Source organism: Dokdonella sp. (assembly GCF_035703485.1).
Taxonomy (GTDB): domain Bacteria; phylum Pseudomonadota; class Gammaproteobacteria; order Xanthomonadales; family Rhodanobacteraceae; genus Dokdonella.
In genome coordinates, this window is sequence record NZ_DASSYD010000045.1 from 1 (window position 1) to 48,503 (window position 48,503).

At 60.3% G+C, this 48,503-nt stretch carries 40 protein-coding genes; 30 read left to right on the forward strand and 10 right to left on the reverse strand.

Translation table 11 applies throughout. From position 1 onward, the window contains the following. Window positions 1-228: 228 nt before the first annotated feature. On the reverse strand, window positions 229-1,164 hold the full coding sequence (locus VFN25_RS03285; RefSeq protein WP_325138778.1) for a carbohydrate kinase family protein: 936 nt from the start codon (window positions 1,162-1,164) through the stop codon (window positions 229-231). Window positions 1,165-1,358: 194 nt separating this feature from the next. Here VFN25_RS03285 and VFN25_RS03290 point away from each other — a divergent pair, with 194 nt between their 5' ends. The 16 genes from VFN25_RS03290 (at window position 1,359) to lpxC (ending at window position 19,094) form a co-directional block, all read left to right on the forward strand. Next, entirely contained in the window at window positions 1,359-2,027 is a 669-nt protein-coding gene (locus tag VFN25_RS03290; protein WP_325138779.1) for a class I SAM-dependent methyltransferase, read from the forward strand. 297 nt (window positions 2,028-2,324) lie between these two features. Continuing rightward, entirely contained in the window at window positions 2,325-2,771 is a 447-nt protein-coding gene (mraZ, locus tag VFN25_RS03295; RefSeq protein ID WP_325138853.1) for a division/cell wall cluster transcriptional repressor MraZ, read from the forward strand. Between the two features lie 13 nt (window positions 2,772-2,784). Then, a complete protein-coding gene (gene rsmH, locus VFN25_RS03300; RefSeq protein ID WP_325138781.1) occupies window positions 2,785-3,708 on the forward strand; it encodes a 16S rRNA (cytosine(1402)-N(4))-methyltransferase RsmH in 924 nt (307 codons plus the stop codon). Further along, window positions 3,705-3,974 carry a cell division protein FtsL gene (gene ftsL, locus VFN25_RS03305; RefSeq protein WP_414648839.1) on the forward strand — a complete coding sequence of 90 codons (270 nt, stop codon included), beginning with the start codon at window positions 3,705-3,707 and terminating at the stop codon, window positions 3,972-3,974. The genes rsmH and ftsL overlap by 4 nt, the downstream gene beginning before the upstream one ends. A 143-nt stretch (window positions 3,975-4,117) precedes the next feature. Continuing rightward, complete coding sequence (locus VFN25_RS03310) at window positions 4,118-5,896, forward strand: penicillin-binding protein 2 (RefSeq protein ID WP_325138783.1); 1,779 nt, start codon at window positions 4,118-4,120, stop codon at window positions 5,894-5,896. Continuing rightward, a complete protein-coding gene (locus VFN25_RS03315) occupies window positions 5,893-7,374 on the forward strand; it encodes a UDP-N-acetylmuramoyl-L-alanyl-D-glutamate--2,6-diaminopimelate ligase (RefSeq protein ID WP_325138785.1) in 1,482 nt (493 codons plus the stop codon). The genes VFN25_RS03310 and VFN25_RS03315 overlap by 4 nt, the downstream gene beginning before the upstream one ends. Further along, window positions 7,368-8,738, forward strand: a complete 1,371-nt coding sequence (locus tag VFN25_RS03320; RefSeq protein ID WP_325138787.1) for a UDP-N-acetylmuramoyl-tripeptide--D-alanyl-D-alanine ligase — start codon at window positions 7,368-7,370, stop codon at window positions 8,736-8,738. Before VFN25_RS03315 ends, VFN25_RS03320 begins: the two co-directional genes overlap by 7 nt. Next, window positions 8,728-9,810: a phospho-N-acetylmuramoyl-pentapeptide-transferase gene (gene mraY, locus VFN25_RS03325; protein ID WP_325138790.1), complete on the forward strand. Its 1,083-nt coding sequence runs from the start codon at window positions 8,728-8,730 to the stop codon at window positions 9,808-9,810. Before VFN25_RS03320 ends, mraY begins: the two co-directional genes overlap by 11 nt. Further along, window positions 9,810-11,027: a putative lipid II flippase FtsW gene (ftsW, locus tag VFN25_RS03330; protein WP_325138792.1), complete on the forward strand. Its 1,218-nt coding sequence runs from the start codon at window positions 9,810-9,812 to the stop codon at window positions 11,025-11,027. The genes mraY and ftsW overlap by 1 nt, the downstream gene beginning before the upstream one ends. Next, entirely contained in the window at window positions 11,024-12,091 is a 1,068-nt protein-coding gene (gene murG, locus VFN25_RS03335; RefSeq protein ID WP_325138794.1) for an undecaprenyldiphospho-muramoylpentapeptide beta-N-acetylglucosaminyltransferase, read from the forward strand. Before ftsW ends, murG begins: the two co-directional genes overlap by 4 nt. Beyond that, window positions 12,088-13,527, forward strand: a complete 1,440-nt coding sequence (murC, locus tag VFN25_RS03340) for a UDP-N-acetylmuramate--L-alanine ligase (RefSeq protein WP_325138796.1) — start codon at window positions 12,088-12,090, stop codon at window positions 13,525-13,527. Before murG ends, murC begins: the two co-directional genes overlap by 4 nt. After that, the gene (locus tag VFN25_RS03345; protein ID WP_325138798.1) at window positions 13,524-14,486 is read left to right on the forward strand and encodes a D-alanine--D-alanine ligase; all 963 of its coding nucleotides are present in this window, start codon (window positions 13,524-13,526) and stop codon (window positions 14,484-14,486) included. The genes murC and VFN25_RS03345 overlap by 4 nt, the downstream gene beginning before the upstream one ends. Further along, complete coding sequence (locus VFN25_RS03350; protein WP_325138799.1) at window positions 14,483-15,238, forward strand: cell division protein FtsQ/DivIB; 756 nt, start codon at window positions 14,483-14,485, stop codon at window positions 15,236-15,238. Before VFN25_RS03345 ends, VFN25_RS03350 begins: the two co-directional genes overlap by 4 nt. Before the next feature lie 6 nt (window positions 15,239-15,244). Next, window positions 15,245-16,474: a cell division protein FtsA gene (ftsA, locus tag VFN25_RS03355; RefSeq protein ID WP_325138801.1), complete on the forward strand. Its 1,230-nt coding sequence runs from the start codon at window positions 15,245-15,247 to the stop codon at window positions 16,472-16,474. Between the two features lie 180 nt (window positions 16,475-16,654). Further along, window positions 16,655-17,839, forward strand: a complete 1,185-nt coding sequence (gene ftsZ / locus VFN25_RS03360) for a cell division protein FtsZ (protein WP_325138803.1) — start codon at window positions 16,655-16,657, stop codon at window positions 17,837-17,839. A 343-nt stretch (window positions 17,840-18,182) separates the two neighbouring features. Beyond that, on the forward strand, window positions 18,183-19,094 hold the full coding sequence (lpxC, locus tag VFN25_RS03365; RefSeq protein WP_325138805.1) for a UDP-3-O-acyl-N-acetylglucosamine deacetylase: 912 nt from the start codon (window positions 18,183-18,185) through the stop codon (window positions 19,092-19,094). A 60-nt stretch (window positions 19,095-19,154) separates the two neighbouring features. Here lpxC and VFN25_RS03370 read toward each other — a convergent pair whose 3' ends face one another. Continuing rightward, window positions 19,155-19,565 (reverse strand): DUF721 domain-containing protein, encoded by a 411-nt coding sequence (locus VFN25_RS03370; protein ID WP_325138807.1) that lies wholly within the window; start codon window positions 19,563-19,565, stop codon window positions 19,155-19,157. A gap of 89 nt (window positions 19,566-19,654) precedes the next feature. Between VFN25_RS03370 and VFN25_RS03375 the strand changes: the two genes are divergently transcribed. From VFN25_RS03375 to VFN25_RS03385, 3 genes are all read left to right on the forward strand, one after another. Then, on the forward strand, window positions 19,655-20,596 hold the full coding sequence (locus VFN25_RS03375) for a M23 family metallopeptidase (protein WP_325138810.1): 942 nt from the start codon (window positions 19,655-19,657) through the stop codon (window positions 20,594-20,596). A 206-nt stretch (window positions 20,597-20,802) separates the two neighbouring features. Then, the gene (secA, locus tag VFN25_RS03380) at window positions 20,803-23,535 is read left to right on the forward strand and encodes a preprotein translocase subunit SecA (RefSeq protein ID WP_325138813.1); all 2,733 of its coding nucleotides are present in this window, start codon (window positions 20,803-20,805) and stop codon (window positions 23,533-23,535) included. Window positions 23,536-23,613: 78 nt separating this feature from the next. After that, on the forward strand, window positions 23,614-24,585 hold the full coding sequence (locus VFN25_RS03385) for a Nudix family hydrolase (RefSeq protein ID WP_325138815.1): 972 nt from the start codon (window positions 23,614-23,616) through the stop codon (window positions 24,583-24,585). Here the strand turns inward: VFN25_RS03385 and coaE are convergent. From coaE to ettA, 3 genes are all read right to left on the reverse strand, one after another. Further along, window positions 24,582-25,181, reverse strand: a complete 600-nt coding sequence (gene coaE / locus VFN25_RS03390) for a dephospho-CoA kinase (RefSeq protein WP_325138817.1) — start codon at window positions 25,179-25,181, stop codon at window positions 24,582-24,584. The genes VFN25_RS03385 and coaE overlap by 4 nt on opposite strands. A gap of 9 nt (window positions 25,182-25,190) precedes the next feature. Beyond that, the gene (pyrF, locus tag VFN25_RS03395; protein ID WP_325138819.1) at window positions 25,191-26,018 is read right to left on the reverse strand and encodes an orotidine-5'-phosphate decarboxylase; all 828 of its coding nucleotides are present in this window, start codon (window positions 26,016-26,018) and stop codon (window positions 25,191-25,193) included. Between the two features lie 154 nt (window positions 26,019-26,172). Continuing rightward, window positions 26,173-27,834 (reverse strand): energy-dependent translational throttle protein EttA, encoded by a 1,662-nt coding sequence (gene ettA / locus VFN25_RS03400; protein ID WP_325138822.1) that lies wholly within the window; start codon window positions 27,832-27,834, stop codon window positions 26,173-26,175. A 291-nt stretch (window positions 27,835-28,125) separates the two neighbouring features. Between ettA and VFN25_RS03405 the strand changes: the two genes are divergently transcribed. Next, window positions 28,126-29,472, forward strand: coding sequence for a Gfo/Idh/MocA family protein (locus tag VFN25_RS03405; protein WP_325138824.1), 1,347 nt, complete (start codon window positions 28,126-28,128; stop codon window positions 29,470-29,472). A 103-nt stretch (window positions 29,473-29,575) separates the two neighbouring features. Here the strand turns inward: VFN25_RS03405 and VFN25_RS03410 are convergent, their stop codons facing one another. From VFN25_RS03410 to VFN25_RS03425, 4 genes are all read right to left on the reverse strand, one after another. Next, window positions 29,576-32,422, reverse strand: a complete 2,847-nt coding sequence (locus VFN25_RS03410; RefSeq protein ID WP_325138826.1) for a valine--tRNA ligase — start codon at window positions 32,420-32,422, stop codon at window positions 29,576-29,578. A gap of 123 nt (window positions 32,423-32,545) precedes the next feature. Further along, window positions 32,546-32,968 (reverse strand): DNA polymerase III subunit chi, encoded by a 423-nt coding sequence (locus VFN25_RS03415; RefSeq protein ID WP_325138828.1) that lies wholly within the window; start codon window positions 32,966-32,968, stop codon window positions 32,546-32,548. A 4-nt stretch (window positions 32,969-32,972) separates the two neighbouring features. Further along, entirely contained in the window at window positions 32,973-33,395 is a 423-nt protein-coding gene (locus VFN25_RS03420) for a hypothetical protein (protein WP_325138831.1), read from the reverse strand. Beyond that, the gene (locus VFN25_RS03425; protein WP_325138833.1) at window positions 33,392-34,870 is read right to left on the reverse strand and encodes a leucyl aminopeptidase; all 1,479 of its coding nucleotides are present in this window, start codon (window positions 34,868-34,870) and stop codon (window positions 33,392-33,394) included. The genes VFN25_RS03420 and VFN25_RS03425 overlap by 4 nt, the downstream gene beginning before the upstream one ends. Before the next feature lie 129 nt (window positions 34,871-34,999). Between VFN25_RS03425 and lptF the strand changes: the two genes are divergently transcribed. Both lptF and lptG read left to right on the forward strand, forming a co-directional pair. Then, window positions 35,000-36,106 (forward strand): LPS export ABC transporter permease LptF, encoded by a 1,107-nt coding sequence (gene lptF / locus VFN25_RS03430; protein WP_325138835.1) that lies wholly within the window; start codon window positions 35,000-35,002, stop codon window positions 36,104-36,106. After that, window positions 36,103-37,203, forward strand: a complete 1,101-nt coding sequence (lptG, locus tag VFN25_RS03435; RefSeq protein WP_325138836.1) for an LPS export ABC transporter permease LptG — start codon at window positions 36,103-36,105, stop codon at window positions 37,201-37,203. The genes lptF and lptG overlap by 4 nt, the downstream gene beginning before the upstream one ends. 386 nt (window positions 37,204-37,589) lie before the next feature. Here the strand turns inward: lptG and VFN25_RS03440 are convergent, their stop codons facing one another. Continuing rightward, a complete protein-coding gene (locus tag VFN25_RS03440) occupies window positions 37,590-38,009 on the reverse strand; it encodes an RDD family protein (RefSeq protein ID WP_325138838.1) in 420 nt (139 codons plus the stop codon). Between the two features lie 75 nt (window positions 38,010-38,084). On the opposite strand from VFN25_RS03440, the gene xerD reads away from it, so the two are divergent. From xerD to VFN25_RS03480, 8 genes are all read left to right on the forward strand, one after another. Next, window positions 38,085-39,035 (forward strand): site-specific tyrosine recombinase XerD, encoded by a 951-nt coding sequence (gene xerD, locus VFN25_RS03445; protein ID WP_414648840.1) that lies wholly within the window; start codon window positions 38,085-38,087, stop codon window positions 39,033-39,035. A gap of 120 nt (window positions 39,036-39,155) precedes the next feature. Continuing rightward, window positions 39,156-39,917, forward strand: coding sequence for a DsbC family protein (locus VFN25_RS03450; RefSeq protein ID WP_325138840.1), 762 nt, complete (start codon window positions 39,156-39,158; stop codon window positions 39,915-39,917). A gap of 22 nt (window positions 39,918-39,939) precedes the next feature. Continuing rightward, entirely contained in the window at window positions 39,940-40,671 is a 732-nt protein-coding gene (locus VFN25_RS03455; protein WP_325138842.1) for a DsbC family protein, read from the forward strand. A gap of 34 nt (window positions 40,672-40,705) precedes the next feature. Next, window positions 40,706-41,443 (forward strand): DsbC family protein, encoded by a 738-nt coding sequence (locus VFN25_RS03460; RefSeq protein ID WP_325138843.1) that lies wholly within the window; start codon window positions 40,706-40,708, stop codon window positions 41,441-41,443. Window positions 41,444-41,566: 123 nt separating this feature from the next. Beyond that, window positions 41,567-45,433: a phosphoribosylformylglycinamidine synthase gene (gene purL, locus VFN25_RS03465; RefSeq protein ID WP_325138845.1), complete on the forward strand. Its 3,867-nt coding sequence runs from the start codon at window positions 41,567-41,569 to the stop codon at window positions 45,431-45,433. Further along, window positions 45,433-46,077: an exosortase H-associated membrane protein gene (locus VFN25_RS03470; RefSeq protein WP_325138847.1), complete on the forward strand. Its 645-nt coding sequence runs from the start codon at window positions 45,433-45,435 to the stop codon at window positions 46,075-46,077. The genes purL and VFN25_RS03470 overlap by 1 nt, the downstream gene beginning before the upstream one ends. A 17-nt stretch (window positions 46,078-46,094) precedes the next feature. Beyond that, a complete protein-coding gene (gspE, locus tag VFN25_RS03475) occupies window positions 46,095-47,822 on the forward strand; it encodes a type II secretion system ATPase GspE (protein ID WP_414648842.1) in 1,728 nt (575 codons plus the stop codon). A 184-nt stretch (window positions 47,823-48,006) separates the two neighbouring features. After that, on the forward strand, window positions 48,007-48,503 hold a 497-nt coding region (locus VFN25_RS03480; protein WP_325138851.1), incomplete at its 3' end, for a type II secretion system F family protein.

A 48,503-nucleotide genomic window follows, 5' to 3' on the forward strand; every position in this document is an offset into this window, starting at 1 on the left:
AAGCCATGCAAGAGTAGGTCATCGCTGAGCGCTTTATCCAAAACCCCATCCGAGAAATCGGGTGGGGTTTTTTATGACCTCTTGCATCAAGCGGCGCAGCCGCGCGAACTGCAACAGGTCATCGCTGAGCGCTTCATTCGAAGCCCCGTCGGCACAATGCTGTTCGTCATGTGACCGCTTTCAACAGCCGAACGGCTGGTCAAGGCATCGCGGCTGTCGAGCACACCCTCACTCAAGCGCATAACCAAACTGCTGGCGGAACTGGTCGGAGAACTGGCGGTAGTCAAAGCGCTGGTTTTGCGTTCCGGGGTGCTCGACTTTGAGCGCGCCCATCAGGTTGCCGATGCGGCCGATGGTCATCCAGTCATAGCCCTTCATGATGCCGTGGATCAAGCCGGCGCGAAATGCATCACCACATCCGGTTGGATCGGTAATCCGGCGCTCGTGCGCAGGAGGAACGTCCAGGGTTTTGCCATCGGTATGAATTTTTGCGCCTCTCGGGCCGCAAGTGGTGATGTAGGCTTTTACCCGACTGGCGATCTCTGCCTCGGTCCAGCCGGTTTTCTCCTGCAGCAGGTTCGATTCGTAGTCATTGACGGTGACATAGTCCGCTTGATCGACGAAGTGGCGCAGTTCCTCACCATTGAACAGCGGCATGGCTTGTCCCGGATCGAAGATAAACGGAATGCCGCCTTCGAGGAATTCACGCGCGTTCTGCAGCATGCCCTCGCGACCATCCGGACTGACGATGCCGAACTCGACGTCTTTGACATCCTTCACATGATTTTCGTACGAACGCATCATCGCGCCCGGATGAAACGCGGTGATCTGGTTGTTGTCGAGATCGGTTGTGATGAATGCCTGGGGCGTGAACAGATCGGTCAGTTCCTTGACCTGATCGAGTCGGATGTCGTATTCCTCGAAGTGTTCGCGATAGGGACCGAAATCCTGTCCCACGGTTGCCATGGGGATCGGTTCTCCGCCGAGCAGCTTGAGGTTGTAAGCGATGTTGCCGGCACAGCCGCCGAATTCGCGGCGCATTCGCGGGACCAGAAACGACACGTTGAGGATGTGAACCTTGTCCGGCAGGATGTGATTCTTGAACTGGTCCGGAAAGACCATGATGGTGTCATAGGCGAGAGAACCGCAGATCAGTGCCGACATCGATTGAACCCTTTTGATAGCTTGGTGGTGCCGAGTGCTTTGCGAAAAATCATCAAGCGGTCGACAGTGGACAAAGGATGCGATCTTGCACGACTTTTGCTGCTGACGCACCTTGCTGGATACTCTGCAAATGACGAGCAAGTCGGTATTGTTGCTTTCCACCCATTGCCAAGGCGGTCTGAGCGGATCCATGCATGAACGATGAGGAGATCATCGAGCGCTGGAAAGACAACAGCGTGCCATGGATAGCGGCGGTTCGAGAAGGCCGCATCCGCAGTCGCGTTGTTGCTACCGATGATGCGATCGTCAACGCGGTACTGGCGCGATCGCCTCGATCGGTGCTCGATATCGGTTGCGGCGAAGGCTGGTTGGTGCGCAGGCTTGGCCGACACGGGATCGACGTTCTTGGTGTTGATGTTGTGCCTGAACTGATCGAGAAGGCTCGCACGGAAGAAGGTGGCCGCTACGACCTTCTGTCCTATGAAGACCTGGCCGCACACGGTCTGGAAGAGTCGTTCGATATCTGCGTGTGCAACTTCTCGTTGCTCGGTGAGATGGCTGCAGATGACCTGGTTGCAGCGGTGCCTTCATTGCTCAAGCCCGGCGGCGCGTTGATTGTGCAAACCTTGCATCCCTGGGTGGCCTCTATCGACAACCCCTATCAAGATGGTTGGCGGTCGGGATCCTGGCTCGGTATCGAAGGCGAATTTGGCGAGCCAGCGCCCTGGTACTTCAGAACACTGCAGAACTGGTCGCAATTGTTTTCAAAAGCGGGATTTTGCATCGACCAGATTCTGGAGCCCGCCAATCCGGAAACTCGGCAACCGGCCTCGTTGATTCTCGTCGGGGTCGTTCCTTCTTGAGGCTATCCGCAAGACCTGCAAGCGGCTTCACCCAGTTGAATCCTCACCCGACCGCCAGCTACACCAATGAAGCCAGTTGCGCCGCTGACAAATCTGGCCTCTGACGGGAATACCGACCACCGCTGTGGATTTCCCGAAGCGGTTCCTGAATCGGCCCAATGGTCGTTGCTCGAGACTGCCAATCGATAGCGGTCGACTCAACCCCGAATGCCCCGCAAAGACGCTCAAATTTCCTTGACAGTCCGTGACTTGGCGCATAAGGTGGGTTTTGGTGGGTTTTTGTGGTGTTGAGTGGATATGTTTCAGGGCGAAGCCGCAGTCACGCTGGACGAAAAGGGTCGGGTTTCCATTCCCGCAACCCATCGCGAAGCGGTGGCCAAGCACAGCGGAAATCGCCTCGTGGTCACCTATAACCCGTTTGAACATGGCTGTTTGTGGTTGTTTCCCGAAAAGGAGTGGGAACAGGTGCGCGATGAGGTCAATGCCCTGTCCAAGGCCAAGACTGTCCATCGCAACCTGCAGATGAAGCTGGTCGGTGCTGCTGCGCATGTCGAGCCGGATGGCAATGGACGGGTGCTGCTGCCGGCGAGTCAGCGTGGCGCGGCGGGCATAGAAAAGAAAGCGGTATTGCTGGGTATGGGCAACAAGCTGGAGTTGTGGAGCGAGCAGGCGCACCTGGCCAAGATTCGCGAAACGATCGGTGAGGAGCAGATCACGGAGGACATGCTCGATCTCAAGTTCTAGTCGGGAAGAAACCATGGCGGAAGCGGAATTCACGCACGCGCCGGTCATGCTGGAAGAGGTGATCGAGGCGCTGCAGATCCAGCCACAGGGAATCTATCTCGATGGCACGTTTGGCCGCGGCGGCCATGCGCGTGAGGTGTTGAAGCGGTTGGATGAAAGGGGTCGCTTGCTATTGATGGATCGTGATCCGACGGCGATCGAGCAAGCGATCAAGGAGTTTGGCAAGGACGATCGAGTGCGGATACATCAGTCGAATTTCGCCGACATGGGGCTTTGGGCTGAAGCGGATCAGGCACTCGACGGCGTGTTTCTCGATCTCGGCGTGTCTTCGCCGCAAATCGATGATGCAAGCCGGGGTTTCAGCTTCCAGGCGGATGGTCCTCTCGACATGCGCATGGATCCAGGATCCGGTCGCAGCGCCGCCGAATGGCTGGCAGCAGCAACCGAAACGGAAATTGCCGAGGTGTTGTGGCGCTATGGAGAAGAACGTCTGAGCCGAAGGATTGCCAAGGTCATTGTCGAGAAGCGCGCCGAGCAGGCGCTGCAGACGACGACGCAATTGGCCGAGCTGGTGGCAAGGACGATCGGTCATCGCGAACGCAACAAGCATCCGGCGACGCGTACGTTCCAGGCGCTGCGTATCCATCTCAACGACGAGCTGGGTGCGTTGGAGACGGGGCTTCAAGCGGCGCTGGAGCGGCTCAAGCCGGGCGGCCGCCTGGTCGTGATCAGCTTCCACTCGCTGGAGGATCGTGTGGTCAAGCATTTCATGCGAGGACAGGCATCGCGGCCGATCAACCGGCGCAATCTGCCGCCGATTGAAGTGCCGCCCTCGCCACTCCATGCGCTTGGAAAACAGTTTGCCGGGGCCGCTGAACTGGCGGCAAATCCGCGATCGCGCAGTGCGGTGCTGCGAGTGGCGGAGAAACGTACATGAGCCTGCGTGTAATCGCCATGCTGGTGCTGGTCGCTGCAGTCATCGTCAGCGCCATCGGTGTGGTTTATGCGCGGCACGAAAGTCGTCGCCATTTTGTCGAGTTGAATCGGCTGACCAATGAGCGCGACAACCTGAATTTCGAGTTCGGCCGTCTGGAAATAGAGCAGGCGACCTGGGCGGAAAATAATCGAATAGAACAGATTGCACGCGGTCGTCTCGGCATGGTTTCGCCGGGACCCGCGGAGATGATCGTCACGACACATTGATCCGACAGTGAGGGGGAACTCACAGTCATGAATGAAAGCGCCATCGCAAGGATTGCGAACCACATTCCGACTTCGGTCGGCATTTCGAGCACCCGCACATTCGTGCAGGTGCTCGGCTGCCTGCCGATTTCAGGAGCATGCCGATGACGCCGCGAGCCAAGCCGGCGAATTTGCGTGCGCGCCTGTACATGGTGCTGATGGTGCTCGCTCTTGCCTCGACCGCCCTGGTCGTGCGCGCTGTCGACCTCCAGGTTGTGCGCAAGGATTTCTATCAAGGCGAAGGGGATGCGCGTTATCTGCGTGATATTCCGATCCCGGTCTCTCGCGGCACGATTTTCGATCGCAATGGCGAACCGCTGGCGGTATCGACTCCGGTCGAGTCGATCTGGGGAAATCCGCAGGAGCTGCTGGCCAATCCCGAACAGTTGCCGATCCTGGCCAAGGCGCTTGGCGTGACCACTGCCGACCTGACCGAGCGACTGGTGCAGCGCAAGGACAAGGAATTTCTCTATCTGAAACGACAGGTCGATCCGGATGCGGCCGCGGAGATTCTCGATCTCAAGATTCCGGGCGTGGCCAGCGAGCGGGCATTTCGTCGCTACTATCCCAGCGGCGAAATTCTCGCCCACGCGCTCGGCGTGACGAATATTGATGATCGCGGCCAGGAAGGTCTGGAGCTGGCGTTTGATGACTGGCTGGCCGGCAAGCCAGGGCTCAAGCGGGTCATTCGCGATCGCCTCGGTCATGTTGTGGAGAACGTCGAACTGTTGCAGGCCGCGCAGCCAGGGCGCGATCTCACCTTGTCGATTGATCGGCGCATCCAGTATCTGGCCTATCGAGAGCTGAAATCGGCAATCCTCGAACACCGTGCGTCATCCGGCTCGATGGTCATTCTCGATGTCAGCAACGGTGAAGTGCTGGCGATGGTCAATCAGCCTTCATTCAATCCAAACTCCCGCTCCGCAATCAACCCGGCTTATCGTCGCAATCGCGCCGTGACCGATGTCGTCGAGCCCGGTTCGACGATGAAGCCATTCACGATTGCCGCAGCGCTGGAAAGCGGGCAATGGACGCCCGAATCGAAGATCGACACGACCCCAGGCACCTTGAAGCTGCAGGGCGGCTACACGATCAGTGATCACCGCAACTACGGAATGATCAATGTCACCCGTGTCATCACCAAGTCGAGCAACGTCGGCGCAGCCAAGATTGCGGCGACGCTGAGCAGCGAGCACATGTACGACGTGCTCCACCGCTTCGGCTTTGGTGAAGTCAGCGGTTGCGGTTTCCCCGGTGAGTCGCCGGGTTACCTGCCGATCTCGAAAAGCTGGGGTCCGGTGGAGAAGGCCACCATCGCCTACGGCTATGGACTCAGCGTGACCACCATGCAAATTGCCCAGGCCTATGCGGCGCTGGCCAATGGTGGTCGATTGCGCCAGCCGGGCTTTGTCAAAGGTGCCGTCAATCCGGATAGCGCGGTGATTGATCCGCAGATCGCGGCGAGCGTACGCGACATGCTGGAAACCGTCATTTCACCCGAGGGATCGGGGCTTGCCGCAGCCGTTCCGAACTATCGAGTTGCGGGCAAGACCGGTACCTCACGACGTGCAGTCGCCGGCGGCTATGAGAAACGTTATGTGTCGCTGTTCTCGGGCATGGTGCCGGCCAGCAATCCGCGTCTCGTTGGCGTGGTTGTCATCAACGATCCAGGCCAGGGTAACGGCGCGTACTTCGGTGGCCTGATCTCGGCACCGGTATTCAGCAAGGTCATGGCCAACGCGCTGCGCCTGCTCGATGTCGCGCCAGACAATGTCCAGCACTGGTATGCCGGCTCTCCCGATGTCGGGCATCCAATCGACCCGACCAGCGAGCGTCCCGAGTATCCCGCCGACCAGCCGAACTACGAGGAGGCCGTACCATGAGGTCGGCCACGCGCCTTGGTGAGCTGCTGGCCGGACATGCCGATGTCGGGGCCTTTGCCGACGTCGTCGTGCGGGGCTTGAGTCTGGATTCGCGGAACATTGATGCCGGGGATGCATTCGTCGCCTTGCAGGGAACTCGCCAGCACGGCATCGATTTCGCCGCCAAGGCGCTCGCGCGAGGGGCGAGCATCGTGCTCGCAGAGGTTGCGCCCGCAATCACTGCGGAGCGCCTCGATGGCGATGTGTTGTGGATCGAAGGCTTGCGAAAAAAATTGGGTCTGATCGCTGCGCGATTCCACGGTGATCCTTCGCGCAGCATGCGCATCACCGGCGTGACCGGCACCAACGGCAAGACTTCAGTGGTGCAGTTGCTGGCACAGGCGTTGAACCGCATGGGCCGGAGCGCGGCAACAATCGGAACGCTGGGTGCGGGAATGCACGGACGCGTCGATGCCGGCGAACGTACGACACCAGATGCAATCAACCAGCAGCGCTTGCTGGCGACCTTTCTTGCAGCGGCTGCGACCGACGTTGCCATGGAAGTTTCATCTCACGCGCTGGACCAGGATCGGGTAAACGGAATCCAGTTCAATGTCGCCGTATTCACCAATCTGAGCCGCGATCATCTCGATTATCACGGCGATATGGCTACTTATGCGGCGGCCAAGCAACGCTTGTTCGCCATGCCCGGCCTGTCTGCAGCCGTCGTCAATATTGATGATCCGTTTGGACGTCAATTGATGGTCAGCTTGCCTGGCGGCATCACCAGGTTGGGCTATGCAATCGAGAACGCTCATGCCGAAATCAGGGCGATCGATGTCGAGACTCGAGCAAGCGGGCTGCAATTCACGCTGCGTACGCCCGAGGGCGAAGGCCGGATCGAATCGAATCTGCTTGGTCGCTTCAACGTATCCAACTTGCTGGCCGTGGCTGCGAGTCTCACCGCGCTTGGCCACAAGTTCGACGATATCCGTGTGGCGCTGTCGCAACTGGAACCGGTCCGCGGACGCATGAGCCGTCTCGGTGGCGACACGCTGCAACCCCTCGTCGTCGTCGACTACGCGCATACGCCGGATGCCCTGGAGCAGGCGCTGACCAATTTGCGAGCGCATTGCAACGGGGCTCTTGTCTGCGTGTTCGGTTGCGGAGGCGAGCGCGATATCGGCAAGCGTGCGCAGATGGCGGCCATTGCCGAACGTCTCGCCGACGAGGTGATCGTCACTGACGACAATCCGCGCGGTGAGGATGGGGACGCAATCGTTGCCGCGATCCTGTCCGGTTTTGCCAAGCCGGATGTCGTGCAAATCGAGCGCGATCGCGGCAAGGCCATCCAGCGTGCAATCACTGATGCGCGTGACAACGACATCGTTCTGATCGCTGGCAAGGGCCACGAGCCCTACCAGGAAGTGAATGGAGTTCGCCACCCGTTCGACGATATCGAAGTGGCTCGGCGCGCACTTGGAGCGCGGCCATGCTGAATCTTGATCTGACCACTATTGCACAAATCACGACAGGTCGTTTGCACGGCCGTGATGTTCGCATCACGGAAGTTTCGACCGATAGTCGGCAGTCGAGTCGCGATGCCCTGTTTGTCGCCCTGCGCGGCGAAAATCATGATGCGCACGACTTTGTCGAAGCGGCAAAATCGCAAGGGGCCTGTGCGGCCCTGGTCGAGCGCCAACTCGATATCGAGCTGCCTCAGGTCATCGTTGCCGATAGCCAGATCGCCCTTGGTCAATTGGCCGGCCACGTGCGCCGGGAGCGAGAGCTTTGCGTCATCGGCATCACCGGGTCAAACGGCAAGACCACAGTCAAGACCCTGCTCGCTGGCATTCTCGGTTTGCATGCGCCGACACATTTCAGCGTGGGCAGCTTCAATAACGAAATCGGACTTCCATTGACCTTGCTGGCAACGCCCGAGGATGCGCAATTCGTCGTCCTTGAAATGGGTGCCGGCAAGCCCGGCGACATCGCCTATCTGGTGCAAATCGCGCTACCGCAGATCGGACTCGTCAACAACATCGCACCGGCCCATCTTGAGCGAATGGGTTCCCTCGAAGGAGTCGCCAGCACCAAGGGCGCGCTCTATTCAGGTTTGCCAGCACATGGCATCGCAGTGATCAACGCAGATGACACCTTCGCGCCCTTCTTCATAGAACTCGCATCTGGCCGGACTCTGATTCGCTTCGGATTGGGTGAGGGTGCTGAAGTCACTGCGCGCTTCACCCCGACCGGCCCCGATTCTGAATTCACCCTGGTCACGCCGATCGGTGAGATCGAAATTTCGACCCCGCTACTCGGTTTGCACAATGTGCTCAATGCGCTGGCGGCGAGCAGCCTCGCACTCGCCGTGGATGTTCCACTGGCGACCATCAAGGCAGGCCTGGAAGGCGCGAGCGCCGTTTCCGGGCGCAGCGCGCGACGTCTGCACAGCAGTGGCGCGACCATCATCGATGATACCTACAACGCCAATCCGGCTTCGTTTTCCGCAGCGATCAATACCCTGGCGGCCTGCACTGGAACTCGCATCCTCGTGGTCGGTGACATGCGCGAACTTGGGCCCGATGGCGAACGCCTGCATGCCGAGACGGGGGCGCTGGCATTGAACAAGGGTATCGATCGTCTTTACGCCGTCGGTGACCTGAGTCGTGCCGCCGCGCAAGCATTCGGCAATGAAGCCAGGTATTTCGAAAATCAGGAATCACTGATCCGCGCTCTCGAAGAAGAACTGAAGCCCGACGCTACCTTGCTGGTCAAGGGCTCGCGCGGCTCGGCCATGGATCGGGTCGTCCGTGCTTTGTTCGGCGACGAAATTGTCCAGGGGGATCGTCATGTTGCTTGAACTCGCCGATCTTCTACGCAACTGGTACAGCGGCTTTCATCTGTTTCAGTACCTGACCTTCCGCGCCATCATGAGCACCCTGACCGCGCTTGCCGTGTCATTGCTGATCGGCCCGGCGGTAATCCGCAAGCTCGGTGATCTGAAGGCCGGGCAAGTAGTTCGGTCCGATGGGCCGCAGACACATCTGGTCAAGGCTGGTACGCCGACCATGGGCGGCTTGTTGATCATCCTCGCGGTCGCAATTGCCACCTTGTTGTGGATGGATTTGCACAATCGCTACGTGTGGATGGTGCTCGGCGTGACCGTGGCGTTTGGTGGCATTGGCTTCTACGACGACTACAAGAAGCTCGTGTTGCGTGACAGCCGTGGATTGGCCTCGCGCTGGAAGTACTTCTGGCAATCGGTTTTCGGTCTGGCCATCGCGGTGATCCTCTACACGCAAGCCGATCTGCCCGCACATACCGCGTTGTATGTGCCGGTGTTCAAGACGATCGCAATTCCGCTTGGAATCCTTTTCGTGCCGCTGGCCTATCTGATGATCGTTGGATTCTCCAATGCGGTGAATCTGACCGATGGTCTCGATGGACTGGCAATCATGCCGAGCGTGCTGGTGGTCACTGCACTCGGTGCCTTTGCCTATCTGGCTGGCAACGCGGTGTTCTCCAGCTATCTGCAAATTCCCTCGATACCGGGTGCCGGCGAACTGGTGATCTTTTGTGGTGCGCTGGCCGGAGCCGGTTTGGGCTTCCTCTGGTTCAACACCTATCCGGCCCAGGTCTTCATGGGTGATATCGGCGCACTGGCTGTAGGTGCCGCGATCGGAACCATTGCAGTGATCGTGCGACAGGAAATCGTCTTGCTGATCATGGGCGGCGTCTTCGTCATGGAGACTGCTTCAGTGATTCTCCAGGTAGCCAGTTTCAAGCTCACCGGCAAGCGCATTTTCCGCATGGCACCGATCCACCATCACTTTGAACTCAAGGGCTGGCCGGAGCCGCGCGTGATCGTGCGCTTCTGGATCATCAGTGTGGTTCTTGTTCTGGTCGGTCTCGCGACCCTGAAGGTGCGTTGATGTTCGAATCGGCCGCCAACTCCCAGGCTAAACGACGCGGGGCGCCGCAAGGCCGCTACGATCGTGGCGTCATTCTGTCAGCGCTGGGTCTGGTCAGTCTCGGCCTGATCATGGTTGCCTCGAGCTCGATTTCGATTGCCGACAGCCAGAATATCGGACCGTTTCACTACCTGTATCGCCATCTGGCCTTTCTGGTGTTGGGCATCAGTCTGGCCTGCGGCGTCGCGCGTATCGAATTGGCCACGATCGAGAAGCATGCGGTCCTGCTCCTGCTGCTTGCATTCATATTGTTGTTGCTCGTGTTTGTTCCGGGAATCGGCATGCGCGTCAACGGCGCACGGCGCTGGATCAACCTTGGCATCTCCGGATTTCAATCGGTCGAGATGGTCAAGTTGATCCTGATCGTCTATCTGGCCAGCTATCTCGTGCGCCATCGCGATAGTGTTCACGCGAGCATGGCCGGCGTGCTCAAGCCCATCGGCATCTCCGGGCTGCTTGTCCTGCTCCTGCTGGCTCAGCCGGACTTCGGCAGCGCTACCTTGCTGATTGCAGTCAGTCTCGGCATGGTCTGGCTGGGCGGCGCACGCCTGCGAAATCTCGGATTGCTTGCCGCCGTGGCGACGCCGGCCCTGGCCTGGGCGGCGATGTTCGAGGACTACCGTCTGAAGCGTCTCAAGTCGTTCCTTGATCCCTGGGCTGACCCCTTCAACGAGGGCTTCCAGTTGACCCAGGCCTTGATCGCGGTGGGCCGCGGAGAATGGTTCGGTGTGGGACTTGGTGCCAGTGTGCAGAAGCTCTTCTACCTGCCCGAAGCACATACGGACTTCATCCTCGCCGTGATCGCCGAAGAGCTCGGCTTCTTCGGCATTCTCCTCGTCCTCGGCTTGTTCGCCTGGCTGGTGGGCAGTGGCATGCGCATCGGACTTCGCGCAATGGAGCGCGGCCAGCGATTCGGTGGCTATTGCGCCTTCGGCGTCTCGCTGATGATCGCCTTCCAGGCGTTGGTATCAATTGGTGTGAATCTTGGCGTTCTGCCGACCAAGGGCCTGACCTTGCCGCTGATCAGTTCCGGTGGCTCCAGCGTGATGATGACCTGCGTTGCCATTGGTTTGCTGGCGCGAGTCAGCTATGAACTTTCGCGTGCCGAAAACGCCGCCGCTCAGGCAGTGGCTGCGACGAACGAAGACCACGCTGTGGTCGAAGGACCATCGGCATGAACGGTCCGATCCTGATCATGGCCGGAGGAACCGGTGGCCATATTTTTCCAGGGATTGCGGTCGGCAGGGAATTGCGTGCGCGCGGCATCGCCGTGGTCTGGCTTGGTGGCAAGGTCGGCCTTGAAGGTCGACTGGTGCCGGAAGCCGGCTTCGAACTGGAAACACTGGATTTCAGCGGTGTGCGCGGAAAAGGCGTCCTGACCCTCGCCCTGGCACCGCTTCGATTGCTGCGCGCGATCCTTGCCGCTTACCGAATTCTGCGTCGGCTGCATCCGGTCAGCGTCTTGTCGATGGGTGGCTATGCGGCCGCACCGGGCGGCATTGCCGCCTGGCTGGCGCGCGTTCCGATGGTCGTGCATGAGCAAAATCGCGTGCCCGGCATGACCAATCGGCTGTTGTCGCGATTGGCCAAACGCACTCTGAGCGGCTTCGCCGACAGCTTTGCCGACGCCGAATGGGTCGGTAATCCGGTGCGCAAGGAAATTTCGGCGCTGCCAGCACCACAGCAACGTTTTGGCGGACGTGAGGGCGCGGTGCGCATCCTCGTTCTTGGCGGCAGTCAGGGCGCACAAAGCCTGAACACGATGCTGCCCGATGTGATTCAGCGTCGTGGCGATCGCGTGCCACTGCAAATCCGCCATCAATGCGGTGCGCGGCATCTGGAAAAGACACGTGCCGCCTATGCGAACGTGCAACTTGAGGTCAACGTGGAAGCCTTTGTCGAAGACATGGCAGCGGCTTATGCCTGGGCCGACCTTGTCATCTGTCGAGCCGGCGCGCTGACCATTGCCGAACTCTGTGCCGTCGGCGTCGGCTCCATTCTTGTGCCGTTTCCGCAAGCGGTGGACGATCATCAAACGCGCAACGCCGAAGTCCTTCTCAACGCCGGTGCAGCGCGCCTCGTGGCTGAAGGCGATGGCTTCGTCAAGCGCCTCGGTGGCTGTCTGGATGAGCTTGATCGAGACCGCCCGCGACTGTTGAAAATGGCTTCGGTAGCACGCGGACTGGCGCAGCCAGATTCGGTCGCCCGCATTGCCGATATCTGCATCAAGGTGGCCGCATGACTCCGCAGGCACTACGCCGTCACGGCGACATCATGCAGGACTTCCGTCGCGTTCACTTCGTTGGCATCGGCGGCGTCGGCATGAGCGGAATCGCCGAAGTGCTGCACAACCTCGGCTATACCGTGTCGGGTTCCGATCGTGCCGATTCGCCAACCACGCGCCGACTCGAATCCCTCGGAATCGTCGTCCAGCACGAGCATGCGGCGAGCAACGTCGAGCAGGCCGATGTGCTGGTCACCTCCAGTGCGATCCGCGCCGACAACCCGGAATTGCTGGCCGCAGCCGAGCGCCGGATCCCGGTGGTGCCGCGTGCGCAAATGCTCGGCGAGCTGATGCGTTTCCGCCGTGGCATCGCGGTCGCCGGAACCCACGGCAAGACCACCACAACCAGCCTTACCGCCAGTGTTCTCGCCGAAGCCGGTCTCGACCCCACGTTCGTCATCGGCGGCCAACTGACCGCGGCCGGTGCCAATGCGCGTCTCGGTACAGGCGAATTTCTGGTCGCCGAAGCTGACGAGTCAGACGGCTCGTTCCTGCTGCTTTCGCCGGTTATCGCGATCATCACCAACATCGATGTCGACCACCTCGAAAACTATGGGGGAGATTTCGAGCAGGTGAAATCGGCGTTTGACGAATTTCTCCATCACTTGCCGTTTTATGGTCTCGCGGTGATGTGCGTTGACGACCCTGAGGTCGCCGCTCTGGTCATTAGAACGCCACGCCGTGCGCTGACCTATGCGATCGACAATGACGCGGATATTCGCGCCAGTGATGTCCGCCAGGACGGAGCACGCATGCATTTCGATCTGCATCTTCCCGATCAGGATGAAGTGCTGCCGGTGACGCTCAACCTGCCAGGTCGACACAATGTTCTGAATGCTCTCGCAGCCTGCGCGGTTGGCTGGCAACTCGGCGTTGCCCCCAGCGCAATGCAAGCGGCATTGAGCGGGTTTGAAGGTGTTGGTCGACGCTTCTCGATGCGTGGCGAACTGCTCATTGATCAGGGCGCGGCATTGCTTGTCGATGACTACGGTCATCATCCCAGTGAACTCGCCGCCGTATTTTCCGCCGCTCGCGGTGGTTGGCCGAAACGGCGTCTGGTGGCCGCTTTTCAGCCACACCGCTATACCCGAACGAGAGATTTGCTCGATGACTTCTCACGCGTGCTCGCCGAGGTCGATGTGCTGATCCTGACCGAAGTTTATCCGGCTGGCGAGCAGCCGATCGCCAATGCCGATGCGCGTGCACTGGCACGTGCAATCCGGGCGCGCGGAAAAGTCGATCCGGTACTGATTGAACATCCGCGGAACCTGCGCGAAATCCTGCCGGCCCTGCTCGAAGATGGTGATCTGTTGCTGATGCTGGGAGCCGGAGATATCGGCGCGGCCGCCATCGAGCTTGCCGGCAAGCCGGATCTGAGGAGCACACCGTCATGACCGCGCGAATCACCGATCCGCGTCGATTCGGTCGCGTTGCCGTCGTATTTGGCGGAACCTCTGCCGAGCGCGAGGTCTCGCTCGACTCCGGACGCAACGTGCTCGCCGCACTGCGTGCGCGTGGCATCGATGCACATGCGGTTGATGGCATTCCGGCCCTGCTCGATGCCTTGCGTGCCGGTCACTACGCGCGCGTATTCAATATTCTGCATGGTCGTGGTGGCGAAGATGGAATGCTGCAAGGCGCGCTGGATGCGCTGCGCGTGCCCTACACCGGCAGTGGGATTCTCGGTTCGGCTTTGTCCATGGACAAGGTGCGGACCAAGCAGGTCTGGCAGGCGCTGGGCTTGCCGACTCCGCGCTACGCCGCCTGGCAGCCCGGTCAGGATCTTGAAGCGGCCATTGCGGCGATCGGCTATCCGGCCATCGTCAAGCCCTCGCACGAAGGTTCCAGCGTCGGCATCACCCGCGTTTTCAGTGCTGCCGACCTTCCAGCAGCCATCGAGCTGGCATGCCATCACGATGGCGAATTGCTGATCGAGGAGCTGATCGAAGGTGACGAACTGACCGTTGCGATCCTTGGCCGCGAAGCACTGCCGTCAATCCGCATCGTGCCGAAGGGCGCTTACTACGACTATCACGCCAAGTATGTCGCCGAGGATACCGAATACCTTTGTCCGGGCCTCGAAGCCGACGCCGAATCGGAATTGCGCGCGCTCTCGCTGCGCGCCTTCCTGGCCGCCGGTTGTTTCGGCTGGGGGCGGGTCGATGTCATGCGTGACCGCTCCGGCAACAATCGTCTGCTTGAGGTCAACACCGCGCCAGGCATGACCAGCCATTCGCTGGTACCAAAAGCCGCACAGCAAGAAGGCATCGATTTCGAGTCGCTGTGCTGGCAGATTCTCGAGAGCAGTCTCGATCGCGAGCCGGCCACCCAGGCTGACGGAGGTGCGCGATGAGCGGCACCTTGCTGACTCGTCTTCTGGCCTGGAGCATTGCCCTGACCCTGGTCGCCCTGCCCATCGTCGGCGTGCTCAATGGCTGGTTCGCCTCCGAGCGCTGGCCGGTACGCAAGATCGAACTGCGCGCCGAGTATGCGCATGTCAGTGCCGAGCAAATTCGAGCGGTGGTCGAAAGTCATCTGGCCAAGGGGTTTTTCGCCGTGCAACTGGACGAGGTCCAGGATGCCGTATCGCGCCTGCCTTGGGTGGAGCGGGTCGAGGCACGCAAGCAATGGCCGGATACGTTGAGCCTCGTTGTCTACGAGCGGCAACCGTTCGCCCGTTGGGGCGATTCCCGCCTGGTCAGTCGCAGCGGCGATTTGTTCGAGGTGCCGGGAGCTGATTCGATGCAGGGCCTGCCGCAATTGTCCGGACCGGATTCGCGTCTGGCCGATGTGATCGCCTTTCATGCCGAGTGCTTGCGTCAATTCTCCGGCAGCGGACTCACGTTGCAAGCCGTCGCATTGAGTGCCCGCGGCAGTTGGCGATTGACCCTTTCCAGCGGCGCCCTGATCGAGATCGGACGTGTTGATGCGATGGCGCGCCTGCATCGATTCATTGAGGTATGGCCAAGCCTCGCTGCAGCCAATGCCGGTCCGCCGGTCTACGTCGACCTGCGCTATGAAAACGGCTTCGCCATGCGCTGGGCGCTGCCCGAAGCACCCACCACGACACCACAGCCCGGCCCAGCGCCGGCCGGCCAGGTTTGAGTAGAGATGAATCGCAAGTCTGAAAAGAACCTCATTGTCGGCCTCGATATCGGTACATCGAAGATCGTCGCCATCGTCGGTGAGCACGAACCCGGGCAACCGGTCGAGATTATGGGGATCGGCTCGCATCCATCGCACGGACTCAAGCGCGGGGTCGTCGTCGACATTGAATCGACGGTGCAGTCGATCCAGCGCGCGATCGAGGAAGCCGAGTTGATGGCCGGTTGCGAAATTCGTTCGGTCTACGCCGGCATTGCCGGCAGCCACATTCGTTGTCTCAATTCGCACGGCATCGTGCCGATTCGTGACAAGGAAGTGACCGAGGCCGATCGAGAGCATGTGATTGAAGCTGCTCGCGCGGTGGCGATTCCGGCCGATCAGGAGCGCCTGTACCTCGAACCCCAGGACTACGTCATCGATGGTCAGGAAGGTATCCGTCACCCGATTGGCATGGCCGGTGTGCGCCTGGAATCGCGCGTGCACCTGGTTACCGGCGCCATGAGTGCAGCGGCCAATATCCGCAAGTGCGTTTCGCGCTGCGGGCTTCATGTCGATGGTCTGGTCCCCCAGCAGATTGCATCGAGCTTTGCCGTACTGACCCAGGATGAACGTGATCTCGGCGTCTGCCTGGTCGATATCGGCGCTGGCACCACCGACATCGCCATCTTCACCCAGGGGGCGATCCGTCATACCGCCTCGCTGCCAATCGCCGGCGATCAGGTCACCAACGACATTGCCGTCGCCCTGCGCACGCCGACCGCACATGCCGAGGAAATCAAGGTCAAGTACGCCTGTGCACTGGCCCAGCTCGCGCATGCCGAAGAAACCATCCAGGTGCCCAGCGTCGGAGATCGTCCGCCGCGTCGTCTGGCCCGGCAGACCCTCGCCGAAGTCGTGCAGCCACGCTACGAGGAATTGTTCTCGCTGGCCCAGGCCGAACTGCGTCGTTCCGGATACGAAAGCCTGGTCGCCGCGGGCATCGTGCTGACCGGAGGCGCGGCCAAGATGGAAGGCGTCGTCGATCTGGCCGAAGAGGTTTTCCATATGCCAGTGCGTCTCGGCGCGCCGCAGCATGTAACCGGACTCGCAGACGTCGTCTCCAATCAGATCCACTCAACCGGCGTCGGCTTGCTGCTGTATGGCAGCCGCCAGACCGCTCCTGGACCGGGTCGACGGGTCGAGGCGGTCGGCGGTGCCTGGAACCGGATAACCAGCTGGATCAAGGGAAATTTCTGAGCATGGCCACACGCCAGCGCTCATCAGGCAACACCCGCTGCGCAGGATGCGCGGTGGGGCAACCGAAACGGTTGTGCGGCGGAACACGCGCCAGTGATCCGCAAGACGTTCAATTGCCCGGATGGCAAGTCGAACGGTGTCATCAAATCAATACGGCTTAAGCCGACGGAGGACGGGAAAATGTTTGAGTTCATTGAAAGGATGGAGCCAAACGCGGTGATCAAGGTCATTGGCGTTGGTGGTGGTGGCGGCAATGCCGTCAGTCACATGGTCGATGCGCAAATCGAAGGCGTCGATTTCGTCTGCGCAAATACCGATGCACAGGCGCTCAAGAACAGCGGGGCGAAACACACCCTGCAATTGGGCTCGAATGTCACCAAGGGACTCGGCGCCGGAGCCAATCCCGAAGTCGGCCGACAAGCTGCGCTCGAAGATCGCGAACGCATCTGCGAATTGCTGCAAGGCGCGGACATGGCCTTCATTACCTGCGGCATGGGCGGTGGAACCGGCACCGGTGCCGCGCCCGTGGTCGCACAGTTGGCAAAGGAGATGGGCATTCTTACGGTTGCCGTCGTCACCAAGCCATTTCCGTTTGAAGGCCGTCGGCGCATGCAGGTGGCATTGAAAGGTATTGAAGACCTATCCCAGCATGTCGATTCGCTGATTACCGTTCCGAACGAAAAGCTGTTGACCGAACTGGGTCGTGACGTGACCCTGCTCAGCGCATTCAAGCAAGCCAATGATGTGCTGCTCGGTGCGGTGCAGGGCATCGCTGACCTGATCACCCGCCCGGGATTGATCAATGTCGACTTTGCCGACGTCCGCACCGTCATGTCCGAGATGGGTATGGCGATGATGGGCAGTGGCATCGCCCGCGGCGATGATCGTGCCGTGGCTGCCGCCGAGGCAGCGATCAACAATCCGTTGCTGGAAGACATCAACCTTGCCGGCGCCTGCGGCATTCTCGTCAACGTAACCGCCGGCAACAACCTGACCATGCGCGAATTCGACGAAATCGGCCAGGTCATCCACGAGTTCGCCAGCGAAGATGCCACCGTGGTCATCGGTACCGCACTCGATCCGGAACTCAAGGACGATATCCGCGTCACCGTGGTTGCCACCGGCTTGAACCGCAACGCGGTACGTCAACCGTTGCGCACGGAAAGCGAACGCGAAGCAATCATCGCGCCGCGTCCGCCGATGCGGGTGGTGCGCAATGCGAGCACCGGAGAGGTCGACTACACCGACGTCCCGGAGCGCATTGCCGCACATGCCCAGGCTCCTGCTGCGCAACCGGGGCCATCAGCGGACAGCCAGGTCGACTATCTGGATATTCCGGCGTTCTTGCGCCGCCAGGCGGACTGAAAATAACGGGAAAACACTCAAACTCCCGTTTCACCATCAATCAGTCCGAGTCGTGTCGGTCTGATTGGCGGGGTGCTGAAATGCGCCGAAGGGTTCGGACCCGATGCCGCTGCGTGGCGCCGCAGCGGCACAACCGTCTGTCCCGGTCTCACCCGATCTGGCACTGTCTGTGCAATGCAGGCAGCTGGTATTCTTGCTTGTCCGACATTTCAAACGGCCAGAATCTGTCGCTTATTCGCAACAGCCGTCTGATTTTAACGTCGGATTAACTATCGCTGAAGCACATGCTGTGCTACGCTCCCCGGCGTTTTCGTGCTCCTGCCCCAGGGCTCAGACCAAAAAAATGATCAAACAACGCACGCTCAAAAATGTAATAAGGGCGACAGGCGTAGGTCTCCACACAGGTGACAAGGTTTACATGACCTTGCGCCCGGCTGCGGTTGATACAGGAATTGTCTTTCGGCGCGTGGATCTTGCCGAGCCAGTGGAAATTCTCTCTTGTTGCGAGAATGTCGGAGATACCCGACTCTCGACCACCCTTGTCAAAGGCGATGTACGCATTGCCACCATCGAACATCTGCTTTCGGCCATCGCCGGGCTGGGTATCGACAATGCTTATGTCGACCTGTCCGCGCCCGAAGTGCCGATCATGGATGGCAGCGCCGGCCCGTTCGTCTTTCTGCTGCAGTCAGCGGGAATCGAGGAGCAGCCCAAGGCCAAGCGATTCGTCCGCATCAAGAAGTCGATCACCGTTCGCGATGGAGACAAATGGGCGCGATTCGAGCCGTTCGATGGCTTCAAGGTTGGTTTTTCAATCGATTTCGAACATCCGATGTTCGCCAAGCGCACGTCGACCAGCGAAATTGACTTCTCGACGACGTCGTTCGTCAAGGAAGTCAGCCGCGCACGAACCTTTGGTTTCATGCGCGATATCGAGATGCTGCGTGAGCGCAACCTTGCGCTGGGCGGTTCGATGGACAATGCCATCGTGCTCGATGACTACCGCGTCCTCAACGAGGATGGCCTTCGCTATGAAGATGAATTCGTCAAACACAAGATTCTTGACGCAATTGGTGACCTGTATCTCCTTGGTCACAGTCTGATTGGTGCATTCTACGGCTACAAGTCGGGGCATGAGCTCAACAACACCTTGCTTCGTGCCCTGCTTGCCGACAAGACAGCTTGGGAAGAAGTCAGCTTCGAGGACGAAACCAGTGCACCCATTTCCTACGCCCACCCGGCGCAGGCGTTGTAGCAAGATCAGTTGCACAGAGGCTCCGTCCAGGGGTCTCTGGTTTCAGGGGAGTGGAGGCCTTCAGGTCTCCGGAAAATAATCAGAAGAGGCGAGGGACGCCAGTTGCAGGTAAAGGGCCTGAAGTTCAGGGTCCGAGATGGTTTTTGCTGCTGAGCGCAGATGGTTTGCGGCGGTGGCCGAGAGTGGTTTTGCCCTGGTTGGCTCGGGGAGAACGGGCGGCAAAGGCGCCACTTTCACAGCAAAAAGTTCAACAGCGCTGCCAGTTGCAGTGCGGGCTTCGGTCAGCAGCTTGTCTTGATGCAGGCGCAGGCGGGTTGCCCAGGTTGAACTTGTTGCGATGAAAACAAGCCGTCCGTTGCGCAGGTCTGCGAGATGACACTCGCGAGCCAGTGTATCGGGCAATAGGTGACGGAGTTTTCCATCCAGTCGATCCAGGGCACGAGCGCGCGCAGCAATCGTGTCAACGGTCAAGCATTTCGCGATAGGCACCAAGGTGCTCGGTCGTGGTTTGCGGGGAGGCGAGCTTCGTTGCATGGCGGAACCCTTTCGGCGAATCGTGAATGAATATAATCTTAGTCGCAAAATCCCACACAACCCCGCGCTGTATCGAACTTGGCAGTGGCAAAGGTCGATTGTTGGCAGGAGGCGTGATCAGTGCCGCCTTGCTGTTGTTCGCAGGAATCGGCTTTGTCGTCGCATTGCTGACCGTCAATCCGCGTGATGCCGCAATGCGTGAATTGCTCTCGCTGCGTACCCAGATCCAGTCGCAACGGGCTGAACTTGGCAACGTTGAAACCGACTCTCGGCGCAATCTTGATGCGCTGGCCATGCAAATCGGCCAGTTGCGTGCCCAGGCGACCCGACTCAACGCACTCGGCGATCGGCTGACCCAAGCGGGCAAGCTTGAAGATGGTGAGTTTGATTTTGCTTCCGAACCGGCTTTGGGTGGACCGGAGGATATGCTCGCTGAAACCGATTCTCCACTGCCCCTGGGTAATGATATTGAAAGCTTGCGTGCCGAGTTTGGGCGCCAGGAAGCGCAGTTGGGTGTCCTCGAGAATCTGCTTTTTGACCGCAAGATCGACAATGCGATGCTGCCAGCCGGCATGCCTGTTGCGCACGGCTATATCGCCTCCGGCTATGGTGTACGAACTGATCCGATTACGGGCCGCCAGGCGGTTCATCGTGGTGTGGATTTCGATGTCCCGCTGGGCAGCGACGTGCTCGCCGTCGCGGAAGGCGTGGTGACTTATTCTGCCGTGCGAAATGGGTACGGAAACGTCGTCGAGATCGATCACGGCAATGGCTACATGACCCGCTACGCACACAATTCACGCAACGTGGTCGAGGTCGGCACGCGAGTACATGTCGGTCAGGTAATCGCCAAGGTCGGATCGACCGGGCGTTCGACCGGACCCCACTGTCACTTTGAAGTCTGGTTGAATGGACGCTCGGTCAATCCGATGGCTTACGTCCGTTCAACCCGGGCAACACGCAGTTAAATCTGCACGCAGACAGGTGTCGTGAGGATTGCGTCACCTGATCGACGTTGGCCCAAATCATTTTTGTGATCGGACAGCCCTTGAATCGGCCAATCTGACCCCTAATTTGTTGTTGCGTCGAGGCCGCCGTATCATCGGCGGCCTTCGCTTTTCTGCCGTACCCGTATTTTGCGGAAATTGCGGCCCTATCCGGATATCCGAGACCGATGTTTGAACGTGTCCTGACGAGCATTTTTGGCAGTCGAAACGAGCGCATCCTGCGCACGCTGAACAAGACGGTGGTGAAGATCAACGCGCTGGAGCCGCGCTTTAAGGCGCTCGATGATGCTGCCCTGCGCGGCATGACCGATGAATTGCGCAAACGCGTCAGTGAAGGTGAATCACTCGATTCGGTGTTGATTGAAGCATTCGCCGTCGTTCGAGAAGCGGCGCGTCGCGTGATCGGCCTGCGCCATTACGACGAGCAGATGATTGGTGGCATGGTCCTGCACATGGGCCGGATCGCCGAAATGCGCACCGGTGAGGGCAAGACCCTGGTTGGCACCCTGCCGGTCTATCTCAATGCTCTGTCCGGGAAAGGTGTGCATGTGGTCACCGTCAATGACTACCTGGCCCGGCGTGACTCGGCGTGGATGGGTCGCATTTACAACTTCCTCGGCATGACGGTCGGTGTTGTCTATCCGGGCATGGATCATGCGGACAAGCGCAGCGCCTACGAGGCAGACATCACCTACGGCACCAACAACGAATTCGGCTTCGACTATCTGCGCGACAACATGGCGCAGGCGAAGGAGCAGCGCTATCAGCGCAAACTGAACTACGCCATCGTTGATGAGGTCGACTCGATCCTGATCGATGAAGCGCGTACACCGCTGATCATATCCGGTCCGACCGACGAGTCACCGCAACTCTACGTCAAGATCAACCGCCTCGTACCCAAGCTCATTCGCCAGGAAACCGAGGAAGGCGAGGGCGACTATTGGGTCGATGAAAAGCAGAAGCAGGTGCATCTGTCGGAAGCCGGCATGGAGCATGCCGAGGATCTGCTGCGCGCTGACGACATCATTGGCGAGGGTGAAAGTCTTTACGACACCAAGCATCTCGCGGTTGTCCATCATTTGAACGCAGGCTTGCGCGCGCATGCGCTGTATCAGCGTGATGTCGACTACATTGTCCGCGATGGCGAAGTCACCATCGTCGATGAATTCACCGGCCGCACCCTGGCCGGTCGGCGCTGGTCCGATGGCCTGCACCAGGCTGTCGAGGCCAAGGAAGGCGTGCCAATTCAGCGCGAAAACCAGACCCTCGGTTCAATCACTTTTCAGAATTATTTCCGCCTCTACGACAAGCTCGCCGGCATGACCGGAACCGCTGACACCGAGGCGTTCGAGTTCCAGTCGATCTACGGCCTCGAAGTGGTCATCATTCCCACCCATCGTCCGATGATCCGTCGTGACGAGCCGGATATGGTCTACCTGAAAGCCAAGAACAAGCACGCTGCGATCGTCGATGACATCAAGGATTGCTACGAACGTGGCCAACCGGTGCTGGTTGGTACGACCTCGATCGAAACCTCGGAATATCTGGGTAGTCTGCTCAAGAAGGAAGGCGTGCCGCATGAGGTTCTCAACGCCAAACAGCACGAGCGAGAAGCGATCATTGTTGCCCAGGCCGGTCGCCCCGGTTCGGTAACCATCGCCACCAACATGGCCGGACGCGGAACCGACATCGTGCTTGGCGGCAACCTCGAGGCCGAACTCGAGGCCCTGCCCGAAGATACCAGTGAAGCGGAACGCGAGCAGGTCAAGATCGAGTGGAAGAAGCGCCAGGCCAAAGTCATGGAGGCAGGTGGCTTGCGCATCATCGGTACGGAGCGCCACGAGTCCCGCCGTATCGACAATCAGTTGCGCGGCCGTTCCGGACGTCAGGGCGATCCGGGTTCCAGCACGTTCTACCTGTCACTGGAAGACAACCTGCTGCGAATCTTCATGGGCGAGCGGGTGGCTGGCCTCATGCGCATGTTTGGCATGAAAGAAGAGGATGCGATCCAGGATCGCATGGTCACCAAGCAGATCATGAATGCGCAACGCAAGGTCGAATCGCAAAACTTCGACTTTCGCAAGAACGTGCTCGAGTTCGATGACGTTGCCAACGATCAGCGCAAGGTTATCTATGAGCAGCGCAACGAACTGCTCGAAAGCGAAGGCGTTGGCGAGACCGTAGCGGATATCCGCGAAGATGTATTCGCTGAACTGGTGCGTCGCTATGTGCCGGCCAATTCAATCGATGACCAATGGAATATCCCGGGACTGGAAAAAGAGCTCGAGTCCGAGTTCGGACTGAAGCTTGATCTTGCTGGATGGCTGGACGAAGTGGATGAAGCCAGCGCAGATGATGTGCTGGCTCGGGTTGAAGATGCTTCGGCCAGGCTGTTCCGCGAAAAGGAGGCATTGCTCGGCGAAGAAACCATGCGCTCGCTGGAGAAGCACGTCATGCTGTCCGTCGTCGACAACTGCTGGAAAGAACACCTGACCAGCATGGATTACCTGCGTCAGGGAATCTATCTGCGTGGTTATGCGCAACAGCAGCCGAAGCAGGAGTTCAAGCGTGAATCCTTCCTTCTGTTCGAGCAGATGCTCGAGCGTATCAAGCACGAACTGATCCAGTTGCTCGCGCGCGTACGTATCCGCAGCGAAGAAGAGGTTCAGGCGCTGGAAGCTCAGCAGCGCGCGCAGTCCGAGGCACAGGCAAAGACCATGCAGTTTCAGCATGCCAGGCCGCCCGGCTACGCGGACGACGAGGCATTGGCTCCGGTTGCGAATCAGGCGCCTTCGTCTTCCGCGCCGATCATGCGCGATGCACCTAAGGTTGGTCGCAATGACCCGTGTCCTTGTGGATCAGGCAAGAAATACAAGCATTGCCACGGCAGTTTGAGCTGAGCAGTTGTTGCAGGCGACGAAGCTGCAACGCCGGTCGACGTTTGAAATTTCGCGTTCGCACTGAAGCTCTTGTCTCGAATGACTGATACCAACTCCAATAGGCAGGCGCGCACGCATGTTGTTGCTGGCGTGCTGCGTGACTCGTCTGGTCAGGTGCTTCTCGCACAACGGCCCACCGGGAAGGAGTGGGCCGGCTACTGGGAATTTCCGGGCGGCAAGGTTGATTCAACTGAAGGCGCTGCCCATGCATTGGTACGGGAGCTCCACGAAGAACTTGGGATCATCGCCCAGGTTGGCCGCGGTTTGATCAGCGTCCCATACGCTGACATCGTGCTGGATGTGCATGAGATCGCTTCCTGGCGCGGACGCATGCAGGCGCGTGAGGGTCAGTCGCTGGCTTGGGTGCGTCCGGCGAACATCGATGTGCAACTGCTTCCTCCGGCCGATCGACCCGTGCTCAACGCACTTCGCTTGCCCGATCGCTACCTGATCACGCCCATTCCAGCCAGCAAGGATGATCCGCAATTCCTGGCCGCGCTCGAGAACGCGTTGCGCTCTGGCGTACGCCTGGTCCAGCTACGTTTGCCGGGCTGGTCCCGGGATGCCGTGGCGCCGCTGGCGCGGGCGGTTCGCGATTGTTGCCGCGCCCATGACGCCCAATTGTTGTTGCATGCGGATTGGCAACTGGCGGAGTTGCTCGGCCTTGACGGTGTGCATCTTCCCGCGCGCATCGCACTTGGTTTGAGGGACCGCCCGATCAGGTCAGAGCGCTGGTTGGCGGTTTCCTGCCACAACGCCGAGGAGATTGCGCACGCCGCGGCGATTGGTGCGGACTTCATCACCGTGTCGCCGATCGAGCCGACTCCGAGTCACGCAGGTTCCGCGGCGATTGGCTGGCAGCGGGCAGCGGCGCTGATTGCCGACGCACCCTTGCCAGTCTATGTGCTCGGTGGCATGGGCCCGATTGACATCGGAACCGCGCAACGGGGTGGTGCGCAGGGCATCGCTGCAATCCGCGCGCTGTGGCCGGAGCATCAGAGCAACCGCTAGGCTGCTTTGGCAAGCCCGAGATACTGCTGATGCAGCGGTTCGACGAGTGCGTCAATTGCATCGAGTGGACCACTGTTGTCGAGCACATCGTCGGCGATGGCGAGGCGTTGCTCTCGAGTGGCCTGCGCGGCGAGCATCGATTCGGCCAGCTCGCGGGTGATCCCGTCTCGCGCGACAAGTCGAGTGACCTGCATGTCGCGCGGCACATCGATCACGAGTACCCGATTGACCCAGTCATAGTCACCGGATTCGACAAGCAAGGGAATGGCCAGGATGACGTATGCGCTGCGAGCCAGCAGGGCACGTTCGCGCAGGGTCTGGCGCACTCGCGGATGGATGATCGCCTCCAGCCGACGTCTTGCATCCGCATCAGCAAACACGCGCTCGCGCATGGCTTTGCGATCGAGTTCGCCGTCGACACCAATCACGCCCATGCCAAACGTATCAACAATGTCTGCAAGGCCCGGCGTACCTGCAGCGATGACTTCCCTTGCGACCTGATCGGCATCGACGATGTCGATGCCGCGCGCAGCAAAGCGGCGCTCGACGGCCGATTTTCCCGAAGCGATCCCGCCGGTCAGTGCGACGACGTACATGTCAGGCGCTCAGCCGGGCAACGACTGGCGGTGTCGATTGATCTCATCGCGCAGGACCAGCGTGGCCGCGCGAGCCGCGTTGGCGAAATCGTCATCGTTGCCGGCGTAGAGGATGGCTCGTGAGGAGCTGACCAGCAGACCCGTACCATCACTGGTTTGGCCGCTGCGCACCACCGCTTCCACGTCGCCGCCCTGGGCACCGATGCCCGGAACCAGCAAGGGCAGGTCGCCGACGATCGCGCGCACCTCGGCCAGTTGCTGCGGATAGGTCGCGCCGGTCACCAGCAGGCAGTTGCCGTTCGTGTTCCATTCGTCGGCAACCATTGCGGCGACGTGCTGGTAGAGCGGTCGGCCAGCGACATCGAGATCCTGCAGGTCGCCGGATCCGGCGTTCGAGGTTCGACACAGAATGACGACACCCTTGTCGGCGCGATCAAGAAACGGTTGTACCGAATCACGGCCCAGATACGGATTGACGGTCACCGCATCGGCCCCGTGGCGATCAAACGCTTCGCTGACATAGTGCTGTGCGGTCGAGCCGATATCGCCACGCTTGGCATCAAGAATCACCGGTACGCCCGGTTGATGTGTATGGATATGCGCGATCAGGCGCTGCAGTGCATCTTCGGCCCCAATCGCGGCGAAATGCGCGATCTGCGGTTTGAAGCAGCAAACCAGATCGGCCGTCGCATCGACGATGTCGCGACAGAAATGAAAGACCGCATCCTCATCTTCGGCAAACCGCGGCGGAAACCGCGAGGGCTCGGGATCAAGACCAACGCAGACCAGCGAATTGTTGTGCTGCCAGGCGTGGCGCAGTGAATCGATGAAGGTCATTGGCGCGACTCCGTCGCTGTGGAGCGGGAGTGGGGAGTGGGGAGTAGGGAGTGGGAAAGCAGAAGAGCGCGGTGCATTCTCAACGACCGCCGCACGTCTGCTTGTTGCTTTGCTCTGCCCATTTCCTACTCCCCATTCCCCCCTCGCTTTTCTCTCAAACCAATTTCTTGTAACGCAGACGATGCGGCGTCGCGGCTTCATCGCCGAGACGGCGCTTCTTGTCTTCCTCGTATTCGCGGTAGTTGCCGGCGAAGAACTCGACATGCGAGTCGCCTTCGAAGGCGAGGATATGCGTGGCGATGCGATCGAGGAACCAGCGATCATGCGAGATCACGAAGACGTTGCCGGGGAATTCGAGCAAGGCATCCTCGAGCGCACGCAAGGTTTCGATATCAAGATCGTTCGAGGGTTCATCGAGCAGCAGCACGTTGCCACCCTGGAGCAGGGTCTTGGCCAGATGCAGGCGGCCGCGTTCACCGCCGGAGAGCGTGCCGACCATCTTCTGCTGGTCCTGGCCCTTGAAGTTGAAGCGGCCGAGGTAGGCGCGCGACTGGATCTCGATGCCGTTGATATTGAGGATGTCGGCGCCGCCGGAAATCTCCTGGAATACGTTGTGATCACCTTCGAGCTTGTCGCGGCTCTGGTCGACATAGGCGAGCTTGACCGTTTGCCCACGCGTGATCTCGCCCTTGTCCGGCGTTTCCATGCCCATGATCATCTTGAACAGGGTCGACTTGCCGGCGCCATTCGGGCCGATGATGCCGATGATCGCGCCATGCGGCACGACAAAGTTCAGATCATCAATCAGCAGGCGATCGCCAAATGACTTGCTGACATTCTTGAATTCCATGATCGACGAGCCGAGACGCTCGCCGGGTGGAATGAAGATCTCGTTGGTCTCGTTGCGGCGCTGGTAATCGACAGCCTGCAGCTCTTCAATGCGCGACAGACGCGCCTTGCCCTTGCTGCGGCCACCCTTGGCATTGCTGCGCGCCCATTCGAGTTCGCGCTGGATCGCCTTCTGCCGGGCCTTCTCCTGGTTTTCCTCCTGCTTGAGGCGTTCACCCTTCTGTTCAAGCCACGAAGAGTAATTGCCTTTCCACGGAATTCCACGGCCGCGATCGAGCTCAAGAATCCATTCCGCGACGTTGTCTAGAAAGTAGCGATCATGGGTGACGGCGACGACCGTGCCGGGGAAATCGGCGAGGAAGTTCTCCAGCCAGGCCACCGACTCGGCGTCGAGATGGTTGGTCGGCTCATCGAGCAGGAGCATGTCCGGCTTTGACAGCAGCAGCCGGCACAGTGCGACGCGGCGCTTCTCGCCACCAGAGAGCTTGCCGACATTGGCATCCCACGGTGGCAGGCGCAGCGCATCGGCGGCGACTTCAAGCTGGCGCTCGAGCGCGTGCGCATCGGTTACCGCCAGCAGGCTTTCGAGACGCTGCTGTTCGGCGGCGAGCTTGTCGAAATCGGCGCCTTCCTCGGCATAGGCCGCATACACTTCATCAAGGCGCTGTTGCGCGTTGATGATCTCGGCGACGCCTTCTTCGACGACTTCACGTACGGTCTTGTCGGGGTCGAGATTCGGCTCCTGTTCCAGAAAGCCGATCTTGGTATCCGGCTGGGCGCGCGCCTCACCCTGAAAATCAGTATCGACGCCGGCCATGATGCGCAGCACGGTCGACTTGCCGGCACCATTGAGGCCGAGCAGGCCAATCTTGGCGCCGGGAAAGAACGACAGCGAGATATCCTTGATGATCTGGCGTTTTGGCGGAACGATCTTGCTGACGCCATTCATCGTGTAGATGTATTGCATTCCAACTCCGTATAGAGGCATGCCGACTCGGCCAATCAGGCCAAGGCAGTCGGTCAGGGCAAAGTGGGTTGTGGATTATCGCCGATCCGGGACCGGGGCGTCATGTCTTTGACGCAGTTGTGGGGCGACTGGCGTCGGTTGGTTCAGGATGCGCCATTCGGCGTGGCCGCAAGATTCGCTCACTTGCGCCTGCAGAACGGCCCAATGTCGTGGCCGCGTCGTTGCGCGCATGTGCTGCTGCTCATGAAGTATCCTCGATCCGAAACCGCCTGGCCGCATCGGAGAGCAAGCATGCAACGTCGTGATTTTCTCAAAGCTTCACTGGCCGTCAGCGCGTTGTCGCTGAGCCCGGATTTCGTCTTCGGAAAGTCAGCTGGCGGTCTGCGCGTCGGTATCATCGGCACAGGCATGCGCGGCAAGGTGCTGCTCGGGGAACTGCTCAAGCAGGAAGGTGTGGAGATCGCCGCGCTTTGCGACGTTGATGGATTCGCTCTCAAGGGTGCTACCGACATTCTCTCCGCCGCCGGCAGACCCAAAGCGAGAATCTTCAGCGACAACAATGATGCCTGGCGCGAAATGCTGGAAAAGGCCCGCCTCGACGCGGTGATCATCGCAACGCCCTGGGAGTGGCATGCGCCAATGGCGATTGCCGCGATGCAGGCGCGGGTTGCCGTGGGTTGTGAAGTGGTTGCCGGCGTTACGCTGGAAGACCACTGGCAGGTGTTGCGTACCCAGCAGCGTACCGGGACCCCGTACATGTTGCTCGAAAACGTATGTTTTCGACGTGATGTGCTGGCCACGCTGAACATGGTCAGGCAGGGCGTCTTCGGCGAACTCATGCATCTTGAAGGCGGCTACGAGCACGATCTGCGCGAGGTCAAGCTCAACTCGGGCGTGCCCGGCAAACCCTATGGCGGCGGTGTCGAGTTTGGCGACAAGGGCTGGTCGGAAGCGCGCTGGCGCACACCGCATTCGGTGGCTCGCAACGGCGAGCTGTATCCGAGTCACGGTGCCGGTCCTTGTGCGATGTGGGCCAACATCAATCGCGGCAATCGCTTTCTGCGCCTGACCAGCTATGCGAGCAAGTCACGTGGACTGCACAACCATATCGTTGCCGGCGGTGGTGCCGATCACCCGAACGCCAGGGTGAAGTTCCGCCTCGGCGATGTCGTCACCACACAACTTGCCTGCGAGAACGGCGAAACCGTCCTGCTCACCCATGACACCTCGTTGCCGCGACCGTATTCACTCGGCTTTCGCGTGCAGGGCACCAGGGGTTTGTGGATGGACGTCAATCAATCGATCTATATCGAAGGCAAAAGCGAGACACCGCACAAGTGGGAGCCAGCCCAGCCCTGGCTCGATCGATACGATCATCCGCTGTGGAAAAAATTTGGCGCCGCGGCTGCCGGTGGAGGTCACGGCGGCATGGATTTCTTTGTTGTCCGTGCATTCGTCGAGGCGTTGAAGGCTTCGGCACCGATGCCGATCAACATTTACGATGCCGTCACCTGGAGCGCGATCACGCCACTGTCGGAGCAATCGATCGGCCTCGGCAATCGCACCGTCGAATTTCCCGATTTCACTGCCGGCGACTGGAAAACAAGGAAGCCGATTTTTGCTCTCGATGCGAGCTGAGCTTTTTGTAGGAGCTCCCTTCAGGGGCGATGCGATTGTTCCAGGAACGATAGAAGCATCGCCCCTGAAGGGAACTCCTACGGGATCGTCGAAGACCGTCCGATCAAAGGCGATCGAGTTGTTCGCGCAGCCCGGCCTGGGTCGCGCTGAAATCGGCAAGGCGTTGACGCTCCTGGTCGACCACGGCGGCGGGTGCATTGGCGACAAAGGTCGCGTTGCCGAGCTTGCCGTTGCACTTGGCGATCTCGCCGTCGATGCGCTTGATCTCCTTGCTCAGGCGCGCCTTCTCGGCATCCACGTCGATCAGTCCGGCCAGCGGAATCAGTACGCGCAGATCGCCGACGATGGCCGAGGCTGACGCGGGTTCATCGTCGCCATCGCTCAACCAGCGTTGGGATTCGGTGCGGGCGAGGAAGGCGATCTGGCTGGCGAAGCGCTCGATACGGCCATGATCGGCAGCGCCGCCCCTGGCGAACAGCAACGGGATCTGTTTTGCCGGTGAAATGTTCATCTCGCTGCGGATACGGCGGATCTCGCCGAGCACCGACTTCAGCCATTCGATATCGGCAACCGAACTTGCGTCGATGCCGACGCTGAATTCGTCACTGCGCGGATACGGCCGTGCTGAAATCGAGTCACCGGAAATGCCGAGCCTTGGCGCCACGTTCTGCCAGATCTCCTCGGTGATGAACGGGGTGATTGGATGCAGGGCACGCAGGATCGCTTCGAGCACGCGCAGCAGGGTGTGCCGGGTCGAGGCAATGGCTTCGGCATCGTCACCGTGCAGTGCGGGCTTGCTCAGTTCGAGAAACCAGTCGCAGTAGTCATTCCAGACAAACTCGTAAAGCGCCTGCGCAACCAGATCGAATCGATAAGTCGCAAACTGCGTTTCAACTTCTATCAGCGTTTTATCGAGTCGCGAAAGAATCCAGTGCTCGGCGGCAGTGGCCGGCGCTTTGCCCACTCCCCATTCCCCACTCCCCACTGCCTCCTCATCAACATTCATGAGGACGAATCGGGCCGCATTCCACAGCTTGTTGCAGAAATTCTTGTAACCCTCGGCACGCTTGAGATCGAAGTTGATCGTTCGCCCATAGGTGGCCAGCGCGGCAAAGGTGAAGCGCATCGCGTCGGTGCCGACCGCGGTGATGCCGTCCGGATAGTCCTTGCGGATGCGCTTCTCGACTTTTTCACGAACCTGCGGAATCAGCAGCGAGGCGGTCGACTTTTTCACCAGTGATTCGAGATCGATGCCGTCGATCAGATCGAGCGGGTCGATCGTGTTGCCTTTCGACTTCGACATCTTCTGGCCTTCGGCATCACGCACGATGGCATTGATGTAGACCTCGCGGAACGGCACCTTGCCGGTGAAATACTGGGTCGCCATGATCATGCGCGCGACCCAGAAAAAGATGATGTCGAAGCCGGTGACGAGCACGGCACTCGGAATAAAGACCTGATCCTTCGACCAGTCGGCGATGTTCTCGCCGTTCTCGGTCACCGGGCCGGGCCCCGGCCAACCCATGGTCGAGAATGGCCACAATGCCGAGGAGAACCAGGTATCGAGGACGTCCTCGTCCTGACGCAATGCGCCGACGGGTTTGATTGAGGAGTGAGCGAGAGCATCGGCTTCGTCCTCGCCGACGAAGATGTTGCCGGCTTCGTCGTACCAGGCCGGAATCTGGTGGCCCCACCAGAGCTGGCGACTGACGCACCAGTCCTGGATGTTTTCCAGCCACTGGTTGTAGGTGGTCGTCCAGTTCTCCGGGACGAAGCGGATCTCGCCATCGCGCACGGCAGCCAGCGCCGGTTCGGTGATGGCCTTGCGCCCGCCGGGGCCGGGTTGGCCATCGACGCGTGTGTCGCTGGTCAGATCGAGAAACCACTGGTCGGTCAGCATCGGTTCGATGACGGCATCGGTGCGCTGGCTGATCGGCACCTGCAGCTTGTGCTTCTTGGTTTCGACGAGCAGGCCGAGTGCGTCGAGATCGGCGAGGATTTTCTTGCGCGCGACAAAGCGATCGAGACCGCGATAGGCCTCGGGCGCCTCATCGACGATCTTCGCATCCAGAGTCAGGATGACAATCGGCGCGAGCTTGTGGCGCGCGCCAATCTGCGCATCGTTGAAATCATGCGCCGGGGTGATCTTGACGCAGCCGGTGCCGAATTCGCGCTCGACGTACGTATCGGCAATGACCGGAATTTCGCGATCGGTCAGCGGCAGCTTCAGCGTCTTGCCGATCAGCGCCTGGTAGCGTTCGTCTTCCGGATGCACGGCCACGGCGACGTCGCCGAGCATGGTTTCCGGGCGCGTCGTCGCAACGACCAGACCTTCGCCGCCATCGCTGGCCGGGTAGCGGATCGACCATAGCGAGCCGTCCTTTTCCTCGCTGTTGACCTCAAGGTCGGAGACTGCCGTCATCAGCACCGGGTCCCAGTTGACCAGACGACGACCGCGGTAAAGCAAGCCATCGCGATACCACTGCACGAACACGCGGCGCACGGCGGCGGACAGGCCTGCGTCCATGGTGAAGCGTTCGCGTGACCAGTCGACCGAGGTGCCGATACGACGCATCTGGTTGCTGATGGTCGAGCCGGATTCGTGTTTCCACTCCCAGACCCGTTCGATGAACTTTTCACGGCCAAGATCGTGGCGTGTCTTGCCTTCGGCGGCGAGCTGGTTTTCGACTATCTTTTGCGTGGCGATGCCGGCGTGATCGCTGCCGCCCTGCCACAGCGTGCGCGAACCGCGCATGCGCTGGTAGCGGCACAGCGCGTCCATGACCGTCTGCTGGAAGGCATGACCCATGTGCAGGGTGCCGGTTACATTCGGCGGCGGCAGCAGGATGCAATACGGGTCGCCATCGCCATGTGGCTTGAACGCGCCAGCAGCTTCCCACTTGGCGTACCACTTTGGTTCAATCTGGCCGGGTTCGAAACTCTTGTCCATGGTCGGGATTCGGGATTTTAGAATGGGGAGTAGGGAGTGGGGAGTAGGGAGTGGAAACGGCAGAATTCTTCGAGTGCGGGGGCTTTTTCCATTCCCCATTCTCCATTCCCGATTCCTCGCCCCTTACATGTCGTGCTTGTTCAATTCAAAGCCGCGTTTCTTGTATTCCTTCCAGCGTCGGCGTGAGCCATCACGTTCGGCCGGATCGGCGGCGACCACTTCGAGAATTCGCTCGTGATTGCCGTATGTGCAGCCGTCGCGCAGGTTGATTGCCAGCGGCCGATCATCGGCATCGATACCCGGCGGCACGATCAATATTGCCGTGATCGCGTCATCGTCGTCGCCGGCGATCTGATGCGGGATGAAGGCGTCATCAGAAAAATTCCACAAACGCTCATCGATTTCCTCGGCTTGATCCTGCGAGCGCGCGAGGATGACCGTCGGCTGTTCGCTGGCGAAGGCCTTTCTCGCCAGTTCGCAGACCAGCAGCAGCGGTTCCTCGCGGAACCTCGGCTTGTCGATCAGGTAGAAGTCGGCGCGTGGCATGGATTCAGAGCGTCGCCGTTGGTGCGCTTCCGGGCAGCAGCATGGCCATCAGGGTCGAGCCGATGACCGATGTGAAGGCACAGGCAAAAATCAGTCCGAAGAAACGCAGGATGGGCGCAAGGCGCGCTCCTTCGGGACGCGTCTTGAAGAAGTAGTACGGAACGAACACGGCAGCCATCAGGATGATGCCGATGTTCAGCCAGGTCGGACGCCGGATATCAAGTGCAGCGCTGTCGGCGTGCAGCCAGCGGAAGCCAAGGACAAACAGCACGATATTGGCAACCAGCTGGATGCCGAGTGGCATGCCGGTTTCAGCGGCGTTCGGTGCAAGCGCAGTAACGACAATACCGGTCACCAGCGAGACACCAAACATGCCGGCAATCGCGGTTGCCTTTTGCCGCTGCCAGCGGTCGTCAGTCTCGCTCATGCGCAACGATCAATCAGATATTGGGTCAGCAGCGGTACCGGTCGACCCGTGGCGAGACCCTTGCGGCCCTCGTTCCACGCCGTGCCGGCGATATCCAGATGTGCCCAGCGATAGCCGGTGGTGAAGCGCGAAAGGAAGCAGCCCGCAGTGATCGCGCCGCCGTACTTGCCGCCGAGATTGGTGAAATCGGCAAATGCGGAATCGAGCGCGCTCTGGTAATCATCCCAAAGCGGCAGGCGCCAGGCGCGATCGAGGGTGTGATTGCCGGCAGCGAGCAGTTCACTGGCCAGCTCTTCATCTTCGGTCATCAGGCCGCTGGCATGTTTGCCGAGGGCAACCACGCAAGCGCCGGTCAGGGTCGCCGCATCGATGATCACCTGTGGCTCGAACTTCTGCACATAGGTCAACGCATCACACAGGATCAGGCGGCCTTCGGCATCGGTGTTGAGCACTTCGATGGTCTGCCCGGACATGCTGGTAAGCACGTCGCTCGGGCGATACGAGTTGCCATCGGGCATGTTCTCGACTGCTGCGACCACACAAACCAGATTGAGGGGCAGGTCAAGCTCGACCGCCGAGACGAAGGTGCCGAGCATGCCGGCGGCGCCACACATGTCGAATTTCATTTCCTCCATGGCCGGGCCCGGCTTGAGCGAAATGCCGCCGCTGTCGAAGGTGACACCCTTGCCGACGAGGGCATAGGGCTTGGCTTCGCCGCCACCGTTCCAGCGCAACACGACCAGACGCGGTGTGTTGACCGAGCCTTTGGCGACGCCGAGCAACGAGCCCATGCCGAGCTTTTCCATCTCCTCGCGTTCGAGAACTTCGCAGCTCACGCCTTTTTTCGCATCGGCAAATTCCGAGGCTTGCTTGGCGATGTATTCCGGTGTGCAGATATTCGGCGGCAGATTGCCGAGCTCGCGGGCAAAACGCACACCCTTGGCCATGGCCGCTGCTTCAGCCAGGGCACGATCATCCTTTTCGCCGAAGAAGGCGATGGACTCGAGTTGAGGCGCCTTGGCCTTGTCCTTGGGTTTGAGCGTGGCCGTGTAGCGATAGGCATGCATGTCGGCGGCAAGTGCGGCGGTGCGCAATTTCCAGGCGCTGTCATGCCCGGGCACATCGAGTTCGGTCAGCCATGAGGCTGCGCTCGCTACCGGTAGCGACTTCAATGCGCGGCCCGCTTCCAGCGATGCCTTGTTGAAGGCGGCGGCGTTGAACTTGGCCTTGTCGCCGAGGCCGACGATCAGAACTCGCTCGGACTTGATGCCGGGCAGAGCGAACAGCAATGCGCTGCTGCCGGCCTTGGCCGTAATGTCGCTGCTGTCGAGCAGACGCTTGATCGCCCCCGAACTCGCGCTGTCGATGCGCGCGGCGGCGGGGCTCAGGCCGCCATCGGTGAACACGCCGACGATCACGCACGGGCTGTTCGAGGAGTCGGATGGGTCAAGTGTCTGGCTGAAGTTCAGGGTCATTGAAGGTTCCGTATTCGGTATAAAGAATGCCGCGGACCACGCGCTGCAGCGTGCAGGTCGGTAGACTTGCATTCTCGCGCAGTCGAATTTCTCGACGCGGAACCCGACATTCTAAGGCATAGACCCACTTTGCTGCGCATCATTGACCGCTACCTGCTACGCGAACTCGGCTTCAGCTTTCTCGGGGTGACCGCGGTGCTGCTTCTGATCAGCATCGGCGAAACCCTGATAGCCGTGCTCAACCAGATCGCGCGCGGGCGTGTTCCGGCCGATCTGCTGGTCGCCATGATTGGCTTGCGCGCGATCGACAGCCTCAACGTACTGTTGCCATTGGCCGTGTTTCTCGGCGTGCTGCTGGCCTATGGTCGTCTGTATCGGGACAGCGAAATGTCCGTGCTCAGCGCATCCGGCCTTGATGTGAGTGGATTGATGCGTCCGCTGGCGCTGCTGGTCGTGCCGATCGCCATTGTCCTTGGTCTGATCGCATTCTGGGTAGCGCCTGCGGCGGTTCGTTTTTCCCAGCATCTGGTCGATGAAGCCAACCGTTCGCTGCTGATTGCCGGGCTGGAACCCGGCAGATTCGTGCCGCTGCCCGGCCGCGATGGCATCATCTATGTTGGCGGCATGTCCCCGGAGGGATCAAAGTTCACGCGCATGTTCGTGGAAAGTGAGCAACTCCAGACCGACGGCACTTCGCAGATCAATATCATTACCGCCAGCAGTGGAGAGCTGTACCGGGATACGTCGGGTGGCGACCGCTTTCTCGTTCTGACCGATGGTTTTCGTGTCGAAGGTCAGCCCGGGCAGGACAATTTCCGCCTGCTGCGTTTCGAGCGCAACGACATCAAGCTGGCCGACAACGATGCCGTCGACAACTCCGAAGCGGTCAAGCGTGCGGCGCCAAGCAGCGAGTTGTGGCGTAGTGAGGAGCCGCTTCAGCGCGCCGAATTGCATTGGCGACTGGCGCCGGTAGTTTCGGTATTTGTGCTGGCCTTGATGGCTTTGCCGTTGTCACGCTCGAATCCACGCCAGCCACGCTATGCAAGCCTGATCATCGCCGTGCTCGGCTACATCATCTACGCCAACTTTCTCGCTCTGGGCCGGGTCTGGATGGTTCACGGCAAGGTGCCGATTTCGATTGGGCTTTGGTGGGTCTATGTGCCAGCCATCCTGATTGCGTTGTGGTTGATCCAGCGCAATCAACGGTTGCGTCAGCGCAAGCGGGCAACGGCATGAGCTGGCTGGGCTTCAAGCGGGTCGATCGGCTTGTCGCGGTTTCGGTGCTTGCGGCGGTGGGCCTGACCTGGTTTGTGCTTGTCGGTTTCGACGCATTCACGATTTTCGTCGGTGAGCTCAATGCTGGTGGTCATGGTGGCTACACCCTGGCCAAGGCGGCAAGTTACACCTTGTTGACCGTGCCGCGGCGCCTCTACGAAATGTTTGGCTATGCCGCGCTGATTGGCGGGTTGCTTGGCCTTGGTGGTCTCGCCGGGACTGGCGAACTGACTGCATTGCGCGCTGCCGGGCTGTCGAAGCTGCGAATTTGTGCCTCGGTGGTGCTGACCCTGATCGTGCTCACCGGGGCAGTGGCAGTCATGGGTGAGACCCTCGCACCCTGGGGTGATCAAAGTGCCAAAGCCCTGTCGCTGGCGGCGAAATCCAGCGACGTCACCCTGGCCAAGGGCGGAAGCATCTGGGCGCGTGACGGCGACACCGTGATCAATGCCGGCAACGGCCGGACGCGACAAACGGATCAGGGGTCTGTCATTGATCTCAATCGGGTCCGCGTTTTCGAATTCGACAAGGAGGGCCGCCTCGCCATCCTGTCCGTGGCCGCGCGTGCCGAACATCTGCAAGATCACTGGACTCTTTTCGACGTGAGTCGCACGGTCTTCGGTGAGGCCTCGGCAACGAGTACCAAGGCGGCTGAAATGCAATGGCCATCAGGACTCGACCCGGATTTGCTGGCCCTGAGCATCGTCAAGCTCGATTATCTGAACCTGCACGAGTTGTCGCGCAATATCGCCTATCTGGAGCGCAATGGTCAGAACGCAAGCAGTTTCCGTGAAGCCTACTGGTCGCGCCTGTTCTACCCGATCAACGTGCTCGTCCTGGCATTCTGCGCATTGCCATTCGCCTTCGGTAGCTTGCGTAGTGGTGGGCTGTCGAAGTGGCTGTTTGTCGGCATCGTGATGTCGATCGGCTTCTATTTCCTGCAACGCGCCGTGGTCAGCATGGGCACGGTCTACGGGCTGCCACCGGCTGCCGCCAACGCGATCCCGCCGCTGCTGCTGATCGCCATGGCGACCGCCTGGTTTCGCAGGAATGCCTGAAAAGCGGGGAGTTGGGAGTGGGGAGTCGGGAGAAGGAAGGCAGGAGCATGTCGCTCTTGTTCTAAGGCAACGCTGACCAAGTGGCACAACCGTCATGGCATTCAGAAGGTTCGCCGGTCGTGCTGCGTGGCGAAGTGAAGGCTGGTTGCCTTGACCAGCCGCGCGGTGCGGCTGGCGGACCTTCTGGATGCCACCTGTTTCAACAAAAATAATCGGTTAGGCGACACCTGTCTGCGCGCAGCTCTTTGTTGCGCTGGCATGAAGCACGGCCAGTGCATCTGCGCCAGCGCGCCGCGATCTGCACGCAGACAGGCGTCGTGACGATTGCGCCACTTTATCAGCGTTGCCCTAACCCACTCCCCATTTCCCACTCCCCACTCCCGCTTTCAAACCATCCGCGTTTCCGCCATCACATCGTGCCAGGCGCGGCGGTCGGCATCGAACAGGCACCAGATGAAGCCGAAGCCGGCGATCAGCGAGACCAGGGCCAGGGCGAAGCGCAGCAGGGATCGGCGTGGATTTGGTGATCGACCTTCGGCATCGACAATACGTACGCGCCATGCGCGCATGCCGATGGTCTGGCCACCGCGCGACCATGAAATGACGAAATAAAGCGCGCTCAGGGTCAGCAATACGCTTTGCAGTACGAAGTGATACAGCGGCGGTTGGTGGGCGACATCGACCTTGCCCTGGAACGCGAGCAAGACCAGCGCCGAAGCGACCATCCAGATCGCAACCAGCACGAGAAGATCGTAGAACAAGGCGGCAAGACGTCGCCAGAATGGAGCGCCGGTGTGAGCGGACATGGGCGTGTATCGAGTTGGGTTTCGCGCTAGCCTCCCGGTTTGCGCGGGATCACGCAAGATGGGCGGGCAGGTCAGGTGACAACTATCAAGGCGAAACGAACTGAGGCCGGTGCAGACGACCGCATCCTGATCGATGCGTTTCTCGAGCGCGCGTGGTCCGAGCTGGGCCTGGCCGACAACACCTTGTCCGGCTATCGCCGCGATCTGGATGCGTTCGCACGCTGGCTGGCGGCGCCTGGACAAGCATCGAATCTGCTCGAGTGTCGACGTGACCTGCTTTATGCGTATCTTGCTTCACGCGCCGACAAGGGTGGCAAGAGCGGGCGTGGCTACAGTCCGCGCTCGAATGCGCGCCTGCTTTCGGCATTGCGACATTTCTATCGGCTGCTCCAACGCGATGGCCGCATCAATGAGGATCCCACCCTGCTCGTCGACGCACCAAAAATGCCACGCGGCCTGCCCAAGGCACTGGCCGAGGCCGAAGTTGAAAGCTTGCTGCGTGCGCCTGCGGAAACTCCACTCGGTCTGCGTGACCGGGCCATGCTGGAACTGATGTACGCGACCGGCTTGCGCGTCACCGAGCTGGTCGGCCTGCGCGCCGACCAGGTCAATCTGCGTCAAGGCGTTTTGCGCGTGACCGGCAAGGGTGGCAAGGAGCGCCTGGTGCCCATTGGCGGTGAAGCCCAGCATTGGCTGGAGCGCTATGTCGGTGAATCCCGTGCGGTATTGCTCAAGGGTGCTCGCGTTGATGCCTTGTTTGTGACTGCGCGTCGCTCAGGCATGACCCGGCAGATGTTCTGGGTTCTGGTCAAGAAGCATGCGCTCAATGCCGGTATCGCCAGCCAGCGCATTTCCCCGCATGTGCTGCGCCATTCGTTCGCCACTCATCTGCTCAATCACGGCGCTGATCTGCGTGCCTTGCAAATGCTGCTTGGACACAGCTCATTGTCGACCACCCAGATCTATACCCTGGTCGCCAAGGAAGGGCTGAAACGCTTGCATGCCGAGCATCATCCGCGCGGCTGAATGCCGCGTTGCCAGGGTTTCACCCCCGGCGCTTCCATGCCAAAATCAAAGGCTTGGGCGGAACCAATGCCGCTGCCACGGGTCTGAGCCAGACCACACCCCGAAAAGGTTGCCTCGTTGATGATGGTTTTGCGTGCGCTTTGCCTGCTGGCTTTGAGTTTCATCCTGGTTCCGGCGTTTGCCGACGAGGGTGATGCTGCGCATGCCGCGATTCAGAAAATCGCGCCGTTGCAACAGGTCACTGCATTCCGTCAGTCGAAACTGCCCGGTTACTACGAAGGTGTGATCGGCGGGCAGCTCGTCTATGCCAGCGCGGATGGTCGCTATCTGCTGCGCGGAACGGTCGAAGACACGCGGGAAGGGGTCAATCTCAGCGAGGCGAGCATGGCCGCCAAGCGTCGCCAGTTGCTCGCCACCATCGGCCCCGAGATGCGTCTGAGCTTCGCCCCGGAAAATCCGAAGTATCGTTTGACCGTGTTTACCGATGTCGATTGCCCCTACTGTCGGCGACTGCATTCGCGCATCGATGAGTTCAATGCGCTCGGCATCGCGTTCGATTACGTGTTCTTTCCGCTCAGCATCCACCCCGGTGCTGATCGGAAATCGGTTTCCGTCTGGTGTTCGGATGACCGCAAGCGTGCCTACACGATGGCCGTGAAGGGTCAGGCACCGATTGCCGCCGATTGCCCGAACCCGTTGCTGCAAATGCGCCGTGCTGGAAACGATATCGGTGTATCCATGACCCCCACCGCAATCGCTGTAGACGGCAGCATGATTGATTCAAAGGTTTTGTTGTCTCCGCATCGTCTGCTCGCCGAGTTGCAGAAAATTTCCGCAGCTTCCGATCCCTCCGCACTGGCCGCTGCAGCGGCTGGTCGATGACTTGACTCGAGGTCCCGTTCCCATGCGTTATTTGCTTGGCTTCATCCTGCTGCTCATTGCTTTCAATGTCGTGGCCGCAACGCCCGAGGAAACCGTTCAGACGGCATTCTCGAAACTCGCTCCGCAAGTCAAGGTGGATGCGGTTCAGGAGTCGGTCGTGCCGGGCTTCTATGAGGCGCTCATCGGCAGCCAGCTTATCTACGTCAGCAAGGATGGCCGCTTCGTGCTCGATGGAAGCGCGATTGATGCCAACAGCCAGCGCGACATCACCGAAGCCGCGCGAGCGAAGAACCGGCTCGCTTCACTGAAACAGATTGGCCCGGACAAGCGGATCATCTTTGCCCCGGAAAATCCGAAGTATTCGGTGACCGTGTTTACCGATATCGATTGCCCGTTCTGCCGTCGTTTCCATCAGCAGATCGATGCCTACAACAAGGCCGGGATTGCAGTCGAGTACATCTTCCTGCCGCTTGATATCCACCCCGGAGCAGACAAGAAGGCCGAGGCCGTGTGGTGCGCGATTGACCGCAAGTTGGCGTTTACGGCAGCGATGAACGGAGCCGATCCGGGCACGGCGACCTGTGTGAATCCGGTCGCCGAATCGACGCGGATCGCTCATGCCATTGGCATCAGCGGAACGCCGACCATGCTGGCCTCGGATGGCAGTCGCATCGCCCCGCAGATTTCCTTGTCTCCGGAAAAGCTCGCCGTCGAACTCGAGCACATCGCCAACAATCCGGTTGCTTCGCGCTGAGCGCGGCCGCCCATCCACAGAGCAAGGTATGCCCATGAAATTCGCAGTGATTGCCACTCTCGCATTGAGCGTTTTCGTTCCAGTCGCCCAGGCCGCAGACAACAGCGAGGCAACTGCCCGTGCCTCTGTGCAGAAGCTGATCAAGGACAACAAGATCGAGGCGTTCGAGAAGTCGCCGATTCCCGGTTACCACCAGGCCGTGGTGGGTAGCCAATTGCTCTATGTCAGCGATGACGGACGCTATATTCTGCAAGGCACCCTGTATGACGCCAGCGCCAAGGTCGACCTGACCGCCAAGCGCCTGGCCAAGGTCAATGTCGCCAAACTCGACAGCTATCCGGATTCCAAGCGCATCATTTTTGCGCCGAAAACCAAGCCCAAGTACAAGGTCACCGTGTTTACCGATATCGATTGCGGTTACTGCCGCAAGATGCATTCGCATATCGATGAATACAACGCGCGCGGGATTGAGGTCGACTACCTGTTCTTTCCGCGCAGTGGCCCGGGCACGCCTTCGTTCGCCAAGGCCGTATCGGTCTGGTGCGCCAAGGACAAGAGAAAGGCGCTGACCGAGGCCAAGGCCGGCGCCACCCCCGCGCCACTGCAGTGCGACAACCCGATCGCCGAGGAATACCAGCTTGGAATCAGCGTCGGCGTTGACGGGACACCTGCGGTTTTCGCGCCGGATGGCAGCAGGATCGGCGGTTATCTGACCCCGGACCAGTTGCAGGCCCAGCTCGAGCGCGTTGCTGCTGAAAAGCCCGAAGCCTGAGTCCGCGCGGCTGCAGAGAATGGCCGGGTGGTTCTCGCCCGGCCATGGCTTCGGCTATCATGCGCAACCCGCGCACGGTGACACCGTGTGGATCTGTTCAGCGCACCCCGGACACCGACTGCCATGATCGTTCTCGACGGCCAGCCGGCCCTGTCAGCATTCCGTATCGATCGCATCAACAGCGAGCTCGATCGTATCGAGTCCGGCTGCCTGCTGCGCGCCGCGCACCATGTCTATCTGGTTGCCGGTGAGGAAGATGCCTCGGTCGACGCCGAAAAACTGCACCGCATCCTGCAAGCGAGCGAACAGCCAGCGCCTACCCCTACACTCTGGGTCGCGCCACGCGTCGGCACCATTTCGCCGTGGTCGAGCAAGGCGACCGATATCCTGCGCCGCTGCGGACTGGCGGTAAGCCGCGTAGAACGAGCTTTGGCATTCAAGCTCGATAGCGCCCCGGATTCGACGCAATGGCAGGCGGTCATCGATATCCTGCACGATCCGATGACTGATTCAGTGCTGACCACGGCCGCCGAGCTCGAACGCCTGTTCGATGTCGGCGATCCGCTGCCGCTCGATCGTATCGTGTTGGGAAGTGATCCGCGCGCCGCACTCGAAGCCGCGAATGTACGCTTGGGGCTGGCCCTGGCTGGCGACGAAATGGATTACCTGGCCGAGAACTATGCGCGTCTGGCGCGTGATCCAAGCGATGCCGAATTGATGATGTTCGCCCAGGCCAATTCCGAGCATTGCCGGCACAAAGTGTTCAATGCCGACTACACGATTGATGGCAAGGCGCAGTCGCTCTCCTTGTTTGCCATGATCCGCAACACGCACAAACAATCACCTGCGCACACCTTGTCGGCCTACAGCGACAACGCTGCGGTGATCGCCGGCACGGAAGCCCTGCGATTTTTCGCCGATCCGGCAAGCGGAACCTACGCGGCGACCCGCGAGGCCGTGCCGTTTGCAATCAAGGTCGAGACACACAATCATCCGACCGCGATTTCGCCCTACGCCGGTGCCGCGACTGGTTCCGGTGGCGAGATCCGCGACGAAGGCGCGACCGGACGCGGTGGCAAGCCCAAGGCCGGCTTGAGCGGCTTCAGTGTGTCGCACTTGCGTATTCCGGGTCTGCCGCGGCCCTGGGAGCCCGAGCGACCACAGCCACCAAGATTTGCCAGCCCCTACGAAATCATGCGTGACGGCCCAATCGGTGCCGCCGCTTACAACAACGAATTCGGGCGCCCCTGTCTCGCTGGCTATTTCCGCACCTTTGAGCATTCCTCGGATGTAACCGGCCTGCTGCGCGGTTATGACAAGCCGATCATGATTGCTGGCGGATTGGCCAATCTGCGTCCTTCCGATGTGCAAAAGAGAAACCTGCAGCCTGGCGATGCGGTGATCGTGCTCGGTGGCCCGGCCATGCTGATTGGTCTGGGTGGCGGAGCGGCCTCGTCGGTCGCCGCCGGCAGCAGCTCGGCAGAACTCGATTTCGCCTCGGTGCAGCGCGAAAATCCCGAGATGCAGCGCCGTTGTCAGCAGGTCATTGATGATTGCTGGGCACGCGGCGCGGACAACCCGCTGGTTTCGATCCATGACGTGGGTGCAGGTGGCCTTTCCAACGCCTTGCCCGAGTTGCTCAACGATTCCGAAGTCGGTGGCGCACTGGAGCTGGCAAAGATTCCCTGCGACGACCCGCACATGTCGCCGATGCAGATCTGGTGCAACGAATCACAGGAGCGTTACGTGCTCGGCGTGCGCCCGGATGATCTCGAAACGTTCGCTGCAATCTGCGAGCGCGAGCGCTGCCCGTTTGCTGTCGTAGGTCATGCCACCGCCGAGCGCCGGCTCGTGCTTGCCGACGCACGATTCCCGGTATCCGATTCCCGGCATCACCCCATCGATTTGCCGCTCGACGTATTGTTTGGCAAGCCGCCGCGCATGCACCGCAAGACCATGCGCATCAAGGAGTCGCTGTCGGTAATCGCCGATACCGAAAATCTGGAGATCGGTGAAGCGATCGATCGTGTCCTGCGCTTTCCTGCGGTTGGCAGCAAATCCTTCCTGATCACGATCGGCGATCGCAGTGTCGGTGGTTTGTGCTCGCGTGATCCGATGGTCGGGCCGTGGCAGGTTCCAGTCGCCGATTGCGCAGTGACCTTGAACGATTTTTCGGGTCATGCCGGAGAAGCGATGGCAATCGGCGAGCGCACGCCGCTGGCCCTGCTCGATGCGGCCGCCTCGGCACGCATGGCCGTAGGCGAGGCGCTGACCAACCTGGCGGCGGCGCCGGTGCGTCTCGATGAGGTGCGCATGTCGGCCAACTGGATGGCCGCGATCGATCATCCAGGCGAGGATGCCGCGCTTTACGATGCCGTGTGTGCGGTTGGCATGGAGTTGTGCCCGGCCCTTGGCATCTCGATTCCGGTTGGCAAGGATTCGATGTCGATGCAGGTTTCCTGGCAGCACAATGGCACGCCTCAACGCACGGTCTCGCCGGTTTCCCTGATCGCCACCGCATTTGCCAGCAGCAGTGATGCGCGCCGTGTGCTGACCCCGCAATTGCAGCTGGATCAGGGAGACTCCGAGCTCTGGATCATCGACCTCGGTGCCAGTCGCGGACGCCTTGGCGGATCGGTGTTGACCCAGGTGTTCCTGCGGGCCGGTGATCTGCCGCCGGATGTTGATGACCCGGGACGCTTGAAATCATTCTTTCACGCCATCCAGGAAGCGAATGCTGATCGCTTGTTGCTGGCCTATCACGATCGCTCCGATGGCGGAGCCATTGTCAGTCTGATCGAGATGGCTCTGGCTGGTCATTGTGGTCTCGAAATCGAGTTGTCCGGATGGGCCGACAACATGTTGCGTGGCCTGTTCAACGAGGAGCTCGGCGCGATCGTGCAGATCCGCCAGCGTGATCGGGAGTCCTTCACCTCCCTGATGCAGCGTCACGGTCTCGGCAAGCTGATTGCCCGGGTCGCGACGCCCACCTCCAAAATGAAGGTGAAGATCCGCCACGACAACGAGAAGATCATCAGCTGGGATTGGCGCGAGCTCATGCAGACCTGGTCGGAAACCAGTCATGCCATGCAGCGGCTGCGTGACAACCCGATCTGTGCCGACGACGAAATGGTCTGGCGATGCGACGAAGACGATGGCGGTATCACTCCACGCCTGACCTTCGACCCGAATGAAGACGTTTGTGCGGCACATGTTGTCGGCAAGGCGCGGCCGCGCGTTGCGATCCTGCGTGAGCAAGGTGTCAATGGACAAGTCGAGATGGCTGCGGCTTTTGATCGCGCCGGATTCGAGGCCGTCGATGTCCACATGAGTGATCTCTCCAGCGGCCGCCATCATCTCTCCGATTTCAAGGGCTTGGCCGCTTGTGGCGGTTTCAGCTATGGCGACGTGCTCGGGGCAGGGCGCGGCTGGGCTGCATCGATCCTGTTCAACAATGCCTTGCGTGATCAGTTCTCGGAATTTCTCGCCGACCCGTCCCATTTTGCCCTCGGCGTTTGCAATGGCTGCCAGATGATGTCGGAACTCAAGGCCATCATCCCCGGAGCGGAGCACTGGCCGAGTTTCCAGCGCAATGCATCCGAGCAGTACGAAGCGCGCCTGGTGACTCTCGAAATTGTCGATTCGCCTTCGATCCTGTTGCGCGCAATGACCGGTTCGCGCATCCCGGTGGTGGTTGCACACGGCGAAGGACGCGCGGTATTTTCGGAGGCTGGGTCAGCGAAAAAGGCGAAACCCTGTCTGCGCTATGTCGATGCGGCAGGTCGTGCTACGGAGCGCTACCCACTCAATCCAAATGGTTCGCCGGGGGGCGCGGCAGGCTACAGTGCAGCAGATGGGCGAGTCACTATCCTGATGCCGCATCCGGAACGGGTGTTCCGTACCTCGCAGCTGAGCTGGCATCCGCGTGAATGGGCCGAAGCCTCGCCCTGGCTGCGCATGTTCCGCAATGCACGAGAATGGGTGAGCTGATGGATGCATCTGAAATTCGCGCGATCGGCTTGCGCGCCGTACTCTGGCTGCCACTGAGCTTTTTCATCTGGTTTACGTTTGCGTCTCCGCTGACCTGGCCGGTTATTCAGATGGTCAAGCTGTCGATGACGACTTTGTGGCCTTCGCTGATATCAGAAATTGTCCAGAACGGGCACAGCATGGAGGTCACCACGCGAATTCTGGTCAATCAGGTCGCTCCCGATGGTCGCAGTGGGATTGGTGAGCTCGTGTTGATCCAGAATCCGCTGTTGTTCGGCTACTCGCTGCCCTTGTTCAGTGGCCTGGTCATGGCCACGCCGATGACTATTCGTCGTCGTTTGCTTCAATTTGCAATCGCGCTCAGTGTGATGTGGATTGCGCAAGCGCTCGGTGTTGTCGCCGAAACGCTCAAGGTGCTCGCATTCGACTCCGGTATTCCGGGTGCCAATGCGGTAACCGCGGCCGGCATTTCGCCGGATCCGGTCGCATTGGCCTACCAGTTTGGCTATCTGATTCTGCCGGCGGTGACGCCGATTGCCCTCTGGGCGATCCTGAATCGGCATTTCATTGAGTCCCTCGTGCACCCAAGCGAGGAACCGACCACCGATTCGTCGGGTCAAAGCGACGATGACCAGGAGTCCTGATGTCGGCTGTTTCCGAAATGCCCGTGATTGAAAATGCAGCGCCACCGCTCAGCGGTCCGGCGCTGGATGAGCGTATCTGCCAATTCCTGGTCGCCAAGGGGCGTCTGAAGGAGGCCGATCTTGCACGTGGCCGACGCCTGCATGAAGAGGATCCCTCCGGTCGCCTGGTCGCTCTGCTGACCCGGCTCGGCCTGGTTTCCGAGCGTGAAATGGCCGATGCGGTTGCGGAAATCATGCAATTGCCCTTGCTTGGCGCAAAGGATTTCCCGGAATCACCCCCGCCGAACGTGCAACTCTCGGTGCGTTTCCTCAAGCACCATCATGTCGTCCCGATCGGCGAGAGTGAAACCGAGGTCAAGTTGCTGATTGCCGATCCGGCCGATCACTACCCGCTGGAAGCGATCGAGTTGGCAACCGGTCGCAAGGTCGCGCTCAGTGTGGGCCTGCGACCCGAGATCGACGATCTGATCGAGCGCTACTACGGCCAGGGTCGTTCGGCGATGGGATCGATCGTCGAAAGTCTGAGCGATGACAATTCGCGCAGTGAGGATGACATCGAGCATCTGCGCGACCTCGCCTCCGAAGCGCCGGTCATTCGACTGGTCAATCTGGTCATCCAGCGTGCCGTCGAACAGCGCGCATCGGATATCCACATCGAACCATTCGAAAGCCGACTCAAGGTGCGTTACCGCATCGACGGCGTATTGCATGAAGTCGAGTCGCCGCCAGCGGCATCGACGGCGGCGGTGATTTCGCGCGTCAAGATCATGGCCAAGCTCAATATCGCCGAACGCCGGTTGCCGCAGGATGGCCGCATCATGATCCGCGTGCAGGGCAAGGAGCTCGACTTGCGCGTGTCGACGATGCCGACCTCGCATGGCGAATCGGTGGTCATGCGTATCCTCGACCGTGAAGCCGTGGTCTTCGACTTCCACACGCTCGGCTTCACCGACGAGTTCCTGCCCAAGTTCAACAAGGTGCTGGAACTCCCGCATGGCATCCTGCTGGTCACCGGCCCGACCGGCTCGGGCAAGACGACCACGCTTTACACCGCGTTGAGCAAGCTCAACACGCCGGATGTGAAGATCATCACCGTCGAGGATCCGGTCGAGTACCAGATCGAAGGCATCAACCAGATCCAGGCAAAGCCGGCCATCGGTCTCGATTTCGCACACGCCTTGCGCTCGATCGTGCGCCAGGATCCGGACATCATCATGATTGGCGAAATGCGCGATCTGGAAACGGCGAAGATCGCCATCCAGTCGGCGCTGACCGGCCATCTGGTGCTCTCCACCCTGCATACCAACAACGCCGCTGGCGGCATCACCCGCCTGCTCGACATGGGCGTCGAGGATTACCTGTTGACCTCGACCGTCAACGGCATCCTCGCCCAGCGCCTGCTGCGCCGGCTCGACTTGGGCACCGCGCAGCCCTACGAGGCCTTGCCTGAAGTGATCAAGGAGTTCGGCCTGGAAAAGCTCACCAGCGAGCGCCCGATCAAATTGTACAAGCCGGTGCCGAGCCAGGCCTATCCGAGCGGTTATTACGGTCGCACCACGATCATGGAGTTCCTGGTCATGAGTGACGCCATCCGCCGCCTGGTCATGCAACACGCCGGCATGGGCGAAATCGAAGCCCAGGCCCGCGCCGACGGCATGCGCACCATGTACGAGGACGGTCTGGTCAAGGCCCTCGCCGGGCAGACCACCATCGAGGAAATCCTGCGCGTGACGCAGGAGGGATGATGGAGCCGGGATTCGAGATTCGGGATTCGGGATTCGAGAAAGCGAGCATGCGCATGCCCGAAAGTTTCCTGCTACTCGACAAATCTCGAATGCCGAATGCCGGCTCACCACAGCCAGATGGTTGGTCATCCCTGCTCCAGGGCCAATCCCGAATCCCGAATCTCGAATCCCGGCCTTCAAGCTCATGACCCTCTTCCACTACAAGGCCGTCACGCCGTCCGGGGAAACGCTGGAGGGGCAGATGGATGTGGCTTCGGCGGACGAAGTGATCATGAAGCTGCAAGATGCCGGCAACATCCCGCTGGATGTGCGCGATGCCGACAGCGTCGAATCCGGGGGCCTGCTCGCCGCGCTGATGAAGCGACCGACGCTGAGCGAAGCGCAGATCGTGCAGTTCACCCAGCAATTGGCGACCTTGCTTGGCGCCGGACAACCGCTCGATCGCGCCTTGCAGATCCTGCTCGACCTGCCGGAAAGCGAAAAAGCCAGGAATCTCCTCGAACGTGTGCGTGACCTGGTGCGTGGTGGCGCCACGCTTTCGGATGCGCTGGAGGCCGAGCGCGGCACGTTTTCGCGGCTCTACGTCAACATGGTGCGCGCCGGCGAGGCCGGTGGATCGCTTGAGGATACCTTGCGTCGCCTGGCCGATTATCTGGAGCGTTCGCGCGCGCTCAAGTCGAG

Excerpts from the sequence above, each read along its gene's own strand:
- VFN25_RS03285 (WP_325138778.1), bottom strand. The coding sequence starts at position 1,164 with ATGTCGGCACTGATCTGCGGTTCTCTCGCCTATGACACCATCATGGTC.
- VFN25_RS03290 (WP_325138779.1), top strand. The coding sequence starts at position 1,359 with ATGAACGATGAGGAGATCATCGAGCGCTGGAAAGACAACAGCGTGCCA.
- mraZ (WP_325138853.1), top strand. The coding sequence starts at position 2,325 with ATGTTTCAGGGCGAAGCCGCAGTCACGCTGGACGAAAAGGGTCGGGTT.
- rsmH (WP_325138781.1), top strand. The coding sequence starts at position 2,785 with ATGGCGGAAGCGGAATTCACGCACGCGCCGGTCATGCTGGAAGAGGTG.
- ftsL (WP_414648839.1), top strand. The coding sequence starts at position 3,705 with ATGAGCCTGCGTGTAATCGCCATGCTGGTGCTGGTCGCTGCAGTCATC.
- VFN25_RS03310 (WP_325138783.1), top strand. The coding sequence starts at position 4,118 with ATGACGCCGCGAGCCAAGCCGGCGAATTTGCGTGCGCGCCTGTACATG.
- VFN25_RS03315 (WP_325138785.1), top strand. The coding sequence starts at position 5,893 with ATGAGGTCGGCCACGCGCCTTGGTGAGCTGCTGGCCGGACATGCCGAT.
- VFN25_RS03320 (WP_325138787.1), top strand. The coding sequence starts at position 7,368 with ATGCTGAATCTTGATCTGACCACTATTGCACAAATCACGACAGGTCGT.
- mraY (WP_325138790.1), top strand. The coding sequence starts at position 8,728 with ATGTTGCTTGAACTCGCCGATCTTCTACGCAACTGGTACAGCGGCTTT.
- ftsW (WP_325138792.1), top strand. The coding sequence starts at position 9,810 with ATGTTCGAATCGGCCGCCAACTCCCAGGCTAAACGACGCGGGGCGCCG.
- murG (WP_325138794.1), top strand. The coding sequence starts at position 11,024 with ATGAACGGTCCGATCCTGATCATGGCCGGAGGAACCGGTGGCCATATT.
- murC (WP_325138796.1), top strand. The coding sequence starts at position 12,088 with ATGACTCCGCAGGCACTACGCCGTCACGGCGACATCATGCAGGACTTC.
- VFN25_RS03345 (WP_325138798.1), top strand. The coding sequence starts at position 13,524 with ATGACCGCGCGAATCACCGATCCGCGTCGATTCGGTCGCGTTGCCGTC.
- VFN25_RS03350 (WP_325138799.1), top strand. The coding sequence starts at position 14,483 with ATGAGCGGCACCTTGCTGACTCGTCTTCTGGCCTGGAGCATTGCCCTG.
- ftsA (WP_325138801.1), top strand. The coding sequence starts at position 15,245 with ATGAATCGCAAGTCTGAAAAGAACCTCATTGTCGGCCTCGATATCGGT.
- ftsZ (WP_325138803.1), top strand. The coding sequence starts at position 16,655 with ATGTTTGAGTTCATTGAAAGGATGGAGCCAAACGCGGTGATCAAGGTC.
- lpxC (WP_325138805.1), top strand. The coding sequence starts at position 18,183 with ATGATCAAACAACGCACGCTCAAAAATGTAATAAGGGCGACAGGCGTA.
- VFN25_RS03375 (WP_325138810.1), top strand. The coding sequence starts at position 19,655 with ATGAATATAATCTTAGTCGCAAAATCCCACACAACCCCGCGCTGTATC.
- secA (WP_325138813.1), top strand. The coding sequence starts at position 20,803 with ATGTTTGAACGTGTCCTGACGAGCATTTTTGGCAGTCGAAACGAGCGC.
- VFN25_RS03385 (WP_325138815.1), top strand. The coding sequence starts at position 23,614 with ATGACTGATACCAACTCCAATAGGCAGGCGCGCACGCATGTTGTTGCT.
- coaE (WP_325138817.1), bottom strand. The coding sequence starts at position 25,181 with ATGTACGTCGTCGCACTGACCGGCGGGATCGCTTCGGGAAAATCGGCC.
- pyrF (WP_325138819.1), bottom strand. The coding sequence starts at position 26,018 with ATGACCTTCATCGATTCACTGCGCCACGCCTGGCAGCACAACAATTCG.
- ettA (WP_325138822.1), bottom strand. The coding sequence starts at position 27,834 with ATGCAATACATCTACACGATGAATGGCGTCAGCAAGATCGTTCCGCCA.
- VFN25_RS03405 (WP_325138824.1), top strand. The coding sequence starts at position 28,126 with ATGCAACGTCGTGATTTTCTCAAAGCTTCACTGGCCGTCAGCGCGTTG.
- VFN25_RS03410 (WP_325138826.1), bottom strand. The coding sequence starts at position 32,422 with ATGGACAAGAGTTTCGAACCCGGCCAGATTGAACCAAAGTGGTACGCC.
- VFN25_RS03415 (WP_325138828.1), bottom strand. The coding sequence starts at position 32,968 with ATGCCACGCGCCGACTTCTACCTGATCGACAAGCCGAGGTTCCGCGAG.
- VFN25_RS03420 (WP_325138831.1), bottom strand. The coding sequence starts at position 33,395 with ATGAGCGAGACTGACGACCGCTGGCAGCGGCAAAAGGCAACCGCGATT.
- VFN25_RS03425 (WP_325138833.1), bottom strand. The coding sequence starts at position 34,870 with ATGACCCTGAACTTCAGCCAGACACTTGACCCATCCGACTCCTCGAAC.
- lptG (WP_325138836.1), top strand. The coding sequence starts at position 36,103 with ATGAGCTGGCTGGGCTTCAAGCGGGTCGATCGGCTTGTCGCGGTTTCG.
- VFN25_RS03440 (WP_325138838.1), bottom strand. The coding sequence starts at position 38,009 with ATGTCCGCTCACACCGGCGCTCCATTCTGGCGACGTCTTGCCGCCTTG.
- VFN25_RS03450 (WP_325138840.1), top strand. The coding sequence starts at position 39,156 with ATGATGGTTTTGCGTGCGCTTTGCCTGCTGGCTTTGAGTTTCATCCTG.
- VFN25_RS03455 (WP_325138842.1), top strand. The coding sequence starts at position 39,940 with ATGCGTTATTTGCTTGGCTTCATCCTGCTGCTCATTGCTTTCAATGTC.
- VFN25_RS03460 (WP_325138843.1), top strand. The coding sequence starts at position 40,706 with ATGAAATTCGCAGTGATTGCCACTCTCGCATTGAGCGTTTTCGTTCCA.
- purL (WP_325138845.1), top strand. The coding sequence starts at position 41,567 with ATGATCGTTCTCGACGGCCAGCCGGCCCTGTCAGCATTCCGTATCGAT.
- VFN25_RS03470 (WP_325138847.1), top strand. The coding sequence starts at position 45,433 with ATGGATGCATCTGAAATTCGCGCGATCGGCTTGCGCGCCGTACTCTGG.
- gspE (WP_414648842.1), top strand. The coding sequence starts at position 46,095 with ATGCCCGTGATTGAAAATGCAGCGCCACCGCTCAGCGGTCCGGCGCTG.